Source organism: Cobetia sp. 2AS (assembly GCF_029846355.1).
GTDB classification, from domain to species: Bacteria; Pseudomonadota; Gammaproteobacteria; order Pseudomonadales; family Halomonadaceae; genus Cobetia; species Cobetia amphilecti.
In genome coordinates this window covers 1-57,671 of record NZ_JARWKQ010000006.1, presented here as the reverse complement: position 1 = coordinate 57,671, position 57,671 = coordinate 1, and the positions used below count along the sequence as shown (strand labels likewise).

Here is a 57,671-nt window from a genome sequence, read left to right as displayed (position 1 = left end):
CAGTTGATGCACTCATCAGTGATGATCAGGGCCATGATGCTGTCCTCAGCTTGTGGCGGTGTCGTCGTCGGTAGCGGAGAAATGCCGGGCGAGGGTCTCGGCCACCAGCGGATGCACCAGACGCGACACATCACCGCCATGACGCGATATCTCGCGCACGATGGTCGATGAAATGTAGGAGTTCTGTAATTCCGGGGTCAGGAACAGGCTATCGACGTGCGGTGCCTGGGCCCGGTTCATGTTGGCCAGTTGCAGTTCGTACTCGAAGTCGGAGACCGCACGCAGGCCGCGCAGAATGATACGCGCATTCTGCTGCTCAAGCAGCTCTGTCAGCAGGCAGCTGAAACCGATGACCTCGACATTGTCGAGATGCGCCAGAATCCGGCGTGCCAGATCGATGCGCATCTCCAGCGGCAGCGCGGGGCGTTTGCTGGGGCTGTAAGCCACCGCGACCACCACCTTGTCGAACAGGCGGGCGCCGCGCTCGATCAGGTCGGTATGGCCATTGGTGATCGGGTCGAAGGTGCCGGGATAGACGGCAATATTCTTGGGCATGACGAACTCGAGCTCTGTCGGCAGCGGGTCAGCCTGGTGACCGGCTGCAGTGGACGACGAAGGATGAGGAGCCGCAGAAGGCCGGTACGCCGAGTGTAGAACCCCTCGCGCGGCTTGCCAGTCGCGGGAGGGGATTCGTCAGCGAGTGCGCAACCCGGGAGGGGTAGCGAGCCGGTCTTGCAGCGAGCAGGTCTTGCAACGAGCCGGTCTTACAGCGAACCGAAGGGGTTGTCGACCTTGAGCGAGACGGGCTTCGCATAGCCGGGGATACGGATCTCGCGATCCGTGATCTCCAGCTCCGGACCTTCGAGCACGCCTTCACCGAAGCGATAGGTCGGCGTGAATTCGCCGCGCTGTGCCTTGTCCAGATAGTCGGCGCGACGCTGCTCGCAGAGACCGCTGCGCTCACGCCAGGCAGCCAGTGCCGCCTCACCATGTCGCGCCGCCAGCAACTTCAGCGTGACGTCTGCCGACAGCACCACGCCACTGGCGTTGTTGCCACCGAAGCCCTTAGCATTGATGAAGGCGACGTCTGCGATGAACTTGCGCGCCTCGCGGCGGATGTCGAGGTGGCTGTGATGCACGTCATCGGCGATGGCATCCAGCGTCGGGATACCCGGCAGGATGCCGGTCGCCATGCTGCCGAGCGCCGATACCGCCTGATCCCCCGCGGCACTGCCCTGGCTGTGGCCGACGAAGGATTTTACCGCCACCACAGGCCAGGCCTGGATGTCGTTGGCGCGAGCCACTTCATTGAGCACGTGGGATTCGGTGGTGCGGTTCTTCGGCGTGGAGGTGGCATGGGCGTGGACGAAGCTGCGCTGGCGCACGCCTTCATCGCCGACGATATCGCGCGCCAGCGCCACCGCCTTGCTCAGGGTGATGTAGTTGCCGACGCCGGGCGCCGAGATGGAACGCTTCCAGCCGTCGGCATTGACGAACACGTCCGGCACGCTGCCGATGATGCGAGCGCCGGTGTCCAGCGCCAGATCATCCGCCATCAGGATCACGAACTGGGTCGCTTCCGCGATGGTGAAACCACAGTTGCGCGCGAACGGGCGACAGGCCTTCTGGTAATCGCTGTCGGTAAGCACTTCCAGCGCGTCGAGGGCCTTGAGGCTCTCGTCATCGGCCAGAGCGCCCATGCTGCGGAAGCCCTCGATGACTTCCGGCGTGATCGGCGCATCGGCGGTGCCGACCATCACCACACGGCGACGGCCGCTGCGGATGTCGTTCAGGCCCAGCTTCAGGTTGTAGAGGAAGCTTGCGCATGCGCCCATCGCCGCCCCGGCGCCGCCGACATTGCCCAGCACGTAGGCATTGAGGAAGTCGGCGGGCATCTGGGCATAGCCCAGCGGCATCTGCTTGGAGGTGGCGCGCTCGCCGGCCACGAAGGACTTCATCAGTCCGCCCCAGCCTTCGGCGTCCATCTGGCCGATGGAATTGCCGGCGTAGACGGCAATATCGTCCGGATCGAGGCTATCGCGCAGCGCATCCCAGTCCAGGCCGCTGTCGCCGAGGCAATCGCTGGCACCGAAGATGGTCATCGACAGGCCGCGCGGGTGATGCACGCTGCGATAGAGCTGCTCCGGCGCGAAGCCGCTGGGCAGCTGGCCCGCGGCGCGCACCAGCGCCTGACGATGATCGGGCAGCAGGACATCGAATTCGCCGGCCGGTACCGTGACTTCGACATGACGGTTGTCCAGTTCGCGGATCTGCCAGTCAGCGGGCGGCTGTTCCGGCAGCTGGCGGCTGCGCAGCGTGAAGGTCAAGTCCTGGCCCAGCGTCAGCTTTGACTGACGATTGGCAGGAATGCCGGTCGCGTTGAAGCGCTCGTCTTCAATGCGACGAATCAGGGTGTGGGACAGCACCTGGTCTGCCAGACGCTCCGCAAGCGCCTGAGCCTCGGCGGGCTGGCCTTCGGCATCGAACCACTGGCCCTGATCATCGCAGCGGGCGAGGTTCATGAGCGACGCGAGACCCAGCAGGGTCTCTTGACGGTCTGTCTCCGGCAGGGAGTCGAGCACCGTGCGTCGGAACGCCTGATGGCCCGAAGTTCTGCCGGCGGCATTGACGCCGCCCATGCCGACGATCACCGGTAAGTGTGACAAGCCGCTTTCCTCGTAAAAATACTGTGAGTCGTTGGTCTGGGCGATACCTCTGCGGATATTCGTCCAAATGATGGGCGGATGATAACACCCCCTCAATACAGGCGTCATGCACCCCCGCCTCTACGCGGGCGCGCCAGCGAGCGCTTGCTGCGAACACTGTGCGATATCTCTGCGCTCAGTGCGAGTCTCGGCGGCCTGTTTTTGTACTCGTCATGGCACGGGATGATCGTGATTAAACGTTTGTTTGATTTTGGAATCACAAGCTGCCATTCTGTCGTGGCTGTTTGAGTTGGTGTAGGCGCGTGCCGCGAGGCAGGCGCCTTTTTTTGTGCCCAGGCCTTCCTGCGCCGCCGGCCCCGGATGGGCTGTGCGCCATATGGCGCAGCCCGATGCAGGCGCATCTGCTAGACTCCGCGCGTGATTTTCCTGCCCGTTGCTATCGGAACTGCTGATGTACGCCAACTCCCGCCAGATCGATTCCCCCCAGACCGGCCCCCACGAGGATATCGAGCGTCGCGTGCGCCGTGCGATGGCGCATCCGCTGCGCAAACCCGTGGCGGAGCACACCCGCGAAGCGTTCCTGCAAGCGCAACAGTGGTTGTCGGCTCAGGCGAAGCCCCTGTGGCTGGACAGTGGCTGCGGCGTCGGGCGATCGACTCGCCAGCTGGCACTGGCGCATCCGGACCATGCCGTCATCGGCGTGGACCGCAGCGAAGACCGCCTCAGTCGCAAGCATGGCGAGCTGCCGGACAACGCCTTGCTGGTGCGCGCGGACCTCGTCGACTTCTGGCGCCTGGCGCTTGCAGCGGGCTGGGCACCTGCGCATCACACCCTGCTGTACCCCAATCCTTATCCCAAGGCGCGCCATCTCAAGATGCGCTGGCAGGGCCACCCGGTGTTTCCGATCATCATGGCGCTGGGCGGTCAGCTTGAGCTGCGCACCAACTGGGAGATCTACGCCCGGGAATTCGCCCAGGCCATCGGGCATGCCACCGGTGTCGAGGTGACGGCGCACGCCTTCGAGCCGCAGGGCGATTATCTGACGCACTTCGAGCGCAAGTATCACGAGTCTGGCCAGGCGCTGTGGCGACTCGAATGCCAGCTTGAACACACGCCCGAGCGCTACCCGCTGCAGGTCTGACGCGAATCACGCCGGTGGCAGGTTCTGGTTGGCGATAGCGGCGTGGCTGTTGTGGAAGGTGTCGCGCAGTGACTGGCGCAGCCAGCTGGCCGCGGGGCCACGAGGGCTGTCGCGGCGCGAGATCAGTTCGATATCGATGTCGGCGGTGGCGCCCAGCGCGCTCAAGTCTAGAATCTTCAGACGCTGCTGAAAGGGCGGGTAGTGGGCGATATGGCGCGGAACCTGCGCCCAGCCCAGTCCGCGCGTCGTCAGCTCAGCCATCGCATAGAAGCTGTTGAGCTGCCAGAAGCGCTGTGAGCGTGGCCCCTCGTGACCGGGTTCCAGTTGCTGGCGTTGACCGATCATCAGCTGGCGGTGATCGGCCAGATCGCTGTGGGTCGGGCTCTCGAGCTGCGCCAGCGGGTGATCGCGTGCCACGATCAGCACCTGCTCCAGTCGCCCCAGCGCCTCGCGCTCCAGCGCCATGACACCCAGCGGCTGATAGAACAGGATGCCGAGATTGGCCTGGTGCTGCTCCACCCAGCGGGCCACCTCATCCTGCGCGCCATTGAGCAGATTCAGCGTCAGCGTCGGGTATTGCACCGCCATCTTTTCCAGCACCGCCATCACCGGCGGCATTTCTACCAGCGCCTCATCGATCGCCAGCGTCAGGCTGGCTTCCAGCCCCTGGCTGAGGGTGCGGGCGCGTGCCTCCAGGCGCTGGCACTGCATCAGCACGCTGTTGGCTTCATGCAGCATGGCCTCGCCTGCGGGCGTCAGCACCGGCGTGCGAGGGCGGCGATCGAACAGCTCGCAGCCCAGGTCCAGCTCCAGATTGGCGATGGCGGTGCTGACCGCGGACTGCGCGCGACCCAGACGCCGCGCTGCCGCCGAGAACGAGCCCGTCTCCGCCACGCAGCGCAGTGTCTGCAGTTGCTCCAGTGTCCAGTTCATTGCCTCGCCTCGCGCCTTGATCTATCTGAATAATAGATGGATACCAACTTTAAACCATCTTGTATCTCTCTAGAATGCCTCCTCCATCCGCGTCGTTCAGCCCATCCGGCATCACGCGCGGTGATCGAGAGGAGGTATGACATGCGTTCCAAGAAAGAACGTCTGGCCCAGGCAGGATTGCTGGAATTGGGCGGTATCCTGCTCGTGGCGCCGCTGTCGGCGCTGGTCACGGGGCATGACCTGGCGAGCATGGGCAGCCTGGCGGTGGTGATGTCCACACTGGCGGTGATCTGGAGTACGGTCTGGAACTGGATGTTCGATCGCTGGGTGCCGACCCGCCAGCGCAGCGCGAGCCAGCGCATCGCTCAGGCACTCGGCTTCGAGCTCGGCCTGGTACTGGTGACCGTCTTCATCGTGGCCGCCTGGCTCGACCTGGGGCTGTGGCAGGCATTGCTGCTGGACCTGGGCTTCGTTGCCTTCTTCCTGGTCTGGGCCATGATCTTCAATCCGCTGTTCGATGCCGTGATGAGTCGTCTGCTGGCGCGCAAGGCCGCGCGTGAGCAGCAGCTGGCCCCCCACAATACGAGGTGATTCGATGAGTTATGTCTTCCTGGCAGTGGCCATATTGGCGGAGGTCATCGCGACCAGCGCGCTCAAGGCCTCCGAGTCCTTTTCGCGACTCGGCCCCAGCGTGATCGTGGTGGTGGGCTACGGCATCGCCTTCTATTTTCTGACGCTGGTACTGCGTGATCTGCCGCTGGGCGTGACCTATGCGGTGTGGTCCGGGCTCGGCATCGTGCTGGTCACCGTGTTCGGTGCGGTGGTCTATCGCGAGATGCCGGACCTGCCGGCCATCCTGGGGTTGGCGATGATCGTGGGCGGTGTCGCTGTCCTGCATCTGTTTTCCAGCGCCAGTCCTCATTAAGCTAGGGGCATCACGGCGCCTCCCGGCTGTGACATGGATGCTCACCGACGACGTCACTGGATGCCTCATGCCCCTATTTCGCACTGCACCGACCTCTGCGCGACCCTCCCGACTGTCTCCCCTGTTGCCCTTGCTGAAGACGGCGCGCCCCGCAGCAGCGGGCAAGTCGCTGCGTTTCACGCGCTCGCTGCGCCGACTGGCCATGGCGGCCGGGGCGACGCTTGTCGTGGCGGGCCCGGCGCAGGCGGCGGGCTTTGACAACCTGACGCGACTGACTGACAAGGGCTTCATCGTCAGTGCCCAGGCGCGCATGCTCGATACCGGCGAGACGCTGGCCTCGGTCAATCCCGACCAGCAACTGACGCCGGCTTCGCTGTCCAAGCTCTATATCGCCGGTGCGGCGCTGGACCGTTTCGGCCCGCAGTATCGTTTCTCCACGCGTCTGCGCAGCACGGGCACGATCAGCGGCGGCGTCTTGACCGGTGACCTGGTGCTCGAGGGCAGCGGCGACCCGGCGCTGACCAGTGAAGAGCTGTGGCGTCTGACCGAGGAGCTGCGCTTTCGGGGCATCCGCCGCGTCGAAGGGCGCCTGCTGATCAGTCAGTGGCGTTTCGGGCCGGTGCCCTGCATCAGTACCGATCGCTGCAATGCCTCGCGGCGTTCCAGCAATGCCTATGATGCGCTGCTGTCGTCCGCGGCCAGCAACTATGCCAGCTGGTGCGTGAAGGTGATGCCGGGGGCGGGCAGTCAGGCGCCGGCGCGACTGGCCAGCTGCGACACCACCCAGCCCACCGAGATCTTCGACAACCAGGTCACCACGGTCGGCGCGGGTGGCAAGAGCGCCATCAATGCCCGGCGCACCACCAGCAACGGTCGCGATACGCTGGTCGTCACCGGTACCATCGCCGCCGACAGCCAGCCGCGCAGCATCTACCGCGCCGTCTCCAATCCTGCGCTGTACACCGGTGAGCTGATGCGCGACATCCTGGCGCGCGCCGGGATCACGGTGACCGGCGGGGTGGACATCACCTCGACGGCGCCGCCTTCCAGCGCCGCGCAGCTCGGTAGTGTCGAGGGCAAGCCGATGCAGGAGTTGCTGACGCGCATGCTCAATTACTCCAACAACTTCATGGCGGACCAGCTGACGCTGGCGCTGGTCGGCGGCAGTCAGGCCACCTTGCGCCAGGGCGGCGCCAAGCTCGAGACCTTCGCCAGCGCGATTCCCGGTCACGGCCCGCTGACGATGTATTCCGGCAGCGGCCTGACCTCCCAGAACCGCACCAGCGTCAGTGGGCTGGTGGCGTTGCTCGACAGCATGTATCACCGCCCGGCGCTGTTCCCCACCTTCGTGGCGGGCCTGCAGGCACCGGTCAATGGCCCGATGCGCTTCATCCGCCGTGGCAGCGAGACCTTCCGCAATCACGTGATGGTCAAGACGGGCACGCTCAACAACCCGGTGCCGGTGCGCGCCATCTCGGGATACTTCCGCACGCAAAGTGGCCGCTGGGGCGCCTTCGCGGTGATGGTCAACGGCCGGGCGGCGGTGCCTTATCTGTCCTGGCCGCAGGTGCTGGATCCGGTCGCCGAGGACCTGACCGCGATGATCGAGCGCAACTGAGTTCCTGATCGCGCGCATGAACACGAAAGCCCCGCCAATCGGCGGGGCTTTCGTGTTCATGGCCTGAGTGACAGACACAAAAAACCCCGCCCGAAGGCGGGGTGGTCCTCCACACGCCCGGCATGGCTGAGGGGAGGGCACTCGGGACGCTCGACAGGGCGCAACGAGATAACAAGAGCATAGCGTTGTGTGACGGCGTTGGCTAACGCCAAAATCGCTATTGCACCGCAACAATCAAGGACTTGAAGCGTTTTTGGCGCTGCGAGGGCAAATTTTCCGTCGCGGGTCGTGCGTCGAGTGTCTTCAGCGCGTCGGGTCGAGCAGCACACGACCGCTGACGCGTCCGTCGATCATCGCCTCGGCGCGTTCGGCGAGGCCTTCCAGGCCGACCGTCTCGAGCTGCATCTGGGTGTGCATCTCGTCCGGCAGGTCGGCCAGACGCTGCCAGACCTTTTGACGGCGTTCGGCATTGATCATGACGCTATCGACGCCCAGCAACGAGACACCGCGCAGGATGAACGGCATCACGCTGGTGGGCAGGTCGGCGCCCGCCGCGAGGCCCACGGCCGCCACCTTGCCATCGTAATTCATCTGCGCCAGCAGATTGGCCAGCACCTGGCCACCGGCGGTATCCACGGCGCCTGCCCAGCGGCTCTTTTCCAGCGGACGGCCCTTGTCCTCGAAATCACTGCGCAGGTGGACTTCGCTCGCGCCCAGTGACTCGAGCCAGTCGCGCTGCTCGGCCTTGCCGCTGACTGCGTGAACCTCGAAGCCTTGCCCGGCCAGCATCTGCACGGCCCAGCTGCCGACCCCGCCGGTGGCGCCGGTGACGATCACCGGGCCCTGTTCGGGTGTCAGGCCGGCCTCCTCGAGACGCATCACGCACAGCATGGCGGTCAGGCCCGCGGTGCCGAAGGCCATGGCCTGCTCGGCGCTCAGATTGGCAGGACGCTTGACCAGCCACTCGGGCTTGACGCGCATGCGCTCGGCCAGGCCGCCCCAATGGCGCTCGCCCACGCCCCAGCCGGTCAGGAGGACCTCATCGCCCGGCTGATAGTCCGGCGAGTCGGAGGCCTCTACGCGTCCCGCGAAATCGATGCCCGGCACGAAGGGCAGCTCGCGAACGATCTTGCCACGGCCGGTGATGGCCAACGCGTCCTTGTAGTTGAGCCCGGAACGCTCGATGGCCACCGTGACAGGCAGGTCAGGTAGCTGGTCATCGGAGAGGTCGACGACTCGGGCGCGAGGTGTCTCTTCGTGCAGCATCAGTGCGCGGGACATGGCTGTCTCCTTGTGGATGGCGTGGGTGTTGGCGGTCTTCCTGCTTGAAGGTGTCACGGCGTCTGATCGCGACGCGTCATCTCACAGTGCCTGCAAGCGACGCTGTGGGGAAGCCTCGCGATATCGACATTGGGATGAGACTGACGCAACCGGGGCCGGCCGGAGGTGCGGCTGGCCCCAGGAACAGGAGGCGCTGACTAGATGAAGCTGCGCACGGTGGCCAGCCCGACCAGCGTCATCAGCACCGTGTAGGGCAGTGCCATCCACACCATGCGCCCGTAGGAGAGCCTGACCAGTGGCGCGATGGCAGAGGTGAGCAGAAAGAGGAACGCTGCCTGGCCATTGGGGGTCGCAACGCTGGGCAGGTTGGTGCCGGTGTTCACCGCGACCGCCAGCGCATGGAAGTGCTCGCGGCTGATATTGCCGGCCACGAACTCGTTCTTGACCTGGGTGATGTACACCGTGGCCACGAAGACATTGTCCGAGATGGCCGAGAGCAGCCCGTTGGCCAGGAATAGCGCGCCGGCCTGCTCCTCGATGGGCAGACTGAGTACCCACTGAATGAACGGCTGGAACAGATGCTGCTCGTGGATGACCGCGACGATGGTGAAGAACACCACCAGCAGCGAGGTGAAGGGCAGCGATTCCTGGAAGGCGCGGCCGATCTGGTGCTCATCGGTGATGCCGTTGCCGGCGGTCAGCAGGATGATCACCGCCAGCCCGATCAGCCCGACCTCTGCCATGTGCAGTGCCAGCGCCAGGACCAGCAGTACCGCTACCACGGCCTGCACGATCAGCGCGGCGCGTTCCCGCGGCGTGCGCCGTGAATCCTGATGATGATCATAATCCTCGAGAATGCGTCGCACGCTGGCGGGCAGGCGCTGGCCGTAGCCGAACCAGCGGCCACGCTCCAGCAGCACGCACAGGGCGAGACCGGCGAAGAAGGTCGGCACGGTGACCGGCGCCATGGCGAGGAAGAAGTCGATGAAGTCCCATTCGGCGGCCTTGGCGATCACCAGATTCTGCGGCTCGCCGATCATGGTGCTGACGCCTCCCAGCGCGGTTCCCACCGCGCCATGCATCAGCAGCGAGCGCAGAAAGCCGCGGAAATCCTCGAGGTCTTCACTGTGCACGGCCTCGACGCTGACATCGTTGGCATGGTCATGCTGGGTATCGAAATGCTTGCCCGAGGCCACCTTGTGGTAGACGGAGTAGAAGCCCACCGCGATGCCGATGATCACCGCCGTCACCGTCAAGGCGTCGAGAAAGGCGGACAGCAGGGCGCTGGAGAGACAGAACATCAGCGACAGCCAGGTCTTGGAGCGCACGCCGAGGATGATCTTGGTGAAGGCATACAGCAGCAGCGGCTTCATGAAGTAGATGCCGGCCACCATGAACATCAGCAGCAGGATCACCGGCAGGTTGCGCTCCATCTCCTGCATGATGGCCTCCGGCGAGGCCATGCCGATGACGACGGCCTCCAGCGCCAGCAGACCGCCTGGCTGGAGGGGATAGCACTTGAGCGCCATCGCCAGCGTGAAGATGAATTCCCCCAGCAGCAGCCAGCCGACGATCACGCCACCTTGCGGACCGCTGAACCACAGCAGCAGCGGATTGGTGATCAGAAACAGGCACATCAACTGCTTGTACCAGCGTGGCGACTGGCCGAGGAAGTTGCGCGCCAGTCCGCGGCTGAGCGTCTGTCGTGTGTCGTGTGATAGCGAAGGCATGGGCAGTTCCCGGCGTTGATTTGTTGTTGTTGGAGGACGGGATCGGCAATGCCGCTTCAGCGCGTGCTTTGCTATCATCGCCGCCGTCATCGAGCGCCTGGCGGTATTAGAGCACGCCCGTCGATGAGGTCTCGGGTAGCCTTTGGTCGTGAAATTCGCGCAGGCAGCGCTGCGCTGTCGCTGGCCGGTGTGCTGCGAGCTCTCCCGAGGCGTGTTGCTGGCAGACGTCGTCCGATTGAAAGATCGGCCTTTGCAGCCTCCGTGCTGCTTCTGTACGAGACCCGAAGATGAAATCACGGCATACCGGCTTGACCCACCTCAAGCATTCCGCGCGTTACTCGCTCAAGGGCCTCAAGGCCGCCTGGAGCAACGAAGAGGCCTTCCGCCAGGAGATCGTGCTGTGCGCCTTGCTGCTGCCGTTTGCCTGGTGGATCGGCGACTCGCATGTCGAGTGGCTGCTGCTGGTCGGCTCCACGCTGATCGTGCTGATGGTCGAACTGCTCAACTCGGCGGTGGAATCCGCGATTGACCGCATCGGCCCGGAATTCCATGAACTGTCCGGGCGCGCCAAGGACATGGGCTCGGCGGCGGTCATGATCAGCCTGATCTTCGCTGGCCTGACCTGGGGCACCTTGCTCTACGACAAGCTGTTCGGCTGAGCGACCAAGCCACGACCACATCAATGAAAGGGGTCGGCGGGCAGGCCGTGTCATGTGCCTGCGGCCTCCGTTATGCTGAGGGCTGGATCGAAGGAGACGACCATGCCCCAGCCATCCCCCGCGCAGTCCCGCCCACTGTTGCCCGCTGATTTCCTCGCGCCGTCATCGCTGCTGACCGAGCAGTCGGCTGACAGCCGTGCCACGCTCGAGAGCGCCCTGCTTGCCGCCCAGGAGCGTCTCGAAGAGAGCCTGACCCAGGCTGAGAACCTCAGCGAGATGCGTGGCGATGACAGCTCTCCGCTGGCGACCTTTCTGGCCCTCGATGAGCGTCAGCGCAGCCAGCTGGGGCGTCTGATCACGCTGTCCGACTTCGCGCTGGAGACGCTGTGCCGTCGCCCTGAATTGCTGTCCGAGCTGCTCGAGAGTGGCGAGCTGGAGCGCGCCTTGCCGGTCGCCCTGCTCACTGAGCGCCTCGCCGCCGGCCTCGCCAGCGCCGATGACGAGAAGGCGATGCAGCAGGTGCTGCGGCGCTTCCGCCAGCTGCGCATGCTGGGCATCGTGTGGCGCGACCTCAACGGCGCCGACATGTGGCAGACCGCGGCGGCGGTCTCGCACCTCGCCGAAGTCACCCTCGAGGGCGCGCTTGGCTGGCTGGAAGCCTCGCTTGAGCCGCGTTATGGCCGCCCCGCGCCGGACCGCTTCGGCGAGCCGCAGCGGCTGGTGGTGCTCGGCATGGGCAAGCTGGGCGCCGGCGAGCTCAACCTCTCCTCCGATATCGACCTGATCTTCGCCTTCCCCGACAAGGGCGAGACATCGGGCGGTCGCAAGTCATTGGATCATCAGGAATATTTCACGCGTCTCGGCCAGAAGCTGATTGCCGCGCTGGACGCGATGACCGCCGATGGCTTCGTGTTTCGCGTCGACATGCGGCTGCGTCCGCTGGGGGACGGCGGGCCACTGGTCGGCAGTTTCTCGATGCTGGCCAGCTACTATCAGGATCAGGGCCGCGAATGGGAGCGTTACGCGATGCTCAAGGCGCGCCCGGTGGCGGGCAGCGTCGCTGCCGGCGAGCGCCTGATCGCGCACCTGCGGCCCTTCGTCTATCGCAAGTATCTGGATTTCGGCGCCATCGAGTCGCTGCGCGAGATGAAGGCGATGATCAATCGCGAGGTCAAGCGGCGCGGGCTGTCCGACAACATCAAGCTCGGCTCCGGCGGCATTCGCGAGGTGGAGTTCGTCGCCCAGGCCTTCCAGCTGATTCGGGGCGGGCGTGAGTCGGAATTGCAGGTCACCTCGCTCAAGCAGGCCTTTGCGCGCCTGCCAGCCCTGGGCTTGCTGCCGCAGGCGGTCGTGGATGAGCTGGTGCCGGACTACGTCTTCCTGCGCGATCTTGAGCACGCCCTGCAGGCCCAGGCCGACCGCCAGACCCAGACATTGCCGCTGGACCCGCTGGGCCGCGAGCGTCTCGCGCTGGCCATGAAGCTGCCCGACTGGGAGGCGCTCACCGCGCGTCTGGAAGAGGTGCGCACGCGCATCCGCCATCACTTTGACAACGTGATCGCCGCGCCGGAAGACGACGAGGCCGAGCAGGGCGAAGGTCAGCAGGCGCTGGATGAGTGGCGAGCACTGTGGCGTGGCGAGCTGACGGCCGAGGAGGGCGAGGCACTGCTCGCCGAGAGCGGCTTTGAGAGTGCGGCCGAGAGTTTCCGGCGTCTCGACAGCCTGCGGCGGTCACGTGCAGTGCAGGGCATGCAGCGCATCGGCTTTGATCGCCTCGATGCACTGATGCCGCCATTGTTGCAGGCGCTGGGCTCGGCGGCGGGCGATCCCGAGAAGCCCGGCGAGCACGATGCCAGCCGAGTGCTGGAGCGCGTCTTGCCGCTGATTGAGGCGGTATTGCGGCGGACGGCCTATCTGGCGCTGCTGCGCGAGAATCCGGATGCGCTGGCGCAGTTGATGCGCCTGTGTACGGCCAGCCCGTGGATCGCCGAGCAGCTGGCGCGCTATCCGGTGCTGCTCGATGAATTGCTGCACCCGCACAATCTGTACTCACCCGCCGACAAGACGCGCCTCGCCGATGAGCTGCGCACCGCGCTGTCGCGCATTCCCGAAGATGATGAAGAGGCGCTGCTCGAGGCCTTGCGGGTGTTCCGCCATGCCCAGGTTTTACACGTGGCGGCCTCCGATATCGCCGGTGCCCGCCCGCTGATGAAGGTCAGCGACTATCTGACCTTCATCGCCGAGGTGGTGCTGGAACAGGTGCTGGCGATGGCGTGGAAGACCCTGACCCGCAAGCATGGCTTCCCCATCGGGCGCGATGGCCAGCCAATCACCGGCGACAGCCTGAGTGGCAGCTTCGTGATCGTCGGCTACGGCAAGCTGGGTGGCATCGAGCTGGGCTATGGCTCGGACCTGGATCTCGTCTTCCTGCATGATGCGGCCAGCAAGGGCCAGACGGATGGCCCGCGGCCGCTGGACAATCCACTGTTCTTCACGCGTCTGGGGCAGCGTATCATCCACCTGCTGACGGCGGTGACGCCGGCCGGTGCGCTCTACGAGGTCGACATGCGCCTGCGCCCGTCGGGCAATTCGGGGCTGCTGGTCTCGAGTCTGGCGGCCTTCCGGGACTATCAGCTCACGCAAGCCTGGACCTGGGAGCACCAGGCGCTGGTGCGCGCGCGGGCCGTAGCGGGAGACCCGGCGCTGGCGCTGGCCTTTGAGGAGGTGCGCCGTGAGGTGCTCGGTCAGCAGCGGGACGAGAAGACGCTGCGCCAGGAGGTGATCGCCATGCGCCACAAGATGCGAGATCACCTGGGCAGCAGCGCCAAGGACCGCGAGGCCGGCCAGTTCCACCTCAAGCAGGACGCCGGCGGCATCGTCGACATCGAGTTTCTCGCCCAGTACTGCGTGCTGGCGCTGAGTCATCAGGTGCCTGCTCTGCTCGAGTGGAGCGACAACATGCGGCTGCTGGAAACCCTCGAGTCCTGCGGACGGCTGCCGGGCGAGCAGGCCGGTGAGCTGCGCGAGGCCTATCTGGCCTATCGCGATGTCAGCCATCGCCTGGCGCTGGAGAAGCAAGGCAGCCTGATGCGGCTGGAGCAGCACCCGGTGATAGCCGCCCACCGTGAGCGGGTCATTACCCTCTGGCAGGCACTGCTGGGCGAGGCTCAGGTCAGTCACGAGGAGGTTTAACGCCAAATCAATGCTCGCAATCCCCTGTCGCTGTCCCCAAGAAAGGGTGCACCAGACAACGTTGACAGGGGAGGTCAGCATGATGGAGTGGATTGCGAATCACTCGAAAACCATCTCGGCGATTGCCAGTATCGGCTCGTTCTTCATCTGGCTGGTCTACGCGCAGCTGCTGTATCACAACTTCCGTCGCCAGCGTCGCCCGCGAGTGCTGATCAATCGCGGCAAGTCCAAGGGTATCGACAGTCTGTGCATCGTCAGCAACATGAGTGCCGAATCGATCTTCATCGAGCACATCATCGCCAGGCTGGATACCAGTCATGGCAGCCTGCTGATGGATGTCACCGAGTTCGAACGCAACTATCAGGAAGGTGACGAGCAGGGTAACAATCAGCAGGACGGCGACAGCGAGCAGTCCGCGCAGGAGGCTTCCAGCAGCAGTGAATGGCGTATCTCCGATACCACGCGTCAGGGGCCGCTGGGCTCGGGCGACTTCCTGCATATCGGGACTTTCTCTGAAGTCATCGAGCGCATGGCGCGCCGCAATGGCATCTCGCTCGATGGTCACTGGCCCAGCAATGAGCAGCTGGAATTCCAGCGCCTGACGCTGAGCATCATCGGCATCTATGGCAGTGAGGACCATCCGATCGGCGTCGAGCGTGCCTTCCGCCTGCACGATGCCAATGGAGAATGTGCGCTGGTGCCGGAACGCTGGGATTCCAATCGCCTGTCATCACGTAGACAGCGTCACAAGTTGCGCAAGCTTTTGAATCGCATCAGTGGGGAGGACATCAGCGAGCAGTCCACCTTCCAGCCCCCGAGTGACGAGGAGTCGCGCGACAAGGCTTGATGAGCGCGGGCGCATGAAGCCAGAAACGCATGAGCCACCGCACGCATGATCCCAAGGATGCATGAATCACGGCACAGATGAGTGCCCGGGTGCACGCCAGCGGTGGCTGCACACTGTCAGGGCGACGAGGATGGGGTAGGCTTTCCAGAGCCCCATTCACGGAGAGTCTTCGGATGCAGGAACGCGTCACGCCCTTTCAGCTGTTCATCCTGGTGCTGTCGATCTATGTGATCGGCGCCATGGTGGTGGACCTTGTCTTTGTGTTGTCACCCCAGGTCCAGCGGCTGCTGGAATACATGGATTACGTGGTCTGCCTGTTCTTCTTCATCGATTTCTGCAAGCGCTTCGCCAGTGCCAAGAGCAAGCGCGAGTACATGAAGTGGGGCTGGATCGACCTGCTGGCCTGTATTCCGGCGGGACTCTTCCAGGGCGCGAGGCTGTTTCGCGTGGTGCAGGTGCTGCGGGTGCTGCGCGCCATCAAGTCGATGGAAATGATCTGGAAGCTGCTGTTCCGCAACCGGGCCGAGGGGGTCTTCGCCTCGGCGGCCACCGCCACGGTGCTGCTGGTAGTGTTCGGCGCCCTGACCATGCTGATGGTGGAGACACCCAATCCCGACAGCCCCATCAATACCGCCGAGGAGGCGCTGTGGTGGGCGGTGGTGACGGTGACCACCGTCGGCTATGGTGACTACTATCCCATCACGACGCTCGGTCGCGTGGTGGCGGTGCTGCTGATGGTCGGGGGCGTGGGGCTGTTCGGGAGTTTCGCCGCCTATATCAGCTCGATCTTCATCGAGGATGACAGCGAGCAGGAGGCCCGGGCGGCGCGTGCCCAGCGCGACATGACGCGGGCGCTCTATCATCAGATCAGCGAGCTGACGACGGAAGTGCGCGAGCTGCGTGAACGGCTGGATCAGGTCGCGCAGGAGCGGGGCGAGCCGCTGGCTGAGCGTGAACGCCACCGCGAGGCGCTGCACCGTCAGGTGAATGAGGAGATGGAACAGCGCCTGGGGGATGCCGCTCCGCCAGACAGGGAGGGCCCCGCCGGCGAACGTTGAACCGGCAGGCAGGCAACAAAAAGCCCCTGACACCGTGAGGTGTCAGGGGCTTTTTTCGGACTGTCATCAGGCCTCAGGCAAGCAGGCACAGGCGCTGCGACTGCCGTGCATGACGCAGATGATGATCAGTCGAAGTTGCGCGAGTAGAAGATCTCGAGCATTTCACGACGCAGACGGCCTTCGATGTTGGTGGCTTCCTCGAAGGTCAGCTCGCGACGCGAGGTGCCGAAGAGGTAGTTGTCCAGCTCGAAGTCCTTGAGCAGCATCTTGGTGTGGAACATGTTCTCTTGATACACGTTCACATCGACCATCTGGTAGGCACGCTTGGTGTCTTCCGCCAGGTAATCCTGGATGGAGGTGATGTCGTGATCGATGAACAGCTTCTTGCCATCCACGTCGCGCGTGAAGCCACGCACGCGGTAGTCCATGGTCACGATATCGGAATCGAAGCTGTGGATCAGATAGTTCAGCGCCTTCAGCGGGCTGATCATGCCACAGGTCGAGACATCGATATCGAGACGGAAGGTGCTGATACCGTTGTCCGGGTGGGACTCGGGATAGGTGTGCACCGTGACGTGAGACTTGTCCAGATGGCCGACGACCGTTTCCGGCAGCGGGCCCGGGCCCGGCGCGGTCTGGGACACGTCCTGCTCTTCCAGCTCGTGCTCGGCGATCAGGATGGTCACGCTGGCACCATGCGGCTCATAGTCCTGGCGTGCGATGTTCAGCACGTGGGCACCGATGATGTTGGTGACATCCTTGAGGATCTGGGTAAGACGCTCGGCATTGTAGAGCTCATCGATATAATCGATATACGCCGTGCGCTGCTCTTCGGTCTGCGCGTAGCAGATGTCGTAGATATTGAAGCTCAACGAACTGGTGAGGTTGTTGAACCCGTGAAGGCGGAGTTGATCGCTCACGTCCAGGCCTCCTTGAAATGGGAGGGTGGTATGACATCCGATGCGCCATTGCAATGGGGCTGAGGCAGGCATCGGGCCGAAGAGGGCATCTCGAAAGGTCCGTCCCGGGCGCTGGCAGCATGACTCACAGGGAGCATTGCGTACCATCTTTGCCACGAGACGACCGGTGAGACGACCGGTTTGAGGGGCGTATTATGCACAGGCAGGGCTGACACGCCAGCGACAATTCCCGCCGATCCTGGCGAGACGTCGTCAGTGGTGCGCTCCCTCCCGCCGTCGGTGGGGCCTTGAGCGGCGGGAGGGCGAGGCGTGATCAGGCCGCGATGTCGATGACTTCGTAGGAGTGAGTGATCTCGACACCCCCGGCGCTCAGCATCAGGGAGGCGCTGCAGTACTTCTCGGCGGACAGCTCGACGGCACGCTTGACCTGGGATTCCTTGAGGTTGCGACCGGTGACCACGAACTTGACGTGAATCTTCGTGAACACGCTCGGCACGCTATCGGCGCGCTCGGCGCTCAGTTCGGCGTGACAGTCGGTGACCTGCTGGCGGGCCTTTTCCAGAATCTGGATGACATCGAAGCTGGTGCAGCCGCCCAGACCCATCAACAGCATTTCCATCGGACGCGGGCCGGTGTTGCGACCGCCGTTGTCCGGATTGCCGTCCATGACCACGCTGTGGCCGCTGCCGGATTCGGCGAGGAACTGGCGACCATCGGTCCATTTGATGCTGGCGTTCATTGCCATGTCGGAACTTCTCCTTCTGATAAGTCGTTGATGCGCCACCGGCCCGGCGCTAGTGGCTATAAAGGCCAGGGGCTACAGGAATAAGGGCGCGGTGAGCACGATGGCGCACAGGGTAGCATTGTCATCGGCGTGCCCGGAGGAACGTCCAGCGCTGAGCTTATATCGCGCTGGCTCAGGCCCTGGCGTGGCTCAGCAGCTCATCCAGCTCGGCCAGACGCTGTGGGGTGCCGACATCAATCCAGGCGCCGCGATGATGCAGGCCGCGCACCTCGCCATGCTGCATGGCCTCACGCAGCAGCGGCGCCAGCTTGAAGACGCTGTCGGGGCCCTGATAGGCCGGCGTCTCGGCGATGGCGCGGCGGATTAGGCGCGGTGACAGCCACGACACGCCGGAGAAGGTCAGCCGGCTGCCGGCCTGCTCTTCTTGCTCATCTTTCTCTTCCTTTTCGTCCTGTTCGTCGCTCTCGGCGCCGGCTTCATCCTTCACTATCCCCGTTGGGGTGAGCAGGAAGTCCCCGCGGGGATGATGTGGCGGGTTGTCCACCAGACCCGCCAGCGCCTGCGGCTGGTCGGCAAGCGGGGCCAGTGAATGGCTCGCCAGCGCCTGGATGGTCAGCAGCGTGAGGTCGACGTCACACCAGACATCGCCATTGATCAGCAGGAAGGGCGTGTCATCGCCTGCATCCTGCGTCAGCGCATCGGAGAGTGACAGGGCGCGAGCGATGCCGCCGCCGGTTTCCAGCGGCGTCTCCTCGCGCGAGAAGATCAGCGTCAGGGAGCGCTTGCGCCCCTGCCAGCAAGCCTCGAGCTGGCCTTGGGCATTCGGCTTCGCGGCGAAGTGGCTCAGAATCCTGTCGGCCAGGTGGCCGACATTGATGACGACCTTGTCCACATCGATCGCTTCCAGACGCAGCAGATGGTGCTCAAGCAACGGCAGCCCGGCGACTTCCAGCAACGGCTTGGGAGTGTGGTCGGTCAGCGGGCGCATGCGCGTGCCGAAACCGGCCGCCAGAATCATCGCGCGCATCAGTGGCTCCCCGGCTGGTTATCGGCATTTGCTGCGCTTTCCCCACTTGCCGCAGCGCTCTTCGCCGTAGCGGTGGCCGCATTGCGCTGCAGGCGGGCGGCGCGATCGGCGAGGGCTGCCAGCTCATCGTAATCATCGAGGTTGATCTCGGGGCGCTCGCCATTGGCGAGACGCAGATCGCGCGCCTCGCATTCCTCGGCCAGCCGCAGCGACAGCGCCGGCGTCAGCACCTCATCCAGCCAGTGGGTGAAGGAGATCAGTTCCGGGCAGAAGGCCAGACCTTCGCGCAGGTGGCCGAGGAAGCGCGGCATCAGCGTCAGGTAGCGAGGCTTGGCGTCCCGCAGTGTCAGACGCGCGAAGATGCCGAGAATCTTGAGATTGCGCTGCACGCCCATGCGCTCGACGCTCTGGCGGTATTCCAGCGGGCTCGGTGCCGGCAGGCCGGCCGCGGCGTAGCGTGGCAAGGCGGCCAGACGCGCCTGCTCGATCCAGCGCGCCATGGCGGGTTCCGGCCAGCGCCAGTGACGGTCGCGCAGCAGCGAGATCAGGTCGTAGTTCTCGGGGCCGCTGACGGCGTCCTGAAAATCGATGATCCACAGCCGGGGCTGGTGCTGGGATGCCGACTGATGCAGGAACAGGTTCTGGGCATGGAAGTCGCGATGCACGGTCACCACCGGTTGCGCGCTGGCGGCCGCGAGCAATTGGTCAGTCAGCTTGCCCCAGGCGGCGTAGCGGCGGTCATGCGGCATGTCGAGAAGCTGGCCGAGACACCACTCCGGAAACAGCTCCAGTTCGGCGGACAGGCGGGCGTCGTCATAGGCAGGCAGGTTGCCGGACGGCAGCTGATGCAGCTGCTCGAGCAGCCCGATGGCTTCGCCATAGTAGTGGTCGGCGTGCTCGGTGCTGGTCAGGGCGGTCATCAGCGGAGTGTCGCCGAGGTCTTCCAGCTCCAGGAAGCCGAGTGTCTCGTCGAAGGCGAAGACCTCGGGCAGCGGCAGGCCGGCGTCGCGCCATTGGCGGGCGATGGCGACGAAGCCGTGGCTGTCTTCCTTCTCGGGTGGGGCGTCCATCAGGATGCGCGCCGGCGTGGCCGGGTCGAGTTCCTCGAGGTGCAGGCGGAAATAGCGGCGGAAGCTGGCGTCGTCAGCCACGGCGCTCATGCGCACGGCCTCTGGCGTGAGGTCGTGGCGGGCGGCGGCCCAGGCGTGCAGCGCCTGGCGGCGGGCGTCGGATGTCATGGGGCTTGGGCTCCTGTCGGCGTGTGCGGGGCCGGCTGTCAGTTGACGCCTGTGCCGCGGCCCCGCATGCTGTCGTGTGGTGACGAGAGGCAGGCGGAACCGGCAAGCAGGAAGGCCGGTTGCTGGGCCTGTATAATACCGATTCCCCCAGCCAAGGACACAGAGCAGCCATGGCCCAGCGCAGCCATTCATCCCATCCGGGCAAGCCGACGACCGCTCCCGGGCGACGTCAGCGTCGCTTCGCGACTCCCTCTCTGTCTGCTCATTCCCGGCAGGCACCGATAGCCCGATTGGGCGATGACCGCCCGGTCTGGCAGCTCAAGCCACTGGTTTTCCGTCTGCTGTGGACCCTGGCGCCACTGGCCGCCGGCGCCCCTCTGATGGCACAGGCCGCTCCGCCCGAGCCCCTGTCAGCCAGTCAGCTCGACTGGCAGCCCTATGATGAGGTGCCGCAGGGCAAGCTGTGCTCCGGGCGCTATGTCACGCCGGCCTACCGTATCGAAGCGGGCGACACGCCGGAGCAGGTCACGACCTCGGCCGACAAGGCCAACTACGGCAACGATGGTGTCGCCACCCTGATGGGGGAGGTGGTGCTGCGCCGCGGCGATTCCCAGCTGGAATCGCCCGAGGTCAGCGTCAACGAGGCGCGTGACACCGCCACCGCCAAGGGGCCTGTCACCTATCGCCAGCCCGGGGTCTTGCTGCGTGGCGACGACGCGCGGGTCTCGCTCAACAGCGATGCGGCAAGCGTCGACAACGGCCACTACGTCTTTCACGAGCAGCATGTGCGCGGCGACGCGGTGCAGCTGGCGCGTCTCGAGGATGGTCGCTACCGCTTGAAGGATGCCAGCTTCACCTCCTGTGAGCCGGGCAACAGCCTGTGGCGCCTGGTCGGCAGCGACATCACCATCGATCAGGACTCCGGCTGGGGAACGGCCAAGCATGCGCGCATGGAAATGGGCGGCGTGCCGGTCTTCTACTGGCCCTACGTGCGCTTCCCGGTCGATGACCGTCGCCACACGGGGCTGCTGTGGCCGCAGTTCAGCTACACCAGCTCCAGCGGCTTCGATTACGCCCAGCCGATCTACCTGAACCTGGCCCCCAATTACGATGCCACCCTCACGCCGCGTTACATCTCCGAGCGTGGCGAGATGCTGGAAGGCGAGTTCCGCTATCTATTGCCGCGTGGCGATGAAGGCAGCATCGAGGGCGCCTGGCTCGCCGATGACGATGGCGGCAGCGACCCCGACGATGATGAGGAAGACCTGATCGGCGAGGACCGCTGGTACATCAACTACCAGCATGCTGGCCGCTATGATGCCCGTACCGACTACCAGTTGAAGTACGGCGCCGCCTCCGATGGCAATTATTTCGACGACTTCGGGCGCAATTTCGGGGAAACGGAAACCGATAGCCTCGAGCGTCTGGCACAGCTCGATTATCACGGCGATGTCTGGGACCTGCAGTTCAAGGCGCAGGGCTACCAGCGCATGGACTACCCGCTGGATAACGATGACAAGCCGTTCTACCGTCTGCCGAGTCTGACCGCGGATGGCCGCTGGAGTCAGTCCAACGGCTTCTACGAAGAGTGGAATTCCAACGCGACCTACTTCTGGCGTGATGTCGATGAGACGGATACCGACATCGACGAAGACCAGGCCGCCAATGGTTCGCGCCTGCGTCTGGCGCCGGCGCTGGGCTGGCGCAGCGATCAGAGCTGGAGCTTCATCGAGCCGCGCGCCCAGCTGGTCAGCCTGTCATACAGCCTGGACTACGGTGACCGCGAGACCGACCGCAGCACCAGCCCGTCCGCCACCATCCCGGTACTGTCACTGGACAGCGGCCTGATCTTCGATCGCGAGACCGAATGGTTCGGCGACGGCTATACCCAGACGCTGGAACCGCGCCTCTATTACGCCTACGTGCCGGAGGTCGACCAGTCCGATCTGCCCGACTTCGACACCTCGGAAGATGCCTTCAGCTGGAATCAGCTGTGGTCGCCGTACCGCTTCAGCGGGGGTGACCGCGTCGGTGATACCAACAAGGTCTCCTACGGCGTGTCGTCACGCTTCATCAGCGATGAAAGCGGCCGTGAGCGCCTCAAGCTGGGCGTCGGCCAGTCGAGCTACCTGTCGGACCGCAACATCGACATGGACGGTGATCCGGACAAGACCTCACGCTCCGACTTCGACAGCTACTCCGACTACTATCGTGCGACGCGTGACCGCTCGCCGGTGGTCTTCCAGGCCGATGTGGTGCTCAACGACCAGTGGACTGCCTCCCAGGCCGTGTTCCAGGATTTCGATCGTGGCGTGACCGAAAGTGCCCAGACCTCGCTGCGTTATCGTGCGGAACAAGGCACGGTACTGAACTTTGGCTTCAATCGTGAGATCGAAGGCTTCGTGCCTTACGACGATGAGGACGAGGATGACGTGCTGGGCTATACCCGCAACGAGTGGGATTTCTCCTTCGCGACGCCGATGAGCGAGAGCTGGTCGCTGCTGGGCCGCTACATGTATGACAGCACCAATTCCCGTTCACTGGAGAAGGTGTTGGGCGTGCAGTACAACGATTGCTGCTACGGCGTGCAGGTCACCTGGCGTGAATGGCAGGATGACAACGACACCGCCAACACCATCTCGGATGACGAAGAGAAGAATGGCATCTTCCTGACCTTTGAATTCAAGGGCTTGGGAGGCGTTGGCCAGAGTGCTGACAGCTACCTGGAACAGGCCGTACCGGGCTATCGCAACGCGGGCTTCTGAGTCGCCGCGCCAGGCCGTGAATGACGCCAGGGCGCCGCCGCAGGGCGGCGCCATCAACATTTTTACGCCGAGAGAACATGTGATGCGCAAGACCCTGATTGCCCCGCTGGGGCTGGCATTTGTGCTGGCGAGTCTGCCGGCCGGTGCCGCCGAGTTGCTCGACCGCGTGGTTGCCGTGGTCAACAAGGACGCCATCATGCAAAGCGACATGGAGCAGCGCGTCACCCAGGCGAGTCAGCAGTTGCAGAGCCGTGGCATCAACCTGCCGCCGCGCGACGTGCTGGAGCGTCAGGTTCTTGATCGTATGGTCAACGAGCAGATTCAGCTGCAGCTGGCGGAACAGGCCAACCTCAGCATCGATGACACCCAGCTCAACGCCACCCTGCGTGGCATCGCCAAGGACAACGGCATGAGCCTGGAAGCCTTCGCGGACAAGCTCGAGCAGGACGGCATGTCACTGGCCCAGGTGCGCGATCAGGTGCGTCGTGAGCTGCTGGTGCAGCAGATCCAGCAGCGCAGCGTGGCTAGCCGGGTGCGGATCTCCGATCGTGAGATCGATCGCTATCTCAATCAGCAGAATGTCGGCAGCGACGTCCAGTACCATCTGGCCCACCTGCTGGTGGCACTGCCCCAGGAGCCGACGCCGGACCAGGTCAAGGCCGCGCGCGCCAAGGCCGACAGCCTGCGCCAGCAGATCGAGCAGGGCACCGATTTCGCCCAGCTGGCTGCCGCCGAATCCGCCGGCAGTCAGGCGCTGAGCGGCGGCGATCTCGGCTGGCGTTCCGGCGGTGAGCTGCCGACGGTATTCGCCGATGTCATCCCGAACATGCAGGCCGGTCAGGTCTCCGAGCCGCTGCGCAGTGCCAGCGGCTATCACCTCGTCAAGCTGATCGAGAAGCGTGGCGCGGGCAAGGCGTTGATTTCCCAGACGCGCGCACGCCACATCCTGATCCAGCCCAACCCGAACCTCAGTGATCAGCAGGCGCTTGAGCGTGCCGAGTCCATTCGCCGCCGTCTGCTGGGAGGCGAGGACTTCGCCGCGCTGGCTCAGGAATTCAGCGACGACAAGGGCAGCTCTCTCAAGGGTGGTGAGCTGGGTTGGGTCAGCCCGGGCCAGACGGTCTCCTCCTTCGAGACGGCCATGAATGGTCTGGACGTGGGCGAGATCAGCCAGCCGGTCAAGAGCCGCTTCGGCTACCACATCATCGAAGTCGAGGAGCGTCGCCAGCAGGATGTGACCAACTCCAGCCAGCGTGACAAGGTGCGCAAGACCCTGTTCCAGCGCAAGCTCAATGATGAGCTCGAAGCCTGGCAGCAGCAGGTGCGTGCCGAGGCCTATGTCGACAACCGTCTCGATGAGCAGTAAGTCCGAGTGGAGCAGCGAGACACCGTCATGAATCGTCGCGAAGAGACTGCGCCCGACATCATCGCCCTGACCGCCGGCGAGCCGGCGGGCATCGGCCCGGAACTGCTGGTCATGCTGGCCGGTCAGGCGGAAGCGTTCCCCGCGCAGCTGGTCGCCGTGGCGGACCCCGCCTTGCTGGTCAGTCGTGCCCGCCTGCTGGGACTGCCGCTGGTGGTGCATGAGCTGGCGCCGGGCGACCCGCTGCCGCCGGCCCGCAATGGTGAGCTGGCCGTGTGGCCGGTGCCGCTGGCAGTGCCCAGCGAGCCGGGCGTGATCGATGCGCGCAATGGCGATCATGTGCTGGCGATGCTGGATGTCGCCATCGCCGCCTGCCAGGCGGGTCATGCCAGTGCGATGGTGACGGCGCCGCTGTCCAAGGCCGCCGTGATCGAGGCCGGGCATGCGGGCTTCACCGGCCACACCGAATACCTGCGCGATGTCTGCGGGGTCGAGGAAGTGGTCATGATGCTGGCGTGCCCCGGGCTGCGGGTGGCGCTGGCCACCACGCACCTGCCGCTGCGCGAGGTGGCCGATGCCATCACGCCCGAGGGCCTGACGCGGGTGATGAAGATCCTCGCCAAGGACCTGACGCGCTACTTCGGCTGTGCCGCACCGCGCATCGCGGTGTGCGGGCTCAATCCGCATGCCGGCGAGGGCGGGCACCTGGGGCATGAGGAGATCGAGGTGATCTCCCCGACGCTCGACGCCCTGCGCGCGACCGGCATGCAGCTGGATGGCCCGCTGCCGGCCGATACCCTGTTCACGCCGCGGCATCTGGAGGGCGTGGATGCGGTACTGGCGATGTACCACGACCAGGGCCTGCCGGTGCTCAAGTATGCCGGCTTCGGTGAAGCCGCCAACATCACGCTGGGCCTGCCGATCGTGCGTACCTCCGTGGATCACGGCACGGCGCTGGACCTCGCCGGCAGCGGACGTGCCGACGTCGGTAGCCTGTTGCAGGCCGTGCGTGTCGCCATCGAGATGGCAGCCGCCGCGCGAGCCTGAGATAATCCCCGCATCACTCGGGCGTGACCGCATGGCGGCACGTCAGGCGTACGCCACAGCGTGGCGTCTCGCTACCCCAGTCATTCGACCATCGAGGATGGTCTCGCCGCCCCGGTCTGCCTGTGTCCCTGCAGGCCATGGCGGCGTCTTGTTGTCGGGAGTCCCGACGGATTCCCAGGAGGAAGGTCAGTCCCATGTCCCAACATTTCCCCGCGCATCGCGCTCGCAAGCGTTTCGGTCAGAACTTTCTGCAGGACCTTGGCGTTATCTCTCGCATCGTGAATGCCATTCGTCCCGCGGAAGGCGAGCGCCTGGTCGAGATCGGCCCGGGGCAGGGTGCCTTGACCGGCCCGCTGCTGGAAGCGGCAGGCAAGCTGGAAGTCATCGAGCTGGACCGTGACCTCATCCCGGGTCTGCGCGTGCAGTTCTTCAACTACCCGGACTTCGTGATCCACGAAGGCGATGCCCTGCGCTTCGATTTCCCGGAGCTGGTCGGTGATGGCCCGGCACTGCGCGTGGTCGGCAATCTGCCGTACAACATCTCCACCCCGCTGATCTTCCACCTGCTGGAAGCACGCGGCGCGATCTCTGACATGCACTTCATGCTGCAGAAGGAAGTCGTCGAGCGTCTGGCCGCCGAGCCGGGTGGCACCGACTGGGGCCGCCTGTCGGTGATGACCCAGTATTACTGCGCGGTGGAAAATCTGTTCCTGGTGCCGCCGAGTGCCTTCTTCCCGGCGCCGAAGGTGGATTCCGCCATCGTGCGTCTGGTGCCGCACCGTGAATTGCCGCATCCGGCCAAGGACGAGAAGCTGCTCGCCGTCATCGTGCGCGAAGCCTTCTCCCAGCGCCGCAAGACGCTGCGCAACAACTTCAAGGGCCGCATCGATGCCGACCAGCTGACCGCGCTGGGCATCGATCCCTCGCGTCGTCCGCAGACACTGACCGTCGCTGAGCTGGTGATGATCAGCAACCACCTCAGTGAGCAGGGCATGACGGTGGACAAGGCCGACAAGGCTCCGAAGAAGCGTCCGCGCAGCAATGTCGGCCACGGTGCGCCGGCAGCCGACAGTGCCAGTGGTAGTGATGGGAATAGTGACAGTGGCGAGCGCCTCGATGCCGAGAGCGATGCCAAGGGCGACGCCCGCAACGCCAGCGACCACGACGCATGAGTAGCGTGGCGGACATCCGTATCGACGCCGTACCCGAGTACTGCGCCGACGAGAGTCGTCCTAGCGAGAACCGACACGTGTTCCGCTACACCATCACCGTGCACAACGGGACGGATGAGACCGTGCAGCTGCTGGCGCGCTACTGGAAGATCACCCAGGGCAGCGGCGATGAGCAGGAAGTACGTGGCAAGGGCGTGGTCGGCAAGCAGCCGCTGATCGCGCCCGGCGAGAGCTTTCGCTATACCTCGCGCGCCGTGCTCGACATGCCGGTCGGCGTGATGCAGGGGGCCTATACCTTCTGTGACGCGACCCATGCGCGCACCTTCGAGGTCGCCATCGCACCGTTCCGTCTCGCCGGTCCGCATCAGGTTCACTAGGGTGGCCGCGTGACGCAGCGTTTCGTATTCAAGACAGCAAGTCAGGCCGCCACGGCGGTCAGGGAGTGGGCATGACGCAGTGGGCGATTGGCGATTTGCAGGGCTGCCATCAAGAGTTCGAACTTCTGTTGCAGCGCCTCGATTTCACGCCGGGGCGCGATGTGCTGTGGCTGGCGGGAGACCTGGTCAATCGCGGGCCGGGCTCGCTGGAGTGCCTGCGTCTGGTCAAGTCGCTGGGCGATGATGCGCGGGTGGTGCTGGGCAACCATGATCTCCACCTGCTGGCGGTAGCTGAGGGCTTCAGCCGCCACAAGCGCTCCGATACGCTGACGCCGATTCTCGAGGCGCCGGACCGTGAGGAGCTGCTGGACTGGCTGCGTCGTCAGCCGCTGATGGTGGATGCGCTGGTCGGCAATCGCCGCACCGTGATGAGCCATGCCGGCGTGTTGCCGAGCTGGACGCTGGACCAGGCGGCCGGTTATGCCCGCGAAGCGCACGCCGTGCTGGCGGGCGACGACTATCGAGGCTTTCTCGGCGAGATGTACGGCAATACGCCGGACCGCTGGCAGGAGGATCTCGAAGGCACGCCGCGCCTGCGCTGCATCGTCAATGTCTTCACGCGCATGCGCTTTCTGCACAGTGATGGCCGACTGGATTTCGCGGCCAAGGAAGGGCTGGACAGCGCGCCGGAGGGGAGCCGTCCCTGGTTCCAGTACCCGCGTCCCGAAGGGGCCTGGGATGATTCGCCGCGCCTGCTGTTCGGTCACTGGGCTGCTCTGGAAGGCGAGACACCGGCGGCGCGTCAGGATGTCGAGGCGCTGGACACCGGCTGCGTGTGGGGCGGTGGCCTGACGGCGCTCAATCTCGAGACGGAAGAGCGCGTCTTCGAGCCGGCGCTGACCTCGCGCTGAGCGCCCTCCCGTCGCCAGTGACAGCAGGTCTGCCGTCGCTGGCGAATGCCTTTCCCTTACTCAACAAGCGGAGTCCGCATGAGTTTCGAACATCTTGATCTCGCAACCCTCAGTGACTGGCGCCAACGCGACCCGTCGCTCGTGGTACTCGATATCCGCGATCCGCTCAGCTTCACGCAGGGGCGTATCCCGGGCAGCCGTCATCTGGACAACGCCAGTGCCGGTGCCATTCTGGAAGACACCCCGCGCGACAAGCCGCTGGTGGTGGTCTGCTATCACGGCCATTCCAGTCAGCAGGCCGCCGCCTGGCTGGCGGGGCAGGGCTTCGAGAAGGTCTATTCCCTCGATGGTGGCTTTACCCAGTACCAATTGACGCATGGTGATGACGTCGAGAGCGGTAGCTGACGCCGCCTGCACGTGACTGCTGTCACTGGCCTTACTTCCTCGCTTTCCTCATTCAGCTTTGTATCTCGTGCCGCAGGGCAAGGACATTCGCATGACTCAGACGACGCCTTCTTCACTGACCGATTCGCGTGACCGCCTGTTGAGCGGGCTTGAGGTCTATCGCGTGGGCGGCGCGGTGCGTGATGCGCGCCTGGGTTGGCCGTGGCACGAGTGCGACTTCGTGGTGGTGGGCGCGACGGTGGAAGACATGCAGGCGCGTGGCTTCCGGCCGGTCGGGCGGGACTTCCCGGTCTTCCTGCATCCGCAGACCCAGGAGGAGTACGCGCTGGCGCGTACCGAGCGCAAGTCCGGCCACGGGTATGTCGGCTTCAGCGTGCATGCCAGCCCCGATGTGACGCTGGAAGAGGACCTCATTCGTCGCGACCTGACCATCAATGCCATGGCCGAACCGCTCGACAGCACGCCGGGGCAGGGCGAGGTGATCGACCCTTACGGTGGCCTGGCGGATCTCGAGGCGCGCGTGTTGCGTCATGTCTCGAGCGCCTTCAGCGAAGACCCGCTGCGCGTATTGCGCGTGGCACGCTTTCTGGCGCGCTATCAGGGGCTCGGCTTCACGGTCGCGGAGGAGACACGGCAGATGATGGTCGCCATGGTCGAGAGCGGCGAGGTCTCGCATCTGGTGGCCGAGCGGGTCTGGAAGGAGACCGAGAAGGCGCTGGGCGAGGCCAGTCCCGAGGCCTACTTCCAGCTGCTCGACGAACTGGGGGCGCTGGCGGTGCTGATGCCGTCGCTGACCCGCGATGCCGAACAGCTCACAGCGGCGCTGGCGCGTCTGGACCGCCTGCCGCGTCAGCTGGTCGATGAGGCGGAGATGGTCTGCTGGCGCATGGCGCGCCTGGTGGAGCACCTGTCACGCGACGAGATCGATGCCCTGGCGCAGGACTTGCGCCTGCCCAGCGCCGTGCGTGACGCCGCCCAGCAGGCACGTCTTTGCCGGGAATTGAACGAGGCCTCGCGGCGGGAAGGTGGCGTGAGCGCAGCCGATCTCAAGGTCTGGCTGGATGGTGTCGATGCCTGGCGGCGTGGCGAGCGCCAGTCGGTGCTGGTGGCCCTGCTGGCCGTCGAGGACAAGGGGTTGGCGCGGCTGGGCAATGCCGTCTGGCAAGCCGCGACGGCGGTGTCGCCGCAGTCTCTGGTCGAACAGGGCCTGAAAGGGGCGGAGATCGGGCGTGCGCTCAGTGAGCAGCGCCAGCAGGCCATCGAGCAGGCGCTGAGCGAATGGCAGGCCATGCCGGAAGTGCACGCGCCTCATTGTGGCTGCGGACACAGTCACTGATCACCTGCCCACTGTTGAGTACCTGGCCTGAGCACCTGCTCTGAGCAAATGATCCGAGTATATGACCCCGAAAGCCCCGGCCTAGCGCCGGGGCTTTTGCGTCGTGGCATCAGGAAGGGTTTTGTGAGGCGGAGCGTGTTTTTCATGAGCAGTGCGCTGCGTGTGAGCAAAGCATGCTTACAGGCGCGGCTCGCTGCCATCGCTCAGGCGGCGCAGATTCAGTGCATGACGAATCACGATCAGGCTGGCGAAGACCAGAATCACGCCGCTCATCTGCGGCGCCAGCCACAGGCTGAACAGGGGTGCCGCCAGTCCGGCCACCAGCGAGGCGATGGCCGCCGTGCGCAGTCGCCAGGCCAGCCCGACCCACAGCGCGGCGCAGCTCAAGGCGACGCCAGGCGCCAGCATCAGCAGCACGCCAAAGGCAGCGGCCACGGCCTTGCCGCCGCGATGGCCACGGTGCCACAGCGGCAGGCTGTGGCCGATCAGCACGGCCAGCCCGATCAACCCCAGAGCCCAGGGCGGCAGCGAGAGCGCCAGCCCCAGCCAGAGTGCCGGCATGCCCTTGGCGGCATCGAAGACCAGCACCAGGGCGGCGGGCAGCGCGCCATGCAATCGCAGCACATTGGAGAAGCCCGGATTGAAGGAGCCCGCCAGGCGTGGGTCGGCCAGCCGCAGTCGCTGACAGATCCACACCGCGCCCAGCACCGAACCGCTGGCATAGGCCACGGCCATCAGCAGGCTCAACTGTTGCCAGGCGGCCAGTTGCGCGGTCCACTCGATCAGGCCCGTCAGCATGATGTCGACCCGCTGCGTGCCCGAGGTGTCGCACACAGGCAGGGAGAGAGGGGCAGGCAGCTTGGCCAAGCAGGGGCCGGGTGCAGTAGAATCAGTCGCATGATGGCGGGGCCTTGGGCGTCGTTTTTATTCGTTCATTCGACAAGCATAGAGGTAACGCCGTGGATCGTGTGCTGATCGAGGCTCTGGCCGTGGAAACCGTGATTGGTGTCTATGACTGGGAGCGTACCATTCGCCAGCGTCTGGTGATGGATCTGGAAATGGCCACGGATATTCGTGCCGCAGCTGCCGACGATGACCTGACGCACACCCTGGACTACGCCGCCATCAGCGCGCGCATCCAGACCTTCGCCGAAGAGAGCCACTTCGAGCTGGTGGAAACCTTCGCCGAGCGCCTGGCAGCGCTGCTGCGTGAAGAGTTCGGCATTCCCTGGTTGACCATGACGGTGCGCAAGCCGGGCGCCGTGCCGGAAGCCGCCGCCGTTGGCGTGCGCATCGTGCGCGGCAGCCTCGAGACCGTCTCGGATGCGCCGGCATGAGTCTGGTGCTGATCTCCATCGGTAGCAATATCGAGCGCGAGCATCATGTGCGGGTCTGCCTGGATGCGCTGGAGGCGACCTTCGGCAACCTGACGCTGTCCTCCGTCTACGAGAGCGAGCCGGTGGGCTTCGTCGACGGGCGCAACTTCCTCAATCTGGTCGCGGGTTTCGAGAGTGACTGGAGCGTCGGCGAATTGCAGGCCTGGTGCAAGCAGCTCGAGCTGGCCAATGGTCGCCTCAAGAACAGCGCCAAGTTCAGTCCGCGCACCCTGGATCTGGACCTGCTGACCGTCGGTACCCTGACAGGAGAGATCGATGGCGTGATGCTGCCGCGCGATGAGGTCGATCGCAATGCCTTCGTGCTGCTGCCGCTGGCCGAGTCGTTCGGCGAAGAGCGCCACCCCGTCACCGGCGAGGATTACGCCTCGCTGTGGAAGGCGTTCGTGGCCGCCGGGCGCGCCGAACAGCAGCCGTTGTGGCCGGTGGACTTCAGCTGGCGCTGCCGCATGATCTCGCGCGCCGATGCTACGGTCTGACGCTGCTCTTGATGCCCCAGCCTGACGCTATCAGGCGCCATATTGCTGGTGTCAGTGTCCGGCGGTGAGTGTGACCGGCCCCTCAATGACAACGCCCTGCCGATTCTCATCGGCAGGGCGTTGTTGTCTGACAGGGCGCTGGCGTCTGGCAGGGCTCAGTCCTGCGCTTTGCTCGGGGCCGCCAGGCTGTCCAGCGGCCAGCGCGGCACGGCCTTCATCGGGCCGGTGTCCTGCTCGCCGGCATTCAGGCGTTGCGCGCCCACGTAGGCGATCATCGCGCCGTTATCGGTGCAGAAGCGGCCGCGCGGGTAGTAGGCGCGGGCATTGCGCTTGGTCAGCTCATGGCTCAGGCGCTCACGCAGACGGGTGTTGGCGCTCACGCCGCCGGCGACGACCAGGCGCTTGAGGCCGGTCTGGTCCAGCGCGCGACGACACTTGATGACCAGGGTGTCGACCACGGCTTCCTCGAAGGCGCGTGCGATATCGGCGCAGTGCTGCTCATCCAGGTCATCCGCAGCCTTGGCCTTCTTGAGCGTGACCATGGTATGGGTCTTGAGGCCGGAGAAGCTGAAGTCGAGGCCCGGGCGGTCTGTCATCGGGCGCGGGAAGCGATAGCGCTTGGGGTCGCCCTGTTCGGCCAGCTTCGCGACCTGCGGGCCACCGGGGTAGGGCAGTTCCAGCATCTTGGCGGCCTTGTCGAAGGCTTCGCCGGCGGCGTCATCCACGGACTCGCCGAGCAGCTCGTATTCGCCCAGTCCGCGCACCGCGACCAGCTGGGTGTGCCCGCCGGAGACCAGCAGCGCCACGAAGGGGAATTCGGGCGCGTCGTCTTCCAGCATCGGCGCCAGCAGGTGGCCTTCCATGTGGTGGACGCCGAGCACCGGCACTCCCCATGCCTTGGCGAGCCCATGCGCGGTCGACGCGCCGACCATCAGCGCGCCGACCAGGCCCGGGCCTGCGGTATAGGTGATGGCATCGATGTCAGCGGCCTTCAGCTGCGCCTCATCCATTACCTGCTGGATCAGCGGCAGCAGCTTGCGAGTGTGATCACGCGACGCCAGTTCCGGCACCACGCCGCCGAATTCGGCGTGCATGGCGATCTGGCTGTAAAGGGCATCTGCAAGCAGGCCCTGGTCCGTGTCGTAGATGGCGACGCCGGTCTCGTCGCAGGAAGTCTCGATGCCGAGCACACGCATGGCTGACTCTCAGGAAATATCAGAAGTAGAGGGCGGCACGACCAGCGAGGCTGCCTGAGCGAGCCCGAGAGGCGTGTGTGCCGTGAATGCGCGACATTCTACTGGCTGTGAGCACGGGTGTCGCGCCAGCTGGCGTTGAGGCAGAGAGGATTTCCGGTTTCCGCGTTTGCAAAGCCGGGGGCGGGTGTCTAGAATATGGCACTCTGCAAGACTGGGTCGTGCATCCGACCACCCCGCAAAAGCTCCCCGAATCATGATTCCAGCCAGCGACGGCTACCCTCACCGGTGGTGTCGCAGGCGACTGATTGATGCTGGATCGACCTGCAGGTGGCGGTTTACCGTCGCTGGCTGGTGGCTCCTGAGGAGTGGCTGCACCGGATGTGCGTTCAAACCGAACTCATGATCTCAAGGTAGGTGAGTGTTTAATGCCTTCAGTTAAAGTACGTGACAACGAGCCGTTCGACGTCGCCCTGCGCCGTTTCAAGCGCTCCTGCGAAAAAGCCGGTGTTCTTTCCGAAGTGCGTCGTCGTGAGCACTACGAGAAGCCGACAGCTGTTCGCAAGCGTCAGCAGGCGGCCGCTGTAAAGCGCCACGCCAAGAAGGTTCAGCGTGAGCGCAAGCGTTTCGAGCGTCTCTACTGATCCGTACTTTTGGGGAGTGATGTTCTGCTCTCTGGAAGGACACCAAGCGGCTGCCTCACGGTGGCCGCTTGTTTTTGTCTCTAGTGGTCCGTTTGTTCTCGAGCCGTGTGCCGTTGCCTGGCGCATGTCGCTAACTCGAGGAATGGCCTGACCCGAAGGTAGCCGCTCACTTTGCTGAGCCGACACTATCTTGCGGTCAGTCCGTTTTTCCACGACTTCTGGCGAATCATGGCTGGTCTTATCCCCCAAGGCTTCATTGACGATCTGCTGGCCCGCACCGACGTGGTCGAGGTGGTGGGTGAGCGCGTCCAGCTGAAGAAGGCCGGCAAGAGCTATGTCGGCCTCTGTCCGTTCCATCAGGAAAACTCTCCCTCGTTCAACGTCATCCCGGACAAGCAGTTCTATCACTGCTTCGGGTGCGGGGCGAGCGGCAGTGCGCTCAAGTTCCTGATGGAGTTCGATCGCTTGCCGTTCCCCGAGGCCGTGGAGCAGCTGGCCTCGCGGCTGGCGCTTGAAGTGCCGCGCGAAGGCGGCAACCAGAGTCCGCACGAGCGCCGTGAGCGCCAGCGTCGCGAGCAGGCCCGCGAAGAGGGCGTCAATCTGCTCGAGGCGGCCGCGGACTTCTATCGTCAGCGCCTGACGGAACCGGCCGCGCAGCCGGCACGTGAGTATCTGGAAGGCCGTGGTCTGTCGCGCGAGGTCATGCGTGATTTCGGCATCGGCTTCGCGCCGGAAGGCTGGGAGCACCTCAAGCATCACCTGAGCAAGCTGGGTGTCAGCGAGGATGTGCAGATCGAATACGGCCTGCTGATCCATCACGAGGAAAGCGGTCGCCGCTATGACCGCTTCCGCGATCGCGTGATGTTCCCGATCCGTGACTGGAAAGGCCGCACCATCGCCTTCGGCGGTCGCGTGATGGGCGATGCCAAGCCCAAATACCTGAATTCTCCCGAGACTCCCGTCTTCCACAAGGGGCGCGAGCTCTACGGTCTGTTTGAAGCCCGTGAGGCGAATCGCAAGCTGGAACGCATGCTGATCGTCGAAGGCTACATGGACGTGGTGGCACTGGCGCAGTACGGCATTCGCAATGCCTGCGCGACCCTGGGCACCGCGACCAGTGAGGAGCACCTCAAGCGCCTCTATCGCCTGGTCGATGAGGTGGTGTTCTGCTTCGACGGCGACAAGGCCGGTCGGCAGGCGGCGCGCCGCGCGCTGGAGACCGTGCTCGAGGTCATGATCGATGGGCGTCAGGCGCGCTTCCTGTTCCTGCCGGAAGGCGAGGACCCGGATTCCCTGGTGCGTAGCGAGGGTCAGGAGGCATTCGAGAAGCGTGTCACCTGCGCCTCCGGGCTCTCCGAGTTCCTGTTCGAGCAGGCCGCGGAAGGACGCGACCTCAAGCGCATGGAGCAGCTCGAGCGGTTCGTGACCCAGGCGCTGGAGTGGATCTCGCGCGTGCCCGAAGGGGTGCTGCGCTCGCTGCTGCTCAAGGAGCTGGAGCGACGCAGTGGTCTGGAGCGTGAGCGGCTGGACGCCATGCTGGTGGAGCGCGCCGCGGCGCGTGAAGCCCAGCAGGCACGGCTGCGTCAGCACCAGCAGCTACGTCAGCACCCTCAGCAACAGCAGCGTTCGCAACCGCAACAACGTCAGCCCGGCGCGACACACTCGACACCGCGCTCAGCGTCCGCTGCCAGTCCTCAGGACGGCGCGACGCTGAGTGACGCGCAGGATGAGTGGTCGTCGCTGGAGGCGATGGCAGATGCCGGCTTCGGCGACAGCGAGCCCGATGGCTGGCAGCCGGATGACTGGCAGTCGCATGGCGAGATGCCTGCGGGGCAGGGCGCTCAAGCTTCGCGCGCGACGCCGGCCAGGTCTCAGAAGCGCACCTCGGTCAGCATGCTGACGCGCCTGTTGCATCTTCTGGTGCACGAGCCGCAGCTGGTCGCCGAGCTGCCTGACTCCAATGAGTGGATCGAAGGAGCGGGCGAGCCGGCCGACAGCGAGGATGCGCAGCTGTTGAACGACGTGGTGCGTCTCTTGAAGGCGGGGCAGTATCGTTCGCCTCAGGTGCTGTTGGCGCACTTCCTCGGTACCGCACAGGGGCCGAGACTTGAGCAGCTGGCAGCCCGGGAATTGCTGATTCCGCGTGACGTGCGCAGCGAAGAGCTGAAGGGGCTGGTGGAGCATTGCCAGCATCAGCAGGCGCGCACCACGCCGGAAGCGGAATATCAGGCCTTGCTGGCCAAGGAAAAGCGTGGCGAGAAGTTGTCGGCAGAAGAGAAGCAGCGGCTGATGGCCCTGCTGATGGAGCTGGCAACACGGCGCTGACGCAGTCTCGGTGCCAGGAAGGCCGACAATGGTGGAAATGCCGTGAGAGCTGAGGCGATGGCGCAGGAAAATACGCCCCATGGCCTTGAAAGACGCACTCATGCCCACTATTTAATGAGGTAGCTCCCGATGCGGACTGCCGCAACGTAACCGATAACGCTAACACACCTGGATGGTCCGGCAAATACGCCGCTGGCAGCATCTCCTGATGGCACGCTATACTGGTGCGCTTGATGCTCTCTTCGTCCCTATACCGGCGCCATGCTCACTCGCTGAGCCGCGTCGCGTCCAGGTGCTTCATTCTTCTTCGTCGAGATAGGGGTTCTATGGCTGGTAATGCGCAGCAGCAGTCGCGTCTCAAGGAGTTGATCGCGCGCGGTAAGGAACAGGGTTACCTGACCTATGCCGAGGTCAACGATCACCTGCCCGAGGATATCGCTGATCCCGAACAGGTGGAAGACATCATCAGCATGATCAACGATATGGGCATCAAGGTCGCGGAAGAAGCGCCCGATGCCGATACCTTGATGATGTCTGATTCCTCCACTGACGAGTCTGCCGCCGAAGAGGCCGTTGCCGCCCTCGCCGCGGTGGAAAGCGATGTGGGACGCACCACCGACCCCGTCCGCATGTACATGCGTGAGATGGGCACCGTGGAACTCCTGACCCGCGAAGGCGAAATCAAGATCGCCAAGCGGATCGAGGAGGGCACGCGTGAGGTGATGTCGTCGCTGGCATTCTTGCCGGGGGCAGTCGACTCCATCCTGGAAGCCTACGACGGCACTCTGGGCGAAGACGGCGGACGTCTGTCCGATCTCTTCTCCGGTTTCATCGACCCTGACGAAGGCGTGCCGGGTGTCGCTGAAGTCGAAGTCGAGGAAGTCGAAGAGATTCCCGAGGGCGAAGAGTCCGAAGGCGACGAAGACGAAGACGACGATTCCGCCTCTGAAGGTGGCCCGGACCCCGAGCTGGCCCGCGTCCGCTTCGAGCAGATCCGTGAACAGAACGAGGCGACCAAGGCCGCCATCGAGAAGTACGGTTCCGGCTCTGCCGAGGCGAAAGCCGAGCAGGACCGTCTTGCCGAGCTGTTCTCGCCGATCAAGCTGGTGCCCAAGCACTTCGAGCGTCTGGTCGGTCAGGTTCGCGTGTCCGTCGAGCAGGTGCGCGAGCAGGAAAAGGTCATCCTGCAGATCTTCGTCAAGCGCGGCAAGGTGCCTCGCAAGAGCTTCATCAAGGCTTTCCCGGGCCATGAGTCCGACATGGACTGGTTCGACAGCTTCATCGGTGGCAGCAAGAAGTACGCCGACAAGCTTGAGCCGTTCCGTGCCGACGTGCTGCGTGCCCAGCGCAAGATCGCCTTCGAGCAGGACATGGTCCAGCTGCCGGTCAGCGAGCTGAAGGAAGTGAACCGTCGCCTGTCGATCGGTGAAGCCAAGGCGCGTCGTGCCAAGAAGGAAATGGTCGAGGCCAACCTGCGTCTGGTCATCTCCATCGCCAAGAAGTACACCAACCGTGGTCTGCAGTTCCTGGATCTCATCCAGGAAGGCAACATCGGTCTGATGAAGGCCGTGGACAAGTTCGAGTACCGTCGTGGTTACAAGTTCTCGACCTACGCCACTTGGTGGATCCGTCAGGCGATCACTCGCTCCATCGCGGACCAGGCGCGCACCATCCGTATTCCGGTGCACATGATCGAGACCATCAACAAGCTGAACCGTGTCTCGCGTCAGATGCTGCAGGAAATGGGTCGCGAGCCGACGCCGGAAGAGCTGGGCGAGCGTCTCGAGATGCCGGAAGACAAGGTGCGTCGCGTGCTCAAGATCGCCAAGGAGCCCATCTCCATGGAGACGCCGATCGGTGACGATGATGATTCGCACCTGGGTGACTTCATCGAGGACGGTACCATGGTCTCGCCGATCGACTCTGCCACTGGCGAAGGTCTGATCGAAGCGACCCGCGGCATCCTGTCCGGCCTGACCGCACGTGAAGCCAAGGTGCTGCGCATGCGCTTCGGTATCGACATGAACACCGACCATACCCTCGAGGAAGTCGGCAAGCAGTTCGATGTCACCCGTGAGCGTATCCGTCAGATCGAAGCGAAAGCGCTGCGCAAGCTGCGTCACCCGTCACGCTCCGAGTCACTGCGTTCCTTCATGGAAGAGTGATCTGAAGCACTTGGGGCCACGCCTGAACTGCTGGCCCCGCAGACAAGACAACGCCCGCCCCCATGCGAATGGGGGCGGGCGTTGTCGTTTGTGGGCTTTACGTTACGCGTCTTTCTCTACGGGCTGTGCCGCCTTCAGGCTTGTCTTTACGGACCTTGCCACCTTCGAACTGCGTCGTTAAAGGTCTGCGTGATGTGCCCTGTGGGGCTATCAGGCGCCGTGGCGCAGCTGGTGAGACGAAGGCGTTGCCGCCACGCTGAAGACGACACGGCCCTTGATGCACTGGCGGGAGACCGGCCCCATCTGCTCGCTGCTCAAGCCGTCGGGGTGCTCTCCGCGTAGCCACAGGCGGCCGTTGTCGTCGATGCGATGCAGGCGCTTGACCAGCTGGCCGAGCCTGGGATGTTCCACCACGACGGTGGCGCCGGGCGTCAATCGCCAGCGACTGGGCCAGCGCATGCTGATGATGAGACTGTGCTGCGGGAGACTGGGGGCAAGACTATGACCGTGCAAGCGGTAGCTACTGAACCAGCGCATGTGAGGCTCCTTGAGAATGAGGGCATGACACGGTCAAGATCCTGTCGGTGCTTTCCTGTGGCAGTGGCGATAGTTGAATTGTATCCACTGCTTAGTAAAATATAATCATTCTCATTTGATGTCCAGCCGTTTCCTGTCAGCGCATCGCGCAATGGCTATCGAGAGACGGCTGTCTAGCGCAGCCTGTCGAGAGAAGGCTGTCGAGTAGAGACTGTCTCGCGAAGCCTGTTGAGAGTAGAAACGAAAAAAGCCGCGGCTCAGGTGAGCAGCGGCTTTTGGGAGAGTCACGGGTCTGTCTGTCTCTTTCACTTCATGTCATGTCACGTCACTTCGCGTTATTTCACGGGGCAGGGCGAAGTGACGGCCATGCGACAGGTCATGCTCGCAGCTCGGCAAGAGGGTTTTGCTGCCGGGCTCAGTCGTTGGCGTTGAGCTCACGCAGCAGGGCGCGGCGCTGGCGGCCCATGCGGATCGCCAGCAGCACGATCTCGATCACGGCGATGGCCATCAGGGTGTAGCCGAACAGTTCGGTGACTTCCTCGGCGGCATTCTTGACCGAACGCAGGTAGGAGTCCCCCATCAGGGTTTCCCAGAATTCCGAGCGGCCGTAGAGGCGTGAGAAGACGTAGGTCGCCAGGAAGCCGGCGCCGAACAAGCCGAACGCGAAGCTGCGTCCGAAGTGCTCGAACTCGGCAATGAAGCGGCTGCGGTTGCGCCATACGCCGATGATGACCGGGATCGCGACCACGCTGACCAGGAACTGCCAGCTGCCATCGCCGATCATGCCGTCGAGCAGGGCGTCCTGTTCACGGATCAGGGACGCCGCGAACAGGCCGAACAGCAGCAGGCTGATGGTGCGCAGGTCCGGCAGGCGTGAATGCACCAGCCACATGGTGGCTGCGCTCAACGCCAACAGAGTGCTCTGCATGTGTTCTGTCCAGCTGGCTTCGCTGAAGCCGACATCACCGAAGTGGTGGGCATCATGCATGACCAGCGACATCATCGCGGCCACCAGCGGCGCATAGATGGCCAGGCGCAGGCAGGCTTGCATGAAGAGCGAAGTGGGCTTGCGCCCATACAGCGGCTGTTCGGCGCTGATGGGGAGCGGGACAGCGTTATGGTGCTGGGTATGCGAAGTCAGGCGAGACAAGGGACTCTCCGGACAGTCCATGGACTGCCTGTCAGGGTGAGGGTGTTGTTTGCCTGCTCATTATAACGATGCAAAGGTGCTCAGTTAATATTCTGGTAAGAAAACTGTGAGATTCCATTTCAGCATCGATGTTGCGCCGAGCGGAAATGTTCGTCAGCTCTGACGTAACCGATCCCGCTCGGCTTCCTCGACGATCCAGTCATGCACGGCCTGGATGCGGCCATCATCGAGGGTGCCGTGGGGATGGACGATGACGTAGCGCTTGCCGGTCAGCACCCGCTGCGCGAAGGGCGCGATCAGCGTGCCGCGCGACAGCTCGTCGGTGATCAGCGTGCGTCTTGCCATCGCGACTCCCATGCCGGCGATGGCAGCCTCCATCGACAGGTGGTTGCGGTTGAAGGTATAGCCACGCTGAACGTTGATCTCGGGCGCGCCGATGCTGGCCAGATAGAATTCCCACTCGGCGTGATCGTGACTGCCGCGCCAGGCGGTGATGTCGTGCAGCAGTGGGTACCAGGCGAGGTCCTCTGCGCTGCGCAGTGGCGGGCGGCCGCGCATCAGGCCGGGATGGCAGACGGGGAAGATCTCCTCTTCCATCAGGTCGGTGACTTGCATGCCCGGGTAGTGGCCGTCGTTGAGGTCGACCGCCAGCTCGAAATCACCCTCGCGCAGCGGTGAGTCACTGTCTTCGGCGCGCACGTGCAGCTCGATATCCGGAAAGCGTGCCTGCAGGCGCGGCAGCCGGGGCGCCAGCCATTTGGAGAGGAATGACGGCACCGAACGCAACCTGAGCACACCGCTCATCAAGCCGCTGCGCAGCCGTTTGACCTCCAGTCCCACCGCGCTATAGGACTGCTCCACTACGCGCGCCAGTCGCGCGCCTTCTCCTGTCAGCTCGAGTCCGCGTGAACGACGCAGAAACAGCTTGAAGCCCAGCCGCTCCTCCAGCTGCTTGATCTGCTGACTCACCGCGCCGGTGGTGACGTGCAGTTCTTCCGCCGCACGCGTGAAGGAGCCGTGACGCGCGGCGCAGGCAAATACCTGCAGCCAGGCATGGGTCTGACCATTCAGGTGGCGCAGGCTCGGTGTGGTGGCGGGCGTGCCTGTCGCCGTCGGCGGCGCGGCGGGGTCAGTACCAGGCGTGTTGTCGCGGGAAGACGTCATGGGCGGGTCTCATGCAAGCGCTGGAGGCAGATAGTGAGGGAGAAGCCGCGATGGCCAGATGAAGATGGCAGTGATAGCTAAAGGCATCAGGGCACAAGGTGGCGCGAAGAGCATAGTTTACGCCGTTTTTGATGCATAGGGTTTAGTCAGGCTAAACCCACGACCAATTTTTATGGTTTGTCGCGTCCCGCCCCCATCCATCATCATTGCCTCATCCACTGGCAGGCGCTCAGGCGCGGCGAGTTTCCGAGATGAGGTGTTGTCATGTCCATCAGTGTATTTGATCTCTTCAAGGTCGGTGTCGGCCCCTCCAGCTCACACACCGTCGGCCCGATGCGTGCTGCCGCGCAGTTCGTCGAGACCCTGCGCTCGCGTGACCAGCTGGAGCGCGTGGCGCGAATCGAGGTGCAATTGCATGGTTCGCTGTCTGCCACCGGCGTAGGCCATGGCACCGACAAGGCGACCATTCTCGGCCTGATGGGCGAGCTGCCGGAAACGATCGACCCTGCGATCATCGACCCCTGCATCGAAGAGCTGCTGGAGTCCCAGACACTGCTGCTCGACAACCGCATCGCGGTGCCCTTCGTGTGGGTGCGTGACATGCAGTGGCACGATGCGCCGCTGCCGTATCACCCCAATGCCATGCGTCTGATCGCCTACGGCCATCGCGATGAGCTGTATCGCAATGTCTATTACTCGGTGGGCGGCGGTTTCGTGGTCGACGAAGTCGAGGCCGCGCGTGACCCGCTGCTGGAAGACGAAAGCCTGCGTCTGCCGTATGAATTCAACACCGCCAATGAACTGCTGGCGCTGTGTCGCATGCATAAGATGCGCATCAGCGAGCTGATGATGGCCAACGAATGTGCGCTGCGCAGTGAGACCCAGGTGCGTCGTGGGCTATGGCGCATCTGGGAAGTGATGAACGAGTGCATCGACAACGGCCTGACGCACGAAGGCGTGCTGCCCGGCGGTCTCAACGTCAAGCGCCGTGCCAAGCGTCTGCATGCACGTCTGCTGGATGTGGAATCCAGCAAGTCGATCATCACCTCGACCTTCTCGGCGATGGACTGGGTCAACCTGTTCGCGCTGGCGGTCAATGAAGAGAACGCGGCCGGCGGCCGCATGGTGACGGCGCCGACCAATGGCGCGGCCGGTATCATTCCGGCGGTGCTCAGCTATTACATGAAATTCCAGGAAGATGCTCGCGAGGAGGACGTGGTCGACTTCCTGCTCACGGCAGCCTCGGTGGGCATCCTGTGCAAGAAGAACGCCTCCATCTCCGGCGCGGAAGTCGGCTGTCAGGGCGAGGTTGGCTCCGCCTGCGCGATGGCGGCCGCCGGGCTTGCCGAGCTGATGGGCGCGACGCCGGAGCAGGTCGAGAACGCGGCGGAAATCGGTCTCGAACACAACCTGGGGCTGACCTGTGACCCGATCGGCGGCCTGGTGCAGATTCCCTGCATCGAGCGCAATGCGATCGCCTCGGTCAAGGCGATCAATGCCGCCCAGATGGCGATGTGCGGCGATGGCGATCACTTCGTCTCGCTGGACAAGGCGATCCGCACCATGCGCGACACCGGCCGCGACATGCAGGACAAGTACAAGGAGACCTCCAAGGGCGGTCTCGCGGTCAACGCCATCGAATGCTGATGCGCCCAGTAGTCACTGACAGGTTCACCGGCTCTGACTGAATAGAACCTGTGTGATGTGAACCTGTGTGATGTGAACCTGACTCGCTCTGCCATGACTTTCCGCCGGAGGCCAGCCGCCTCCGGCCAAACCCGTTGTCTCTTGTCAGGTACATGATCTCCGGCCAGAGGTCATGATCTCGGCAACCCTCGTTGACGCCTCTTCGGCGCGGTATTCCGCGACGGACAGGCGTCTTTTTTATGGCGGAAATAGCGCTCATCTCGACGGTTCGGCTCGGGTTGGTGGGGGAATCTGCCGGCCTCGAGATGTCTCGGGAGGGCTGCGTTGTAAAGAAGTCGCTGATATATCGGCTATTGGTCGAGTGAGCGCGCTTGCCGCTGGCAGCGCGCCTCTCACTATTCTAGTTTACGTTAACGTCAGTTGCGCCGATCGCAACGATGGCGCATATCAAGGGCCTGTGGATAGCGCCTGTTGATGCTGCGTGCCGATGACGAGTCGCGATGTTGCGGGCATCCGCGCTGACGAACAGCCCTCATGTCTCTTGGAAGACACAGACCACCGGCTTGCCGGTCAGGACGGAGTACTGACATGCCATCACCGCCCATTCAGGGGCCGCGTGCCAGCGGGGGCGCATCAGCGACGGCCCCGATTCTCGAGACGCGTGGCTTGAGCAAGGACTTTCGAGGTTTCACGGCCGTCGATGACGTCAATCTCCAGGTGCAGGAAGGGCATATCCATGCCCTGATCGGCCCCAATGGCGCCGGCAAGACGACAGTCTTCAATCTGCTGACGCGCTTTCTACCGGCCACCCGCGGCGAGATTCTCTATCGCGGCAAATCCATCACTCGCATGAAGTCGCATGAGATTGCGCGCCTGGGGTTGGTGCGCTCCTTCCAGATATCGGCAGTGTTTTCCCAGATGACGGTGCTCGAGAACGTGCGGGTCGCCCTGCAACGCCCCCAAGGCACCTCGTTTCATTTCTGGAAGCCGGAACGCAGCCTCGACAGCCTGAACGAGCAGGCATTGCATCTGCTGGAGCAGGTAGGGCTGCGCGATGACGCTCACCGTGTGACCGCCAGTCTGCCCTATGGCCGCAAGCGGGCGCTGGAGCTGGCGACCACGCTGGCGCTTGAGCCCACGCTGATGCTGCTGGACGAGCCGACCCAGGGCATGGGTGCCGAGGATGTGGACCGCGTGGTCGAGCTGATCCGTGTCGCGGCGCGGGGCCGTACGGTGCTGATGGTCGAGCACAATCTGAGCGTGGTCAGCCGTCTGTGCGATCGCATCAGCGTGCTGGCGCGCGGGCGGGTGCTGGCGGAGGGCGACTACGCCAGCGTATCGGCCAATCCCGAGGTGCGTGAAGCGTATCTGGGCAGTGAAGCGCCCGAGTCCACGGCGGATGAGCACAAGGAGGTTTCATGACGGTGGTTATGGAGCAGGCGACGGACAGGCAAGCCTCGGCGGCCAACTCGCCGCTGGGGGAAGAGCAGCTCTGCCTGCGCGAGCTGAACGCCTGGTATGGCGAGTCCCATGTGCTGCATGGCGTCAACATGACGGTGCGGCGCGGCGAACTGGTGACCTTGCTGGGGCGCAACGGGGCCGGACGCAGCAGCACGCTGCGCGCGATCATGAACATGGTCGGCCGGCGCAGCGGCGACATCCTCATCAAGGGGCAGGACAGCATGGGGCTGGCGCCGCATCGCATCGCCCATCTCGGTGTCGGCTTCTGCCCCGAGGAGCGCGGCATCTTCGCCAGTCTGAGCGTCGAGGAGAATCTGCTGCTGCCACCGCTGGTCAGGAGCACAGGACATGACCAGGGCCGGAGCCAGGGCCAGAGCCAGGGCATGACGCTGGATGAGCTCTATGCGCTGTTCCCCAATCTGCATGAGCGGCGCACCAGTCAGGGCACGCGCCTCTCCGGTGGCGAGCAGCAGATGCTGGCGTTGGCGCGCATCCTGCGCACCGGGGCGGACCTGCTGCTGCTGGATGAGATCACCGAGGGGCTGGCGCCGGTCATCAACCAGAAGCTGGCCGAAGTGCTGATGATGCTGAAGGCGCGCGGCATGACCATCGTGCTGGTGGAGCAGAACTTCTGCTTTGCCGCACCGCTGGCCGACCGTCATTACCTGATGGAGCACGGCACCATTCTGGAAGAGATCAGCGCGGCCGAATTGCCGGCCCGCCACGAATATCTGCACAAGGTACTGGGGGTCTGAGCTCCCGCTCGAGCTGAGCTGCACAGGGCTGGCCGCCATGCACAGCCTTGTACTCGCCAATCTGAAGTCCGTACGTCTCGCCACAACAATCACAATATTGCCGGGAAACCGGTCTGGAGATGTCATGCACGCCACCGCTTCATCCAACGCCACTGCTACATCCAACGCCACCGTTTCATCCAACGCCACCGTTTCATCCAACGCCACCCCTGCCGCGTCACCGTTGTCACGCCGCATCACGGCGGCCACATGCCGGCGCCTGTTGCCGCTGTCCGCGCTCATGATGGGGTCACTGCTGTCGGCGGGAATCGCGCAGGCCGATATCAGCGACGGCGTGATCAAGATCGGCTATCTGGCCGACATGTCGGGCACCTATCGTGACCTGGCAGGCCCAGGCGGCCTCGATGCGCTCAAGATGGCGGTCGAGGACTTCGGCGGCAGCGTCAACGGCATGCCGATCGAGGTATTGAGTGCCGATGACCGCAACAGCGCCGATGTCGGTGCCAATACGGTGCGCGGCTGGATCGATCAGCAGAATGTCGACATGGTCGCCGGGCTGGTGGCCTCATCGGTGAGCATCGCGGTGACGCGGATTCTCGCCGAACAGGACACGCTGGGTATCGTCTCCGGCTCGGCGGCTTCCAGCATCACCAATGAGCATTGCACGCCCAATCATGTCCACTGGGTGTATGACACCTATCCGCTGGCGCACGGCACGGCCAAGGCGATCGTCGATGAAGGCGGCGACAGCTGGTTCCTTTTGACCGCGGATTACGCCTTCGGTCATGCCCTGGAAGGCGATGTGGAAAAGGTGGTGAACGAGAACGGCGGCACCATCGTCGGCAAGGTACGTCATCCATTCCCGACCAGTGATTTCTCCTCCTACATCCTGCAGGCGCAGGGCTCCGGGGCCAAGATCGTCGGGCTGGCCAATGCCGGGTCGGACACCGTCAATGCGCTGACCACGGCGAGTCAGTTCGGCGTGGTACAGGCCGGGCAGTCGCTGGCGGGGCTGCTGATCTTCCTCAACGACGTGCATGCCCTGGGGCTTGAGGTGGCGCAGGGGTTGCAGCTCACCACCGGCTGGTACTGGGACCTCAATGACGAGACACGCGCCTGGTCCCAGCGCTATCACGAGCGCAATGAGCGCATGCCGACCATGGTGCAGGCCGGTATCTACTCCAGCACCCTGCATTACCTGAATGCGGTCGCGGCCACCGGCAGCGATGACACCGCCACCGTGCGCGCCAGAATGGGCGAGACGCCGGTCAACGACATGTTCGCCAACAACGGCACCATCCGTGCCGATGGGCGCATGGTGCACGACATGTATCTGGTCAAGGTCAAGGCGCCCTCCGAGTCCCAAGGCGAGTGGGATGTCTATGACGTGATCCGCACCATTCCCGGCGCTGAAGCCTACCGACCGCTGGCGGACAGCCAGTGCGAGCTGGTCAAGGGCTGAAGGCGAACGTCAGTCGAGTCGCTGAGGCGTATGGCATGGCGCTGCCGGTCGGGTGATCGGCAGCGCCGAGCGGCTGACGCGAATGGGCGCTGAAAAGGAATGTGCGGATGACCATGATTTTTGGAATACCCCTGATGGTGCTGTTCGGTCAGCTGATGCTGGGGCTGATCAACGGTGCCTTCTATGCATTGCTGAGCCTGGGGCTGGCGGTGATCTTCGGTCTGTTGCGCATCATCAACTTCGCGCATGGTGCCCAGTACATGCTGGGCGCCTTTGCGGCGCTGCTGGGAGCGCAATATCTGGGGCTCAACTACTGGACGGCGCTGATCGTGGTGCCGTTGGTGGTGGGTGCCCTGGGCATCGTGGTCGAGCGTCTGCTGCTGCGGCGCATCCAGCATCTTGATCACCTCTATGGCCTGTTGCTGACCTTCGGGCTGGCGCTGATCTTCGAGGGCACGCTGGTGAATCTGTTCGGTGTCTCGGGGGCGAGCTATCCGATCCCCGAGGCGTTGAGTGGCGGCTTCAAGCTGAGCTTCATGTTCCTGCCCACCTACCGCGCCTGGGTGCTGGTGGCGGCGTTGGTGGTCTGCTTCGGAGTCTGGTTCCTGATCGAGCGCACGCGCCTCGGTGCCTATCTGCGCGCGGGAACCGAGAATCCCGAGCTGGTGCAGGCCTTCGGCATCAATGTGCCCTTGATGGTGTCGCTGACCTACGGACTCGGTGTGGCGCTTGCCGCCTTCGCCGGCGTGCTGGCCGCGCCCTTGTATCCCGTCTCGCCGACCATGGGCTCGAGCCTGCTGATCGTGGTGTTCGCGGTGGTGGTCATCGGCGGGATGGGCTCGATTCTCGGCGCCATTCTCACCGGGCTCGCGATGGGGCTGATCGAGGGGCTGACCAAGGTGTTCTATCCCGAGGCCGCCAATACCGTGATCTTCGTGGTGATGGTGATGGTGTTGATGCTTCGCCCTGCCGGGCTGTTCGGAAAGGAGGCCTGACATGGCCGTACTGCAACAGGATCACCAGGCCGCGCGTGCAGGTAGCGCGCCGCGCAGAATCACCCCGCTGGGCATGCTGTATCTCGTGCTGTTCCTGCTCGGGTTGCTGGCGCCCTGGGTCGCCTATCCCGTCTTTCTGATGAAGATTCTGTGCTTTGCGCTGTTCGCCAGCGCCTTCAATCTGCTGCTCGGCTTCGTGGGGCTGCTGTCCTTCGGGCATGCCGCCTTCCTGGCCACGGGCGCCTATATCACCGGCTTCTTGCTCGCGGAATACCCGGGCCTGAGTCCGGCGCTGGGCATCGTGGCCGGTACGCTCGGCGCGGTAGTGCTGGGGACGCTGTTCGGGGCGCTGGCCATCCGGCGACAGGGCATCTACTTCGCGATGATCACGCTGGCCCTGGCCCAGATGATGTTCTTCTTCTTCATCCAGGCGCCGTTCACCCACGGCGAGGATGGACTGCATGGCGTGCCGCGCGGTGAGCTGTTCGGCGTGTTCGATCTGGCGAACAACCACACCCTCTATTACTTCGTGTTCGCGATCTTCGTGGCGGCCTTTGCCCTGATCCGGCGCGTGGTGCATTCCCCCTTCGGTCAGGTCCTGAAGGCCATCCGCGAGAATGAACCGCGCGCCATCTCGCTGGGCTATCACACCGATGCCTACAAGCTGGTGGCCTTCGTGCTGTCGGCGGGGCTGGCAGGCCTGGCGGGAGCGACCAAGACGCTGGTGTTCCAGCTCGCCTCGCTGGGTGATGCCAGCTGGCACATGTCGGGGGAGGTGATCCTGATGACATTGCTGGGCGGCGTCGGCACGCTGCTCGGGCCACTGGTGGGCTCCGGGCTGGTCATCGGGCTGCAGCACCAGTTGGCGCAATCCGCGCTGGGGGATTGGGTCAGCGTGATTCTAGGCGCCATCTTCGTGGTCTGCGTGCTCAGCTTCCGCAGCGGCATCATCGGGGAATGTCAGCGCTGGATTGCGCGTCGTCAGCAGCGGGAAGAAAAATGAGTGGCGAGGCGACGAGAAGGAAAAGCGAGAAGCACGAAGGGAGATCAGCAAGAAGGAGTGAGCGGCCTATCGTGCTCTGAAGCAAAGAGAATCAATGACTTGCCGATGACTTCAGGCATAAAAAAAGTCCACCCCAAATAGGGTGGACTTAAATGCCATTGTATATCGAGGGGGATACGCCGGTCCCGGATCCTCGACTCAGCAATGAGCACGCCATGCGAGATAGCCGCCATTTGCCATCTCGCTTTATAGATTGCATACCTGGTGCCAGCTTTCTAGCAAGTCATTCAAAATCAATAGCTTGAGTGTTTTCTCTTCGCCAGATGCCTGTCAGGTGGCGTTCAGGCGAGTCGAGGCGTGCGCATTGCCGGGCGGATCATGGTGCGTTGCAGCATGGTTGTGCACCAAATATGTGCCATTTTTCGAGCATATCCGTACGTCATCAATAGCTTATGTGCTTTTCAGGCATCGGCCTGTCCGCTAGCACTGTATCTGCACGGCATCCCCCTCGAGGCGAACCGGCCACACCTGAAGCGAGAGCGTCTCGTCATCCAGGCATTGGCCATCCTTGAGTCGATAGCGCTGCTTGTAGAGCGGCGAGATCACCAGTGGCTCACCGGCATGATCGCCCAGCAGACCGCGGGCAATCACGTTGGCGCCTGACACCGGGTCATGATGGTCGATGGCGAATAGCGTGAGGTCATCGCTATCGGCTGTGGCCGGCAGCGTGAACAGGGCGATCTGGCGGGCCTGGCCGTCCGCCTCAAGCCAGGCGGCCACGCCGGAGCCCGGCACCAGGTCCTCGCGCTGGCAGAGTGTCACCCAGCGCAGCGGCGTCTGTGCCGCGGCAGAGGAGTCCTGTGTTGCAGAGGACGGGCTGGAGAGCGGATCGGTAGTTGTCGTGGCGAGTGCAGGCGATGTCATGAGCGTACCTCCGTGGCCAGGTGGGTCGTTGACTGAGGCTGATGTTCTGCCACTGCTTCGCGTTCGCCACCGTCGCTGGTGATCAGGTTGCCACTGGCCAGTTCATCGCGGCTGGCGGGGCGAATCTGGTCACGCTCGACGATATTGACCACGTCAGGGTCCGGGCGTTGGTCATTCACGTAGCTACGGAAGCGCTTGAGCTTCTCGGGGCTCTTGAGCGCATTGGCCCATTCGCATTCGTAGCGGTCCACCACCTGCTGCATCTGCTCTTCGAGCGTCTCGCCGAGCCCCAGGCTGTCCTCGAGAATCACCTCTTTCAGATAGTCGAGGCCGCCTTCGAGGCCCTCGCGCCAGACGGAGGTGCGCTGCAGGCGGTCGGCGGTGCGGATGTAGAACATCAGGAAGCGGTCGATGGTGCGAATCAGGCTCTCGTCATCCAGATCGGTCGCGAACAGCTCGGCATGACGCGGGCGCATGCCGCCGTTGCCGCAGACATAGAGGTTCCAGCCGTTCTCGGTGGCGATCACGCCGACATCCTTGCTCTGGGCCTCGGCGCATTCACGGGTGCAGCCAGAGACGGCGAACTTGAGCTTGTGCGGTGAACGCAGGCCCTTGTAGCGGTCTTCCAGCGTCAGCGCCATCGCCATGCTGTCCTGCACGCCATAGCGACACCAGGTGCTGCCGATGCAGGATTTCACCGTGCGGGTGGACTTGCCGTAGGCGTGGCCGGTCTCGAAGCCGGCGGCGATCAGCTCGCTCCAGATATCCGGCAATTCATGCAGCTGGGCACCGAAGAGGTCGATGCGCTGACCGCCGGTGATCTTGGTATAGAGGTTGTAGCGCTTGCCGATCTCACCGATGGCGATCAGCTTGTCCGGCGTGATTTCGCCGCCGGGGATGCGCGGCACCACGGAATAGGTGCCGTTCTTCTGCATGTTGGCCATGAAGGTGTCGTTGGTGTCCTGCAGCGGAATGTGCGAGGACTCGGTGATCGGCGCGTTCCAGCACGAGGCCAGAATCGAGCCCACCGCCGGCTTGCAGATCTCGCAGCCCAGGGCATCCGGATGGCGGCCGTGGCTGGCCATCAGCTCGGCGAAGGTCTCGATGCCTTCGACGCGCACCAGCGAGTAGAGCTCCTGACGCGTGTGCGCGAAGTGCTCGCACAGTGAGCGATCGACCTCGACGCCACGACTTTCCAGCTCGGCATCCACCACCTTCTTGAGCAGCGCCGCACAGCCCCCGCAGCCGGTGCTGGCCTTGGTGCAGGCCTTGATGGCGCCCAGATCACTGTTGCCGGCATCGATGGCGCTGCAGACATCGCCCTTGGAGACGTTGTGGCAGGAGCACAGCGTGGCGCTGTCGGGCAGGGCATCCGCGCCCAGCGTGATGGCTTCGCCACTGGCATCCGGCAGGATGAGTGCCGCCGGGTCCTTGGGCGCCGCGATGCCATTGGTGACGTACTGCAGCAGGGTGTCGTAGCGCGAGTTGTCGCCGATCAGTACCGCGCCCAGCACCCGCTTGCGGTCCTGCGAGACGATCAGGCGGCGATAGACGCCGTCGGCCTCGTCACAGTAGCGATAGCTGATCGCGCCCTCGGTCTTGCCGTGGGCGTCACCGATGGAGCCGACATCCACGCCCAGCAGCTTGAGCTTGGTGGACATGTCGGCGCCCTGGAAGCGGAAGCTCTCCTGAGAGGCGCTTGCGGCATCGCCAGCGCTGGCGGCCAGCAGGGACGCCACGCCGCGTGCCATCTGATAGCCCGGCGCGACCAGTCCGAAGATGCGCGATTGCCACAGAGCGCACTCGCCGATGGCGAAGATTTCCGGGTCCGAGGTGCGGCATTCGTCATCGATGATGATGCCGCCGCGCTCGCCGATCTCGAGGCTGGCGCTGCGTGCCAGCGCATCCTGAGGACGGATGCCGGCGGAGAACACGATCAGGTCGGTCTCCAGATACTCGCCATCGGAGAAGTTCATCCGCCACTGATGGTGCTCGCCGGGCACGATGTCGGTGGTGGCGCGATTGAGGTGCACCCCCACGCCCAGCGCAGTGATGTGTTGCTTGAGCGCAAGGCCGCCATCCTCATCCAGCTGCACCGGCATCAGGCGTGGCGCGAATTCGACGACATGCGCTTCCAGGCCGAGTGACTTGAGGGCATTGGCGGCTTCCAGCCCGAGCAGGCCACCGCCGACCACCACGCCGTGTGTCTTGCCATCGGCGGCAGCGCGAATCTGATCAAGATCTTCCAGGGTGCGGTAGACCAGGCGATTGCTGGCGGCGGCCTCGCTTCCCGGCTCACCGAGGCCCTGGATGGGCGGCACGAAGGGGGTCGAGCCGGTTGCCAGCACCAGGCTGTCGTAGGGGTAGCGTCCACGCGGGGTGATGACATGGCCGCCATCGCGGTCGATGGCGGTGACGCACTCGTCGAGGTGCAGGGTGACGCCCGCCTTGCGGTAGTCGTCGGCGGTGCCGAGCGCGAGAGATTCGGCATCACGTCCGGTGAAATACTCCGAGAGATGCACGCGGTCGTAGGCGATGTGGCGTTCTTCGCCAAAGACATGAATCTGGTAGTGCGCGGTGGCACCCAGTGCGATCAGCTGCTCGACGCAGTGATGGCCAACCATGCCATTGCCGATGATGATCAGGTGTTTCATGCGGCCTCCTCGAAGGTGTCAGGGGTGTTGTCGTTCTTGTCTGTGGTGTCGCGATCACGATGCTGGTCTGTCATGTCTTGAGTGCCCGGCTTGCCGCTGGGGTCATCGGGCGCCGTCGGCGGGCCGTCCTGGGTCAGACGTGCGAGGGCTTCTGCCGGCATCAGCAGGAGGTCTTCGCGAATCCTGGTCAGTGGCGTACCGGCCCTGAGCGCTTCGAACAGGGCGTTGCCGGCACTGACGTCGCCGTAGAGCACCACGCCGACCAGGCGCTCCTCGCGCAGCAGCAGTCGGCGGTAGTCGCCCAGGGCGTGGTCCTGATAGACCAGCACCTCGTCATTCGGCCGGGGGGCAAGCTCGCCGCAGCTGTAAAGGTCGATGCCGCTGACCTTGAGACGCGTCGCCAGTGGCGCATTGCGATAGGGCGGGGTCGGTTGCACGAGAAGCTGGCGGGCGAGCACTTCGATCTGCGCCCAGATGGGCTCGATCAGGCCGAAGGTCTCGCCAGCCACCTCACAGCATTCGCCCAACGCGTGAATGTGCGGATCGCTCGTGAGCAGGTGGCCATCGACCTGGATGGCGCGCTGACAGGCCAGTCCTGCAGCACGCGCAAGCTCGATTTCGGGGCGGATGCCGGTGGCGGCGATGGTCAGTCCGGCGTGAAGTTCGCGGCCATCCGTGAGGCGCACGCCGCTGATGCGGCCCGCCGGGGACTCGAGCCACTCTTCGAGGTGCGCGCCAGTGATGATGTCGAGGCCACGCTCGCGAAGTTCCTGCTCCAGCAGTCCGGCCGCGACCTGATCCAGTTGACGGTTCATCAGGCGCTCGCTGCGCTGCAGCAGCGTCACCTCAAGGCCACCCTTGCGCAGGCCCTCGGCGGCCTCGAGCCCGAGCAGCCCGCCACCGATGACCAGTGCGCCGGCGCCCTCCTGCCGTCCGGCAAGACAGGCGGCCTGCATCTGCTCGACATCCTTCAGATCGCGAAAGCCCATCAGTCCCGGCGGCCAGTCATTGGCGGACGACGCCTTTGGCAGGTGAGCGGGCAGAGGCAGGGGCAGCGCTGGACGTGAGCCGGTCGCGATCACCAGCCGCTGATAGGGGATGCGGCCACCGCTGGCGGTCTCGACACAGCGGGCGGCGCGATCGATCTGGCTGACGGGGTCGCCGCTGATCCGTGTGATGCCGTGCCGCGAGAACCAGTCGGCCTGCTGGCTGATCAGGCCTTCGGTTCGTGTCTCGCCGGCCAATAGCGGCGAGAGCTGAATGCGATTGTAGGGGAGGTGGGGCTCCTCGCCGATCACCGTGACCGGCCAGGGCAGCTGCTGATCAGGGCTCAGCGAGACCAGCTTTTCCAACAGCTTCTGCGCCGCCATGCCGTGGCCGATGATGACCAGTGCTGGCGTAGGCTCGCGGGTGGTAGATGACGGATGCATTCTGCCTCCTTGCGCTGACGTTCTGGACGCATAAAAAAAGCGCCTGCTTGCCGCCGTGATGATCACGACGTCAAGCAGGCGCCTTTGCCTGGAAGATGAGGGCTAAGCATTGGATAGCGAGTTGCAGCGTCAGGTGACGATGTCTCTGTCACCTGCAACTGCGGCAGGTCTGGCGGACCGTTGGCTGCTGCATGTCACTCATCGGAGTGATGCGCTGCGAGACCTGCGATTCGGGGTCGTCATTGACCCAACCTGCCGATACTCAGGCGAATTCGGTGCCGCTTCAGAGAAAGTCGCTATTTTTCATTCACTTGCAGTTGCAGATGCTCGAGGCGAGGTCCTGCCATGGTCGAGCCGGTCGCGGTTGCGGGAGGCATCAAGGCAGGGTTTGGTGCAGTCGCATGCGCTGATGCACATGGCTGGTGCGTCAGCGGTGCCTGGCGCTGGCCGTCTCGCGCTGTTCGCCTCCTGCATCGGTAGCTTATGACAGCCAAGTGATTGTTATTTCTGGTGATTGGTCAGGGTTGGTCTGTTAAGTGCGTCTGTCAGGTCATGGGTGTGATACCTGATTGAGGGTTCGCGTCTCCGCAAGCTTCACTGTTGCGAGACTCGTGAACCGGCCAACGGCGGCTCTTCAATCATGCACGCCATGTCGACGTCTCGAAGACGAGATTGCGCACCCATCGGCATGACGAGATCGTATTCACCATCAGTTTCCATTGTCAGTCTGCAGGGCAGACCAGGACTGACAACGACAGGCAAAGGCGCCTGATGACCGCACATTACGTGGCGGGTCATCAGGCGCCTTTTTTCATGCTTACTGCACCAGGGAGTGATGTCGATGCAGGCCAGCAAGCCCCAGAGCACAAGTGAGTCTTCCCCCTGCAGCGCCTCGACGACCTGCCCGTATTGCGGTGTCGGGTGTGGCGTATCACTTGAGCTGGAAACCCAGGTGCAGGAGGGCGGTGAGCTCAAGCGCAGGATCACCGCCGTCAGCGGCGACAACGACCATCCGGCCAATTACGGGCGTCTGTGCGTCAAGGGATCTGCGCTTGCCGAGACACTGTCATCCAGCGGCCGTCTGACGCAGCCTCAGATACGCGATGCCGCAGGCGTGCTGCGAGAGGTCAGCTGGGATACGGCGCTGGACCTGATCGCCGCTCGCTTCGGTGAGCTGCGCAGCACCCATGGTGGGGACAGCATCGCCGCCTATCTGTCGGGGCAGCTGTTGACCGAGGACTATTACCTAGCCAACAAGCTGTTCAAGGGCTTCATCGGTACGCCGCACCTGGATACCAATTCGCGGCTGTGCATGGCCTCGGCGGTCGTGGCGCACAAGCGTGCCTTCGGGGCAGACGCCGTGCCTTGCAGCTATGAGGATCTCGAGCGTGCCGAGCTGGTGGTGCTGGTCGGCAGCAATCTGGCCTGGAATCACCCGGTGCTGTTCCAGCGCCTCAAGCAGGCGCGTATCGACAATCCCTTGCTGCGTATCGTGGTGATCGACCCGCGCCTGACCGACAGCTGCGGGATCGCGGACCTGTATCTGGGCATTCGCCCCGGCAGCGATGCACGCCTCTTCAATGGCTTGCTGGCCTATATGGCCGAGCGCGGACGCACCGATCGCCTCTACCTGGAGGCCCACACCCAGGGTTTCGATGCGGCGCTCAAGCAGGCGAAGCGCGACGACTGCTCGCTTTCCGCAATTGCGCGGGATTGCGATATCGATGTGGAGCGTCTCGAGACCTTCTATTACTGGTTCGCCACCCAGCTGCACGTGGTCACGTTGTTCTCCCAGGGCGTGAATCAATCGACCAGTGGCACCGACAAGGGCAATGCGATCATCAATTGCCATCTGGCAGGCGGCAAGATCGGGCTGCCGGGGGCGGGGCCGTTCTCCATCACCGGGCAGCCCAATGCGATGGGCGGTCGCGAAGTCGGTGGCCTGGCGAACCAGCTGGCGGCACATATGGATTACGACACGCCGGGTGCGCGGGCGCTGGTCAGCGAGTTCTGGAAGGCGCCGAATCTGCCCGAGGGGCCTGGTCACAAGGCGGTCGAGCTGTTCGCGGCGCTGGGGCGTGGCGAGATCAAGGCGCTGTGGATCATGGCGACCAACCCGGCGGTGAGCCTGCCGGATAGCGCACGAGTGCGTGCGGCGCTGGCGGCCTGCCCGCTGGTGATCGTCTCCGAGTGCATGGCCGACAGTGACACCCTGGCGTACGCCGATGTGGTGCTGCCGGCCAGCAGCTGGAGCGAGAAGGATGGCACCGTCACCAACTCCGAGCGCTGCATCTCGCGTCAGCGTGGCCTGCTAACTCCGCCGGGTGAGGCGCGTCATGACTGGTGGCAGCTGGCGGAGGTCGGCAAGCGCATGGGCTATCAGGAGGCTTTCGACTACTCGGGGCCCCACGCGATCTTCCGTGAGCACGCTCGTCTTTCGGGGTTTCGCAATTCTGCGCCGCGTCTCAAGGCCGGTCGCAAGCCAACGGCGACTTCCTCGGTCAAGCGACTGTTCAACATCGCGCCGCTGGCGGAGCTGGATCGCGCGGGTTACGACGCGCTCAAGCCGATCCAGTGGCCGGTACGCCGTGGGGAAAAGGGTGAGCTGATCGGCACGCCGCGCCTGTTCGAGGATGCCACCTTCAACACTCCCAATGGGCGCGCACGGCTGGTGCCCGTGGTGCCGCAATTGCCGCAACAGGCGCTGAGCGATGCGGCGCCGCTGCGCCTCAATACCGGGCGTATCCGTGATCAGTGGCACACCATGACGCGCACCGCGCGCAGTGCTCGCCTGATGAATCATCGTGCCGAGCCTTTCGTGGAGCTTCATCCGCAGGATGCGGCAACTCGCGGCCTGCAGGATGGCGGTCTCGCGCAGCTCAAGGGGCGTGATGAGCAGGGCGGGCTACGTGGGGATTATCGGGCTCGCGTCCGCATCAGCAGTGGTCAGCGTCGCGGGGAGGTGTTCATTCCGATGCACTGGAGCGACCACTTCGCGAGTCATGCCCGAGCCGGTGCGCTGCTGGCGGGGCTCGTCGATCCCTTCTCCGGTCAACCGGAATCCAAGCATGGCGCGGTCGAGGTCGCGCCATTGCCATGCGAGTGGCAGGCCACTCTGTTGATTGCCCCCTCCATCCTGGCCGGGCGTGAGGATCTGGCAGATGCCGTGGCCCAGCTCGATGGACGCTACTGGGCGCGTATTCCGCAATCGGCATTGGTGCGCTACCAGCTGGCAGGTCAGGGCCAGCCGGATTGGCAGCATTGGTGCGAAAGCCATCTGGGTGTCCAGGCGGGACTCTGGGCACAGGACGCCGCCCAGGGTGGCATCAGCGCAGCGGGCTTTCGTGATGGGCGTCTTGTCTGGTGGCTGAAGGTGATGCCGGGTGACGCACACCTCGATCGCCAGCCCAATATCGCCTGGCTGGGCGAGTGCTTCGCATCAGAGCAGCTCTCCGCGCATGAGAGGCGCAGCCTGCTGGCCGGCCGTCTCTCCGGGCAGGCGGATGTCGGGGCGATGGTCTGCGCCTGCCATCAGGTCGGCGAGCTGACCATTCGCCAGGCCATCCAGTCCGGAGACGGTTCCGTGGAAGCCCTGGGCGCGCGACTGGCCTGCGGCACTCGCTGCGGTTCCTGCCTGCCTGAACTCAAACGTCTTGTGGAAGAGGAGCGATCCGATGAGCGGACTGATTCGTTGGAAATGGCGTGACCTGATGTCGGTATCCAGCAGTGCAGAGTCTCTCGGGATTCTCATGGCACGGCTGACCGACGGCCTGATGTCGCGGCGCGAGTGGCGTGGCGAGAATCGGCATGCGCCAGCGCGCAGCGATGCCAACGGGATTTCTCCCGCCTGGGAGGCGTTTCTTCCGGGGCAGGTCGCGCTGGTGGGCGCGGGGCCGGGGGATCCGGACCTGATGACGCTCAAGGCTTGGCGAATGCTGAATGCTGCGGATGCGGTGGTCTATGACCGCCTGGTCGGCGATGAGATTCTCGCTCAGCTACCGGTTCACTGTGAGCGCTATTACGTCGGCAAGGCCTGCGGCAATCATAGTGTGCCGCAGGATGAGATCGGCGCGCTGATGGTTCGCCTGGCGGGGGAAGGCATGCGAGTCGTGCGTCTCAAGGGCGGTGACCCCGGTGTCTTTGGCCGCATGGGGGAAGAGCTCGCGGCCCTCGATGATGCCGCCATCACGCGTCATATCGTGCCGGGCATCACCGCGGCTTCCGGTGCGGCCGCTGCCCTGGGGATGCCATTGACGGACAGGGCGCATGCACAGCGTCTGCGTTTCGTGACCGCTCAGCTCTGCAGCAAGAGTGAGCAGCCTGAATGGCAGCAGCTGGCGCGTCGCGATGAAACGCTTCTCTTCTATATGGGGCTCAATCGTCTCGAGGTGATCTGTGATGAGTTGCAGCGTCATGGACTGCCGGCGGACTGGCCGATGATGCTGGTCGCCAATGCCAGCCTTCCCGAGCAGCAGACTCTGCACGGCTCGCTCGGCAATATGGTGAGTCGTCTGGCCGAGCATCCATTGCCGACACCGTGCCTGATCATCGTGGGCAGTGTCTGCCAGATGGCGGCGGGGAGAGAAAGTGCATTGGCCGATGCCGTCGCGCATGCAGCGGCTCACATGTCTTGCAGGGAAGTTTTTGAAGAAGCGTGTTGAGAGGGGGGAGGTGCGCTTGATGGAGTGGTACTGAAAGCGCCGGTAAATGAAGTGGCTGTATAGAGAGCTCTTCATGTGGTGTTCTTCGAGATGTCGTCCTGATGGCGCTAGAGAAACGCATGGGCCCGCTTTGCACTCTTTTGGACATTGCTGCCAAAAAGCCCTTGCCCTCACGGCGGTTCGTGCGTAAAGTATGCATCCGCTGCCGGGGACGCATGGCGTTACCAGCGGTGAAAGAGGTTTGCAGGTGATTGTTTTGCTTGATGTTTTTG

46 protein-coding genes and 1 pseudogene (1 of these 47 running past the window's edge) are annotated in these 57,671 nt (G+C 64.1%); 29 read left to right on the top strand and 18 right to left on the bottom strand.

Going from position 1 to position 57,671, the window contains the following annotated elements:
- The 3 genes from QD356_RS15095 to QD356_RS15085 all read right to left on the bottom strand — a co-directional run.
- Positions 1-35: the beginning of a YfhL family 4Fe-4S dicluster ferredoxin gene (locus tag QD356_RS15095; protein ID WP_043334597.1), read on the bottom strand. It extends 223 nt beyond the left edge of the window; the window shows 35 of its 258 coding nt (coding positions 1-35); its start codon is at positions 33-35; its stop codon lies beyond the left edge, outside the window.
- Between the two features lie 10 nt (positions 36-45).
- The gene (coaD, locus tag QD356_RS15090; RefSeq protein ID WP_043334599.1) at positions 46-555 is read right to left on the bottom strand and encodes a pantetheine-phosphate adenylyltransferase; all 510 of its coding nucleotides are present in this window, start codon (positions 553-555) and stop codon (positions 46-48) included.
- 209 nt (positions 556-764) lie between these two features.
- On the bottom strand, positions 765-2,639 hold the full coding sequence (locus tag QD356_RS15085; protein ID WP_192839193.1) for a beta-ketoacyl synthase: 1,875 nt from the start codon (positions 2,637-2,639) through the stop codon (positions 765-767).
- Between the two features lie 478 nt (positions 2,640-3,117).
- On the opposite strand from QD356_RS15085, the gene QD356_RS15080 reads away from it, so the two are divergent.
- Positions 3,118-3,807 carry an SAM-dependent methyltransferase gene (locus tag QD356_RS15080; protein WP_054557238.1) on the top strand — a complete coding sequence of 230 codons (690 nt, stop codon included), beginning with the start codon at positions 3,118-3,120 and terminating at the stop codon, positions 3,805-3,807.
- Positions 3,808-3,813: 6 nt separating this feature from the next.
- On the opposite strand, the gene QD356_RS15075 is transcribed toward QD356_RS15080, so the two are convergent.
- Positions 3,814-4,740 carry a LysR family transcriptional regulator gene (locus QD356_RS15075; RefSeq protein ID WP_192839139.1) on the bottom strand — a complete coding sequence of 309 codons (927 nt, stop codon included), beginning with the start codon at positions 4,738-4,740 and terminating at the stop codon, positions 3,814-3,816.
- A 141-nt stretch (positions 4,741-4,881) separates the two neighbouring features.
- Between QD356_RS15075 and QD356_RS15070 the strand changes: the two genes are divergently transcribed.
- From QD356_RS15070 to dacB, 3 genes are all read left to right on the top strand, one after another.
- Positions 4,882-5,331, top strand: a complete 450-nt coding sequence (locus QD356_RS15070) for a PACE efflux transporter (RefSeq protein ID WP_043334606.1) — start codon at positions 4,882-4,884, stop codon at positions 5,329-5,331.
- Between the two features lie 4 nt (positions 5,332-5,335).
- Positions 5,336-5,665, top strand: coding sequence for a multidrug efflux SMR transporter (locus tag QD356_RS15065; protein ID WP_043334608.1), 330 nt, complete (start codon positions 5,336-5,338; stop codon positions 5,663-5,665).
- A 67-nt stretch (positions 5,666-5,732) separates the two neighbouring features.
- A complete protein-coding gene (gene dacB / locus QD356_RS15060; protein WP_225996627.1) occupies positions 5,733-7,283 on the top strand; it encodes a D-alanyl-D-alanine carboxypeptidase/D-alanyl-D-alanine-endopeptidase in 1,551 nt (516 codons plus the stop codon).
- Between the two features lie 303 nt (positions 7,284-7,586).
- Here the strand turns inward: dacB and QD356_RS15055 are convergent, their stop codons facing one another.
- Positions 7,587-8,564, bottom strand: a complete 978-nt coding sequence (locus QD356_RS15055; protein ID WP_192839138.1) for an MDR family oxidoreductase — start codon at positions 8,562-8,564, stop codon at positions 7,587-7,589.
- Between the two features lie 197 nt (positions 8,565-8,761).
- On the bottom strand, positions 8,762-10,294 hold the full coding sequence (gene nhaB, locus QD356_RS15050) for a sodium/proton antiporter NhaB (RefSeq protein ID WP_043334613.1): 1,533 nt from the start codon (positions 10,292-10,294) through the stop codon (positions 8,762-8,764).
- Between the two features lie 287 nt (positions 10,295-10,581).
- Here nhaB and QD356_RS15045 point away from each other — a divergent pair, with 287 nt between their 5' ends.
- The 4 genes from QD356_RS15045 to QD356_RS15030 all read left to right on the top strand — a co-directional run bounded on the left by QD356_RS15045 (position 10,582) and on the right by QD356_RS15030 (position 16,050).
- Positions 10,582-10,953, top strand: coding sequence for a diacylglycerol kinase (locus tag QD356_RS15045; RefSeq protein ID WP_043334615.1), 372 nt, complete (start codon positions 10,582-10,584; stop codon positions 10,951-10,953).
- A gap of 102 nt (positions 10,954-11,055) precedes the next feature.
- Positions 11,056-14,145, top strand: a complete 3,090-nt coding sequence (glnE, locus tag QD356_RS15040; protein WP_192839137.1) for a bifunctional [glutamate--ammonia ligase]-adenylyl-L-tyrosine phosphorylase/[glutamate--ammonia-ligase] adenylyltransferase — start codon at positions 11,056-11,058, stop codon at positions 14,143-14,145.
- Positions 14,146-14,224: 79 nt separating this feature from the next.
- Positions 14,225-14,992 carry a hypothetical protein gene (locus QD356_RS15035; protein ID WP_192839136.1) on the top strand — a complete coding sequence of 256 codons (768 nt, stop codon included), beginning with the start codon at positions 14,225-14,227 and terminating at the stop codon, positions 14,990-14,992.
- 173 nt (positions 14,993-15,165) lie between these two features.
- Positions 15,166-16,050 (top strand): ion transporter, encoded by an 885-nt coding sequence (locus QD356_RS15030; RefSeq protein WP_192839135.1) that lies wholly within the window; start codon positions 15,166-15,168, stop codon positions 16,048-16,050.
- A 125-nt stretch (positions 16,051-16,175) separates the two neighbouring features.
- Here QD356_RS15030 and speD read toward each other — a convergent pair whose 3' ends face one another.
- The 4 genes from speD to QD356_RS15010 form a co-directional block, all read right to left on the bottom strand.
- Positions 16,176-16,970, bottom strand: a complete 795-nt coding sequence (gene speD / locus QD356_RS15025; RefSeq protein ID WP_043334620.1) for an adenosylmethionine decarboxylase — start codon at positions 16,968-16,970, stop codon at positions 16,176-16,178.
- Positions 16,971-17,283: 313 nt separating this feature from the next.
- A complete protein-coding gene (locus QD356_RS15020) occupies positions 17,284-17,709 on the bottom strand; it encodes an OsmC family protein (protein WP_054557233.1) in 426 nt (141 codons plus the stop codon).
- 178 nt (positions 17,710-17,887) lie between these two features.
- The gene (locus QD356_RS15015) at positions 17,888-18,742 is read right to left on the bottom strand and encodes a nucleotidyltransferase family protein (protein WP_279878232.1); all 855 of its coding nucleotides are present in this window, start codon (positions 18,740-18,742) and stop codon (positions 17,888-17,890) included.
- Entirely contained in the window at positions 18,742-19,980 is a 1,239-nt protein-coding gene (locus QD356_RS15010) for a phosphotransferase (protein WP_192839133.1), read from the bottom strand. The genes QD356_RS15015 and QD356_RS15010 overlap by 1 nt, the downstream gene beginning before the upstream one ends.
- Before the next feature lie 170 nt (positions 19,981-20,150).
- On the opposite strand from QD356_RS15010, the gene QD356_RS15005 reads away from it, so the two are divergent.
- The 8 genes and pseudogenes from QD356_RS15005 to QD356_RS14970 all read left to right on the top strand — a co-directional run bounded on the left by QD356_RS15005 (position 20,151) and on the right by QD356_RS14970 (position 29,356).
- Entirely contained in the window at positions 20,151-22,745 is a 2,595-nt protein-coding gene (locus QD356_RS15005; protein WP_225996626.1) for an LPS-assembly protein LptD, read from the top strand.
- Between the two features lie 82 nt (positions 22,746-22,827).
- Positions 22,828-24,111 (top strand): peptidylprolyl isomerase, encoded by a 1,284-nt coding sequence (locus QD356_RS15000; protein ID WP_043334629.1) that lies wholly within the window; start codon positions 22,828-22,830, stop codon positions 24,109-24,111.
- Between the two features lie 27 nt (positions 24,112-24,138).
- Positions 24,139-25,155, top strand: a complete 1,017-nt coding sequence (gene pdxA, locus QD356_RS14995; RefSeq protein WP_043334631.1) for a 4-hydroxythreonine-4-phosphate dehydrogenase PdxA — start codon at positions 24,139-24,141, stop codon at positions 25,153-25,155.
- Positions 25,156-25,349: 194 nt separating this feature from the next.
- A pseudogene (gene rsmA, locus QD356_RS14990) lies at positions 25,350-26,138 on the top strand (16S rRNA (adenine(1518)-N(6)/adenine(1519)-N(6))-dimethyltransferase RsmA); the annotation flags it as partial.
- A gap of 185 nt (positions 26,139-26,323) precedes the next feature.
- Positions 26,324-26,704, top strand: a complete 381-nt coding sequence (gene apaG, locus QD356_RS14985) for a Co2+/Mg2+ efflux protein ApaG (protein ID WP_043334633.1) — start codon at positions 26,324-26,326, stop codon at positions 26,702-26,704.
- Between the two features lie 71 nt (positions 26,705-26,775).
- On the top strand, positions 26,776-27,615 hold the full coding sequence (locus tag QD356_RS14980) for a symmetrical bis(5'-nucleosyl)-tetraphosphatase (RefSeq protein WP_131432747.1): 840 nt from the start codon (positions 26,776-26,778) through the stop codon (positions 27,613-27,615).
- 78 nt (positions 27,616-27,693) lie between these two features.
- Complete coding sequence (gene glpE / locus QD356_RS14975) at positions 27,694-28,020, top strand: thiosulfate sulfurtransferase GlpE (protein WP_054557228.1); 327 nt, start codon at positions 27,694-27,696, stop codon at positions 28,018-28,020.
- A gap of 91 nt (positions 28,021-28,111) precedes the next feature.
- On the top strand, positions 28,112-29,356 hold the full coding sequence (locus QD356_RS14970) for a polynucleotide adenylyltransferase (RefSeq protein ID WP_192839132.1): 1,245 nt from the start codon (positions 28,112-28,114) through the stop codon (positions 29,354-29,356).
- Positions 29,357-29,533: 177 nt separating this feature from the next.
- On the opposite strand, the gene QD356_RS14965 is transcribed toward QD356_RS14970, so the two are convergent.
- Positions 29,534-30,154, bottom strand: a complete 621-nt coding sequence (locus tag QD356_RS14965) for a glycerol-3-phosphate acyltransferase (protein WP_192839131.1) — start codon at positions 30,152-30,154, stop codon at positions 29,534-29,536.
- 161 nt (positions 30,155-30,315) lie between these two features.
- Here QD356_RS14965 and folB point away from each other — a divergent pair, with 161 nt between their 5' ends.
- On the top strand, positions 30,316-30,693 hold the full coding sequence (folB, locus tag QD356_RS14960; RefSeq protein WP_043334640.1) for a dihydroneopterin aldolase: 378 nt from the start codon (positions 30,316-30,318) through the stop codon (positions 30,691-30,693).
- A complete protein-coding gene (gene folK, locus QD356_RS14955; protein WP_054557226.1) occupies positions 30,690-31,229 on the top strand; it encodes a 2-amino-4-hydroxy-6-hydroxymethyldihydropteridine diphosphokinase in 540 nt (179 codons plus the stop codon). The genes folB and folK overlap by 4 nt, the downstream gene beginning before the upstream one ends.
- A 155-nt stretch (positions 31,230-31,384) precedes the next feature.
- Here the strand turns inward: folK and tsaD are convergent, their stop codons facing one another.
- The gene (tsaD, locus tag QD356_RS14950) at positions 31,385-32,425 is read right to left on the bottom strand and encodes a tRNA (adenosine(37)-N6)-threonylcarbamoyltransferase complex transferase subunit TsaD (protein WP_192839130.1); all 1,041 of its coding nucleotides are present in this window, start codon (positions 32,423-32,425) and stop codon (positions 31,385-31,387) included.
- A 425-nt stretch (positions 32,426-32,850) separates the two neighbouring features.
- On the opposite strand from tsaD, the gene rpsU reads away from it, so the two are divergent.
- From rpsU to rpoD, 3 genes are all read left to right on the top strand, one after another.
- Entirely contained in the window at positions 32,851-33,066 is a 216-nt protein-coding gene (rpsU, locus tag QD356_RS14945) for a 30S ribosomal protein S21 (RefSeq protein WP_024951433.1), read from the top strand.
- Positions 33,067-33,294: 228 nt separating this feature from the next.
- Positions 33,295-35,391, top strand: coding sequence for a DNA primase (gene dnaG, locus QD356_RS14940; RefSeq protein ID WP_192839129.1), 2,097 nt, complete (start codon positions 33,295-33,297; stop codon positions 35,389-35,391).
- A 326-nt stretch (positions 35,392-35,717) separates the two neighbouring features.
- Positions 35,718-37,556, top strand: a complete 1,839-nt coding sequence (gene rpoD / locus QD356_RS14935; RefSeq protein WP_043334650.1) for an RNA polymerase sigma factor RpoD — start codon at positions 35,718-35,720, stop codon at positions 37,554-37,556.
- A 210-nt stretch (positions 37,557-37,766) separates the two neighbouring features.
- On the opposite strand, the gene QD356_RS14930 is transcribed toward rpoD, so the two are convergent.
- The 3 genes from QD356_RS14930 to QD356_RS14920 all read right to left on the bottom strand — a co-directional run bounded on the left by QD356_RS14930 (position 37,767) and on the right by QD356_RS14920 (position 40,407).
- Positions 37,767-38,093 (bottom strand): hypothetical protein, encoded by a 327-nt coding sequence (locus QD356_RS14930; protein ID WP_054557224.1) that lies wholly within the window; start codon positions 38,091-38,093, stop codon positions 37,767-37,769.
- Positions 38,094-38,508: 415 nt separating this feature from the next.
- Entirely contained in the window at positions 38,509-39,243 is a 735-nt protein-coding gene (locus QD356_RS14925; protein WP_107335965.1) for a hypothetical protein, read from the bottom strand.
- 153 nt (positions 39,244-39,396) lie between these two features.
- Positions 39,397-40,407: a LysR substrate-binding domain-containing protein gene (locus QD356_RS14920; protein ID WP_192839128.1), complete on the bottom strand. Its 1,011-nt coding sequence runs from the start codon at positions 40,405-40,407 to the stop codon at positions 39,397-39,399.
- Between the two features lie 264 nt (positions 40,408-40,671).
- On the opposite strand from QD356_RS14920, the gene QD356_RS14915 reads away from it, so the two are divergent.
- The 6 genes from QD356_RS14915 (at position 40,672) to QD356_RS14890 (ending at position 47,730) form a co-directional block, all read left to right on the top strand.
- A complete protein-coding gene (locus tag QD356_RS14915) occupies positions 40,672-42,054 on the top strand; it encodes an L-serine ammonia-lyase (RefSeq protein ID WP_043334655.1) in 1,383 nt (460 codons plus the stop codon).
- Positions 42,055-42,642: 588 nt separating this feature from the next.
- Positions 42,643-43,476 carry an ABC transporter ATP-binding protein gene (locus QD356_RS14910; protein ID WP_052384708.1) on the top strand — a complete coding sequence of 278 codons (834 nt, stop codon included), beginning with the start codon at positions 42,643-42,645 and terminating at the stop codon, positions 43,474-43,476.
- Entirely contained in the window at positions 43,473-44,270 is a 798-nt protein-coding gene (locus QD356_RS14905; RefSeq protein ID WP_192839127.1) for an ABC transporter ATP-binding protein, read from the top strand. Before QD356_RS14910 ends, QD356_RS14905 begins: the two co-directional genes overlap by 4 nt.
- Before the next feature lie 280 nt (positions 44,271-44,550).
- Positions 44,551-45,732, top strand: coding sequence for an ABC transporter substrate-binding protein (locus QD356_RS14900; protein ID WP_052384712.1), 1,182 nt, complete (start codon positions 44,551-44,553; stop codon positions 45,730-45,732).
- A gap of 107 nt (positions 45,733-45,839) precedes the next feature.
- On the top strand, positions 45,840-46,727 hold the full coding sequence (locus QD356_RS14895) for a branched-chain amino acid ABC transporter permease (RefSeq protein ID WP_192839126.1): 888 nt from the start codon (positions 45,840-45,842) through the stop codon (positions 46,725-46,727).
- Between the two features lie 73 nt (positions 46,728-46,800).
- The gene (locus tag QD356_RS14890; protein ID WP_199852415.1) at positions 46,801-47,730 is read left to right on the top strand and encodes a branched-chain amino acid ABC transporter permease; all 930 of its coding nucleotides are present in this window, start codon (positions 46,801-46,803) and stop codon (positions 47,728-47,730) included.
- A 480-nt stretch (positions 47,731-48,210) separates the two neighbouring features.
- Here the strand turns inward: QD356_RS14890 and nirD are convergent, their stop codons facing one another.
- Genes nirD through QD356_RS14875 form a run of 3 tightly spaced genes read right to left on the bottom strand, consistent with a single transcriptional unit; the run spans position 48,211 to position 52,738 of the window.
- A complete protein-coding gene (nirD, locus tag QD356_RS14885; RefSeq protein WP_192839125.1) occupies positions 48,211-48,654 on the bottom strand; it encodes a nitrite reductase small subunit NirD in 444 nt (147 codons plus the stop codon).
- Positions 48,651-51,308, bottom strand: coding sequence for a nitrite reductase large subunit NirB (gene nirB / locus QD356_RS14880; protein WP_192839124.1), 2,658 nt, complete (start codon positions 51,306-51,308; stop codon positions 48,651-48,653). Before nirB ends, nirD begins: the two co-directional genes overlap by 4 nt.
- On the bottom strand, positions 51,305-52,738 hold the full coding sequence (locus QD356_RS14875) for an FAD-dependent oxidoreductase (RefSeq protein ID WP_192839123.1): 1,434 nt from the start codon (positions 52,736-52,738) through the stop codon (positions 51,305-51,307). Before QD356_RS14875 ends, nirB begins: the two co-directional genes overlap by 4 nt.
- 841 nt (positions 52,739-53,579) lie before the next feature.
- Here QD356_RS14875 and QD356_RS14870 point away from each other — a divergent pair.
- Positions 53,580-56,444 (top strand): molybdopterin-dependent oxidoreductase, encoded by a 2,865-nt coding sequence (locus tag QD356_RS14870; RefSeq protein WP_192839122.1) that lies wholly within the window; start codon positions 53,580-53,582, stop codon positions 56,442-56,444.
- On the top strand, positions 56,413-57,399 hold the full coding sequence (gene cobA / locus QD356_RS14865) for a uroporphyrinogen-III C-methyltransferase (RefSeq protein WP_225996625.1): 987 nt from the start codon (positions 56,413-56,415) through the stop codon (positions 57,397-57,399). Before QD356_RS14870 ends, cobA begins: the two co-directional genes overlap by 32 nt.
- The last annotated feature ends 272 nt before the right edge of the window (positions 57,400-57,671 follow it).

Bases quoted from the DNA above. Each gene is read 5' to 3' on its own strand.
- coaD (WP_043334599.1), bottom strand. From the start codon at position 555: ATGCCCAAGAATATTGCCGTCTATCCCGGCACCTTCGACCCGATCACC.
- QD356_RS15085 (WP_192839193.1), bottom strand. From the start codon at position 2,639: ATGGGCGGCGTCAATGCCGCCGGCAGAACTTCGGGCCATCAGGCGTTC.
- QD356_RS15080 (WP_054557238.1), top strand. From the start codon at position 3,118: ATGTACGCCAACTCCCGCCAGATCGATTCCCCCCAGACCGGCCCCCAC.
- QD356_RS15075 (WP_192839139.1), bottom strand. From the start codon at position 4,740: ATGAACTGGACACTGGAGCAACTGCAGACACTGCGCTGCGTGGCGGAG.
- QD356_RS15070 (WP_043334606.1), top strand. From the start codon at position 4,882: ATGCGTTCCAAGAAAGAACGTCTGGCCCAGGCAGGATTGCTGGAATTG.
- QD356_RS15065 (WP_043334608.1), top strand. From the start codon at position 5,336: ATGAGTTATGTCTTCCTGGCAGTGGCCATATTGGCGGAGGTCATCGCG.
- dacB (WP_225996627.1), top strand. From the start codon at position 5,733: ATGCCCCTATTTCGCACTGCACCGACCTCTGCGCGACCCTCCCGACTG.
- QD356_RS15055 (WP_192839138.1), bottom strand. From the start codon at position 8,564: ATGTCCCGCGCACTGATGCTGCACGAAGAGACACCTCGCGCCCGAGTC.
- nhaB (WP_043334613.1), bottom strand. From the start codon at position 10,294: ATGCCTTCGCTATCACACGACACACGACAGACGCTCAGCCGCGGACTG.
- QD356_RS15045 (WP_043334615.1), top strand. From the start codon at position 10,582: ATGAAATCACGGCATACCGGCTTGACCCACCTCAAGCATTCCGCGCGT.
- glnE (WP_192839137.1), top strand. From the start codon at position 11,056: ATGCCCCAGCCATCCCCCGCGCAGTCCCGCCCACTGTTGCCCGCTGAT.
- QD356_RS15035 (WP_192839136.1), top strand. From the start codon at position 14,225: ATGATGGAGTGGATTGCGAATCACTCGAAAACCATCTCGGCGATTGCC.
- QD356_RS15030 (WP_192839135.1), top strand. From the start codon at position 15,166: ATGCAGGAACGCGTCACGCCCTTTCAGCTGTTCATCCTGGTGCTGTCG.
- QD356_RS15020 (WP_054557233.1), bottom strand. From the start codon at position 17,709: ATGAACGCCAGCATCAAATGGACCGATGGTCGCCAGTTCCTCGCCGAA.
- QD356_RS15015 (WP_279878232.1), bottom strand. From the start codon at position 18,742: ATGCGCGCGATGATTCTGGCGGCCGGTTTCGGCACGCGCATGCGCCCG.
- QD356_RS15010 (WP_192839133.1), bottom strand. From the start codon at position 19,980: ATGACATCCGACGCCCGCCGCCAGGCGCTGCACGCCTGGGCCGCCGCC.
- QD356_RS15005 (WP_225996626.1), top strand. From the start codon at position 20,151: ATGGCCCAGCGCAGCCATTCATCCCATCCGGGCAAGCCGACGACCGCT.
- QD356_RS15000 (WP_043334629.1), top strand. From the start codon at position 22,828: ATGCGCAAGACCCTGATTGCCCCGCTGGGGCTGGCATTTGTGCTGGCG.
- pdxA (WP_043334631.1), top strand. From the start codon at position 24,139: ATGAATCGTCGCGAAGAGACTGCGCCCGACATCATCGCCCTGACCGCC.
- apaG (WP_043334633.1), top strand. From the start codon at position 26,324: ATGAGTAGCGTGGCGGACATCCGTATCGACGCCGTACCCGAGTACTGC.
- QD356_RS14980 (WP_131432747.1), top strand. From the start codon at position 26,776: ATGACGCAGTGGGCGATTGGCGATTTGCAGGGCTGCCATCAAGAGTTC.
- glpE (WP_054557228.1), top strand. From the start codon at position 27,694: ATGAGTTTCGAACATCTTGATCTCGCAACCCTCAGTGACTGGCGCCAA.
- QD356_RS14970 (WP_192839132.1), top strand. From the start codon at position 28,112: ATGACTCAGACGACGCCTTCTTCACTGACCGATTCGCGTGACCGCCTG.
- QD356_RS14965 (WP_192839131.1), bottom strand. From the start codon at position 30,154: ATGCTGACGGGCCTGATCGAGTGGACCGCGCAACTGGCCGCCTGGCAA.
- folK (WP_054557226.1), top strand. From the start codon at position 30,690: ATGAGTCTGGTGCTGATCTCCATCGGTAGCAATATCGAGCGCGAGCAT.
- tsaD (WP_192839130.1), bottom strand. From the start codon at position 32,425: ATGCGTGTGCTCGGCATCGAGACTTCCTGCGACGAGACCGGCGTCGCC.
- rpsU (WP_024951433.1), top strand. From the start codon at position 32,851: ATGCCTTCAGTTAAAGTACGTGACAACGAGCCGTTCGACGTCGCCCTG.
- dnaG (WP_192839129.1), top strand. From the start codon at position 33,295: ATGGCTGGTCTTATCCCCCAAGGCTTCATTGACGATCTGCTGGCCCGC.
- rpoD (WP_043334650.1), top strand. From the start codon at position 35,718: ATGGCTGGTAATGCGCAGCAGCAGTCGCGTCTCAAGGAGTTGATCGCG.
- QD356_RS14930 (WP_054557224.1), bottom strand. From the start codon at position 38,093: ATGCGCTGGTTCAGTAGCTACCGCTTGCACGGTCATAGTCTTGCCCCC.
- QD356_RS14920 (WP_192839128.1), bottom strand. From the start codon at position 40,407: ATGACGTCTTCCCGCGACAACACGCCTGGTACTGACCCCGCCGCGCCG.
- QD356_RS14915 (WP_043334655.1), top strand. From the start codon at position 40,672: ATGTCCATCAGTGTATTTGATCTCTTCAAGGTCGGTGTCGGCCCCTCC.
- QD356_RS14910 (WP_052384708.1), top strand. From the start codon at position 42,643: ATGCCATCACCGCCCATTCAGGGGCCGCGTGCCAGCGGGGGCGCATCA.
- QD356_RS14905 (WP_192839127.1), top strand. From the start codon at position 43,473: ATGACGGTGGTTATGGAGCAGGCGACGGACAGGCAAGCCTCGGCGGCC.
- QD356_RS14900 (WP_052384712.1), top strand. From the start codon at position 44,551: ATGATGGGGTCACTGCTGTCGGCGGGAATCGCGCAGGCCGATATCAGC.
- QD356_RS14895 (WP_192839126.1), top strand. From the start codon at position 45,840: ATGACCATGATTTTTGGAATACCCCTGATGGTGCTGTTCGGTCAGCTG.
- QD356_RS14890 (WP_199852415.1), top strand. From the start codon at position 46,801: ATGCTGTATCTCGTGCTGTTCCTGCTCGGGTTGCTGGCGCCCTGGGTC.
- nirD (WP_192839125.1), bottom strand. From the start codon at position 48,654: ATGACATCGCCTGCACTCGCCACGACAACTACCGATCCGCTCTCCAGC.
- nirB (WP_192839124.1), bottom strand. From the start codon at position 51,308: ATGAAACACCTGATCATCATCGGCAATGGCATGGTTGGCCATCACTGC.
- QD356_RS14875 (WP_192839123.1), bottom strand. From the start codon at position 52,738: ATGCATCCGTCATCTACCACCCGCGAGCCTACGCCAGCACTGGTCATC.
- QD356_RS14870 (WP_192839122.1), top strand. From the start codon at position 53,580: ATGCAGGCCAGCAAGCCCCAGAGCACAAGTGAGTCTTCCCCCTGCAGC.
- cobA (WP_225996625.1), top strand. From the start codon at position 56,413: ATGAGCGGACTGATTCGTTGGAAATGGCGTGACCTGATGTCGGTATCC.